This is a genomic window from Bradyrhizobium sp. SZCCHNPS1003 (assembly GCF_032381555.1).
In the GTDB taxonomy this organism is placed as follows: Bacteria; Pseudomonadota; Alphaproteobacteria; order Rhizobiales; family Xanthobacteraceae; genus Bradyrhizobium.
Genome location: NZ_JAUHIU010000002.1, coordinates 345623 through 402346, shown reverse-complemented (window position 1 = coordinate 402346; position 56724 = coordinate 345623). Strand labels below are relative to the sequence as shown.

Annotated in this window: 54 protein-coding genes (1 of these 54 running past the window's edge); 26 read left to right on the top strand and 28 right to left on the bottom strand. The window is 65.4% G+C overall.

Annotation, left to right across the window (positions count from 1 at the left end; genetic code table 11):
- The 6 genes from murI to QX126_RS05500 form a co-directional block, all read left to right on the top strand.
- Positions 1-111, top strand: partial view of a glutamate racemase gene (gene murI / locus QX126_RS05525; RefSeq protein WP_315776535.1) — the 3' portion only. It extends 687 nt beyond the left edge of the window; 111 of the gene's 798 nt are visible here — the last part of the coding sequence; its start codon lies off the left edge, out of view; the stop codon is at positions 109-111.
- 13 nt (positions 112-124) lie between these two features.
- A complete protein-coding gene (locus QX126_RS05520; protein WP_315779759.1) occupies positions 125-898 on the top strand; it encodes an HpcH/HpaI aldolase family protein in 774 nt (257 codons plus the stop codon).
- A gap of 293 nt (positions 899-1191) precedes the next feature.
- Complete coding sequence (locus QX126_RS05515) at positions 1192-2016, top strand: acyltransferase (RefSeq protein WP_315779757.1); 825 nt, start codon at positions 1192-1194, stop codon at positions 2014-2016.
- Between the two features lie 214 nt (positions 2017-2230).
- Positions 2231-2848, top strand: coding sequence for a 30S ribosomal protein S4 (gene rpsD / locus QX126_RS05510; protein WP_011925811.1), 618 nt, complete (start codon positions 2231-2233; stop codon positions 2846-2848).
- 204 nt (positions 2849-3052) lie between these two features.
- Entirely contained in the window at positions 3053-3607 is a 555-nt protein-coding gene (locus tag QX126_RS05505; RefSeq protein ID WP_315779755.1) for a hypothetical protein, read from the top strand.
- Positions 3608-3680: 73 nt separating this feature from the next.
- Complete coding sequence (locus QX126_RS05500; RefSeq protein ID WP_315779752.1) at positions 3681-4748, top strand: threonine aldolase family protein; 1068 nt, start codon at positions 3681-3683, stop codon at positions 4746-4748.
- A 3-nt stretch (positions 4749-4751) separates the two neighbouring features.
- On the opposite strand, the gene QX126_RS05495 is transcribed toward QX126_RS05500, so the two are convergent.
- Both QX126_RS05495 and grxD read right to left on the bottom strand, forming a co-directional pair.
- Positions 4752-5972: a serine hydrolase domain-containing protein gene (locus tag QX126_RS05495; RefSeq protein WP_315779871.1), complete on the bottom strand. Its 1221-nt coding sequence runs from the start codon at positions 5970-5972 to the stop codon at positions 4752-4754.
- A 114-nt stretch (positions 5973-6086) separates the two neighbouring features.
- Entirely contained in the window at positions 6087-6425 is a 339-nt protein-coding gene (gene grxD, locus QX126_RS05490) for a Grx4 family monothiol glutaredoxin (RefSeq protein ID WP_006609190.1), read from the bottom strand.
- Between the two features lie 306 nt (positions 6426-6731).
- Here grxD and egtB point away from each other — a divergent pair, with 306 nt between their 5' ends.
- The gene (egtB, locus tag QX126_RS05485; RefSeq protein WP_315779750.1) at positions 6732-7982 is read left to right on the top strand and encodes an ergothioneine biosynthesis protein EgtB; all 1251 of its coding nucleotides are present in this window, start codon (positions 6732-6734) and stop codon (positions 7980-7982) included.
- Positions 7983-8036: 54 nt separating this feature from the next.
- Positions 8037-9008, top strand: a complete 972-nt coding sequence (gene egtD / locus QX126_RS05480; RefSeq protein WP_315776529.1) for an L-histidine N(alpha)-methyltransferase — start codon at positions 8037-8039, stop codon at positions 9006-9008.
- Here the strand turns inward: egtD and QX126_RS05475 are convergent.
- Positions 8984-10186, bottom strand: coding sequence for a low temperature requirement protein A (locus QX126_RS05475; protein ID WP_315774281.1), 1203 nt, complete (start codon positions 10184-10186; stop codon positions 8984-8986). The genes egtD and QX126_RS05475 overlap by 25 nt on opposite strands.
- A 38-nt stretch (positions 10187-10224) precedes the next feature.
- Positions 10225-10464, bottom strand: a complete 240-nt coding sequence (locus tag QX126_RS05470) for a BolA family transcriptional regulator (protein ID WP_315737357.1) — start codon at positions 10462-10464, stop codon at positions 10225-10227.
- A 251-nt stretch (positions 10465-10715) separates the two neighbouring features.
- On the opposite strand from QX126_RS05470, the gene QX126_RS05465 reads away from it, so the two are divergent.
- The gene (locus tag QX126_RS05465) at positions 10716-11081 is read left to right on the top strand and encodes a DUF427 domain-containing protein (protein WP_315737356.1); all 366 of its coding nucleotides are present in this window, start codon (positions 10716-10718) and stop codon (positions 11079-11081) included.
- 81 nt (positions 11082-11162) lie between these two features.
- Here the strand turns inward: QX126_RS05465 and QX126_RS05460 are convergent, their stop codons facing one another.
- Positions 11163-11336, bottom strand: a complete 174-nt coding sequence (locus QX126_RS05460) for a DUF1328 domain-containing protein (protein WP_009031962.1) — start codon at positions 11334-11336, stop codon at positions 11163-11165.
- 432 nt (positions 11337-11768) lie between these two features.
- Between QX126_RS05460 and QX126_RS05455 the strand changes: the two genes are divergently transcribed.
- Positions 11769-12965, top strand: a complete 1197-nt coding sequence (locus QX126_RS05455; RefSeq protein ID WP_315779748.1) for an acyltransferase — start codon at positions 11769-11771, stop codon at positions 12963-12965.
- A gap of 300 nt (positions 12966-13265) precedes the next feature.
- On the opposite strand, the gene purL is transcribed toward QX126_RS05455, so the two are convergent.
- Positions 13266-15473, bottom strand: a complete 2208-nt coding sequence (gene purL / locus QX126_RS05450) for a phosphoribosylformylglycinamidine synthase subunit PurL (protein ID WP_315779746.1) — start codon at positions 15471-15473, stop codon at positions 13266-13268.
- A 196-nt stretch (positions 15474-15669) separates the two neighbouring features.
- On the opposite strand from purL, the gene QX126_RS05445 reads away from it, so the two are divergent.
- Positions 15670-16152 carry a PaaI family thioesterase gene (locus QX126_RS05445; RefSeq protein ID WP_315737353.1) on the top strand — a complete coding sequence of 161 codons (483 nt, stop codon included), beginning with the start codon at positions 15670-15672 and terminating at the stop codon, positions 16150-16152.
- 99 nt (positions 16153-16251) lie between these two features.
- Here the strand turns inward: QX126_RS05445 and QX126_RS05440 are convergent, their stop codons facing one another.
- The 5 genes from QX126_RS05440 to purC all read right to left on the bottom strand — a co-directional run bounded on the left by QX126_RS05440 (position 16252) and on the right by purC (position 20594).
- Positions 16252-16989, bottom strand: a complete 738-nt coding sequence (locus QX126_RS05440) for a tetratricopeptide repeat protein (protein WP_315776551.1) — start codon at positions 16987-16989, stop codon at positions 16252-16254.
- A 236-nt stretch (positions 16990-17225) separates the two neighbouring features.
- Positions 17226-18482, bottom strand: a complete 1257-nt coding sequence (locus tag QX126_RS05435) for a DUF1236 domain-containing protein (protein ID WP_315779869.1) — start codon at positions 18480-18482, stop codon at positions 17226-17228.
- A 198-nt stretch (positions 18483-18680) separates the two neighbouring features.
- On the bottom strand, positions 18681-19382 hold the full coding sequence (gene purQ / locus QX126_RS05430) for a phosphoribosylformylglycinamidine synthase subunit PurQ (protein ID WP_315779744.1): 702 nt from the start codon (positions 19380-19382) through the stop codon (positions 18681-18683).
- A 188-nt stretch (positions 19383-19570) separates the two neighbouring features.
- On the bottom strand, positions 19571-19813 hold the full coding sequence (gene purS, locus QX126_RS05425; protein ID WP_315737351.1) for a phosphoribosylformylglycinamidine synthase subunit PurS: 243 nt from the start codon (positions 19811-19813) through the stop codon (positions 19571-19573).
- Between the two features lie 13 nt (positions 19814-19826).
- Positions 19827-20594, bottom strand: a complete 768-nt coding sequence (gene purC / locus QX126_RS05420; RefSeq protein ID WP_208866972.1) for a phosphoribosylaminoimidazolesuccinocarboxamide synthase — start codon at positions 20592-20594, stop codon at positions 19827-19829.
- 311 nt (positions 20595-20905) lie between these two features.
- On the opposite strand from purC, the gene QX126_RS05415 reads away from it, so the two are divergent.
- Positions 20906-21229, top strand: a complete 324-nt coding sequence (locus QX126_RS05415) for a DUF1476 domain-containing protein (protein WP_315776525.1) — start codon at positions 20906-20908, stop codon at positions 21227-21229.
- 74 nt (positions 21230-21303) lie between these two features.
- On the opposite strand, the gene cynS is transcribed toward QX126_RS05415, so the two are convergent.
- The 7 genes from cynS to QX126_RS05380 all read right to left on the bottom strand — a co-directional run bounded on the left by cynS (position 21304) and on the right by QX126_RS05380 (position 28071).
- Positions 21304-21792, bottom strand: coding sequence for a cyanase (gene cynS, locus QX126_RS05410; protein WP_315779742.1), 489 nt, complete (start codon positions 21790-21792; stop codon positions 21304-21306).
- 50 nt (positions 21793-21842) lie between these two features.
- Positions 21843-22745, bottom strand: coding sequence for an ABC transporter ATP-binding protein (locus tag QX126_RS05405; protein WP_315737348.1), 903 nt, complete (start codon positions 22743-22745; stop codon positions 21843-21845).
- 158 nt (positions 22746-22903) lie between these two features.
- A complete protein-coding gene (gene ntrB / locus QX126_RS05400) occupies positions 22904-23743 on the bottom strand; it encodes a nitrate ABC transporter permease (RefSeq protein ID WP_315779740.1) in 840 nt (279 codons plus the stop codon).
- A 211-nt stretch (positions 23744-23954) separates the two neighbouring features.
- Positions 23955-25340, bottom strand: a complete 1386-nt coding sequence (locus QX126_RS05395; RefSeq protein WP_315779738.1) for a CmpA/NrtA family ABC transporter substrate-binding protein — start codon at positions 25338-25340, stop codon at positions 23955-23957.
- Between the two features lie 106 nt (positions 25341-25446).
- Complete coding sequence (locus QX126_RS05390; protein ID WP_315779736.1) at positions 25447-26322, bottom strand: sulfurtransferase; 876 nt, start codon at positions 26320-26322, stop codon at positions 25447-25449.
- A 50-nt stretch (positions 26323-26372) separates the two neighbouring features.
- The gene (locus tag QX126_RS05385; protein WP_315737344.1) at positions 26373-27494 is read right to left on the bottom strand and encodes an acyl-CoA dehydrogenase family protein; all 1122 of its coding nucleotides are present in this window, start codon (positions 27492-27494) and stop codon (positions 26373-26375) included.
- A gap of 34 nt (positions 27495-27528) precedes the next feature.
- Positions 27529-28071 carry an OsmC family protein gene (locus tag QX126_RS05380; RefSeq protein ID WP_315737343.1) on the bottom strand — a complete coding sequence of 181 codons (543 nt, stop codon included), beginning with the start codon at positions 28069-28071 and terminating at the stop codon, positions 27529-27531.
- A 257-nt stretch (positions 28072-28328) separates the two neighbouring features.
- Here QX126_RS05380 and QX126_RS05375 point away from each other — a divergent pair, with 257 nt between their 5' ends.
- Complete coding sequence (locus tag QX126_RS05375) at positions 28329-29009, top strand: TetR/AcrR family transcriptional regulator (protein WP_315737342.1); 681 nt, start codon at positions 28329-28331, stop codon at positions 29007-29009.
- Positions 29010-29247: 238 nt separating this feature from the next.
- On the opposite strand, the gene QX126_RS05370 is transcribed toward QX126_RS05375, so the two are convergent.
- The 4 genes from QX126_RS05370 to QX126_RS05355 all read right to left on the bottom strand — a co-directional run bounded on the left by QX126_RS05370 (position 29248) and on the right by QX126_RS05355 (position 33119).
- The gene (locus tag QX126_RS05370) at positions 29248-29463 is read right to left on the bottom strand and encodes a hypothetical protein (RefSeq protein ID WP_315737341.1); all 216 of its coding nucleotides are present in this window, start codon (positions 29461-29463) and stop codon (positions 29248-29250) included.
- 39 nt (positions 29464-29502) lie between these two features.
- Positions 29503-30621 (bottom strand): DUF2336 domain-containing protein, encoded by a 1119-nt coding sequence (locus QX126_RS05365; protein ID WP_315737340.1) that lies wholly within the window; start codon positions 30619-30621, stop codon positions 29503-29505.
- Between the two features lie 207 nt (positions 30622-30828).
- Positions 30829-31674 (bottom strand): hypothetical protein, encoded by an 846-nt coding sequence (locus QX126_RS05360; RefSeq protein ID WP_315779734.1) that lies wholly within the window; start codon positions 31672-31674, stop codon positions 30829-30831.
- Between the two features lie 245 nt (positions 31675-31919).
- Positions 31920-33119 carry a TrmJ/YjtD family RNA methyltransferase gene (locus QX126_RS05355; RefSeq protein ID WP_315779732.1) on the bottom strand — a complete coding sequence of 400 codons (1200 nt, stop codon included), beginning with the start codon at positions 33117-33119 and terminating at the stop codon, positions 31920-31922.
- Between the two features lie 300 nt (positions 33120-33419).
- On the opposite strand from QX126_RS05355, the gene QX126_RS05350 reads away from it, so the two are divergent.
- Positions 33420-34634 (top strand): NADP-dependent isocitrate dehydrogenase, encoded by a 1215-nt coding sequence (locus QX126_RS05350; protein ID WP_315759047.1) that lies wholly within the window; start codon positions 33420-33422, stop codon positions 34632-34634.
- Positions 34635-34733: 99 nt separating this feature from the next.
- Entirely contained in the window at positions 34734-35240 is a 507-nt protein-coding gene (locus QX126_RS05345) for a DUF3455 domain-containing protein (RefSeq protein WP_315779730.1), read from the top strand.
- 6 nt (positions 35241-35246) lie between these two features.
- Here the strand turns inward: QX126_RS05345 and QX126_RS05340 are convergent, their stop codons facing one another.
- Together QX126_RS05340 and QX126_RS05335 are read right to left on the bottom strand one after the other, a co-directional pair.
- Positions 35247-36905: a copper resistance D family protein gene (locus QX126_RS05340; RefSeq protein ID WP_315779729.1), complete on the bottom strand. Its 1659-nt coding sequence runs from the start codon at positions 36903-36905 to the stop codon at positions 35247-35249.
- Positions 36906-36907: 2 nt separating this feature from the next.
- A complete protein-coding gene (locus tag QX126_RS05335; protein WP_315779728.1) occupies positions 36908-37273 on the bottom strand; it encodes a copper resistance protein CopC in 366 nt (121 codons plus the stop codon).
- Between the two features lie 323 nt (positions 37274-37596).
- Between QX126_RS05335 and ilvD the strand changes: the two genes are divergently transcribed.
- The 3 genes from ilvD (at position 37597) to QX126_RS05320 (ending at position 41078) form a co-directional block, all read left to right on the top strand.
- Positions 37597-39438, top strand: coding sequence for a dihydroxy-acid dehydratase (gene ilvD, locus QX126_RS05330; RefSeq protein ID WP_315737333.1), 1842 nt, complete (start codon positions 37597-37599; stop codon positions 39436-39438).
- A 216-nt stretch (positions 39439-39654) separates the two neighbouring features.
- Positions 39655-40620, top strand: coding sequence for an amidohydrolase family protein (locus QX126_RS05325; protein WP_315774258.1), 966 nt, complete (start codon positions 39655-39657; stop codon positions 40618-40620).
- A 161-nt stretch (positions 40621-40781) separates the two neighbouring features.
- Positions 40782-41078 carry a hypothetical protein gene (locus QX126_RS05320; RefSeq protein ID WP_315774273.1) on the top strand — a complete coding sequence of 99 codons (297 nt, stop codon included), beginning with the start codon at positions 40782-40784 and terminating at the stop codon, positions 41076-41078.
- A 192-nt stretch (positions 41079-41270) separates the two neighbouring features.
- Here QX126_RS05320 and QX126_RS05315 read toward each other — a convergent pair whose 3' ends face one another.
- Together QX126_RS05315 and QX126_RS05310 are read right to left on the bottom strand one after the other, a co-directional pair.
- Positions 41271-42395 carry a fatty acid desaturase gene (locus QX126_RS05315; protein WP_315737331.1) on the bottom strand — a complete coding sequence of 375 codons (1125 nt, stop codon included), beginning with the start codon at positions 42393-42395 and terminating at the stop codon, positions 41271-41273.
- 300 nt (positions 42396-42695) lie between these two features.
- On the bottom strand, positions 42696-43775 hold the full coding sequence (locus QX126_RS05310) for an AI-2E family transporter (RefSeq protein WP_315779726.1): 1080 nt from the start codon (positions 43773-43775) through the stop codon (positions 42696-42698).
- A 25-nt stretch (positions 43776-43800) separates the two neighbouring features.
- On the opposite strand from QX126_RS05310, the gene QX126_RS05305 reads away from it, so the two are divergent.
- From QX126_RS05305 to QX126_RS05270, 8 genes are all read left to right on the top strand, one after another.
- A complete protein-coding gene (locus QX126_RS05305; RefSeq protein WP_315779724.1) occupies positions 43801-43986 on the top strand; it encodes a hypothetical protein in 186 nt (61 codons plus the stop codon).
- 569 nt (positions 43987-44555) lie between these two features.
- Positions 44556-45731 (top strand): transporter substrate-binding domain-containing protein, encoded by a 1176-nt coding sequence (locus QX126_RS05300; protein WP_315776512.1) that lies wholly within the window; start codon positions 44556-44558, stop codon positions 45729-45731.
- Between the two features lie 14 nt (positions 45732-45745).
- On the top strand, positions 45746-46369 hold the full coding sequence (locus QX126_RS05295) for an ANTAR domain-containing response regulator (RefSeq protein WP_315779722.1): 624 nt from the start codon (positions 45746-45748) through the stop codon (positions 46367-46369).
- 240 nt (positions 46370-46609) lie between these two features.
- Positions 46610-47485: a nitrilase family protein gene (locus tag QX126_RS05290; protein WP_315757691.1), complete on the top strand. Its 876-nt coding sequence runs from the start codon at positions 46610-46612 to the stop codon at positions 47483-47485.
- Between the two features lie 46 nt (positions 47486-47531).
- Positions 47532-48692 carry a substrate-binding protein gene (locus QX126_RS05285; protein ID WP_315772551.1) on the top strand — a complete coding sequence of 387 codons (1161 nt, stop codon included), beginning with the start codon at positions 47532-47534 and terminating at the stop codon, positions 48690-48692.
- Between the two features lie 62 nt (positions 48693-48754).
- A complete protein-coding gene (locus QX126_RS05280; protein ID WP_315772549.1) occupies positions 48755-49591 on the top strand; it encodes a branched-chain amino acid ABC transporter permease in 837 nt (278 codons plus the stop codon).
- Positions 49592-49637: 46 nt separating this feature from the next.
- Positions 49638-51401: an ABC transporter permease subunit gene (locus QX126_RS05275; protein WP_315779720.1), complete on the top strand. Its 1764-nt coding sequence runs from the start codon at positions 49638-49640 to the stop codon at positions 51399-51401.
- A complete protein-coding gene (locus QX126_RS05270) occupies positions 51398-52099 on the top strand; it encodes an ABC transporter ATP-binding protein (protein WP_315737322.1) in 702 nt (233 codons plus the stop codon). The genes QX126_RS05275 and QX126_RS05270 overlap by 4 nt, the downstream gene beginning before the upstream one ends.
- On the opposite strand, the gene QX126_RS05265 is transcribed toward QX126_RS05270, so the two are convergent.
- Both QX126_RS05265 and QX126_RS05260 read right to left on the bottom strand, forming a co-directional pair.
- Positions 52096-55218, bottom strand: a complete 3123-nt coding sequence (locus QX126_RS05265) for a CusA/CzcA family heavy metal efflux RND transporter (RefSeq protein ID WP_315779718.1) — start codon at positions 55216-55218, stop codon at positions 52096-52098. The genes QX126_RS05270 and QX126_RS05265 overlap by 4 nt on opposite strands.
- Positions 55219-55260: 42 nt before the next feature.
- Positions 55261-56499: an efflux RND transporter periplasmic adaptor subunit gene (locus tag QX126_RS05260; RefSeq protein ID WP_409999073.1), complete on the bottom strand. Its 1239-nt coding sequence runs from the start codon at positions 56497-56499 to the stop codon at positions 55261-55263.
- Between the last annotated feature and the right edge of the window lie 225 nt (positions 56500-56724).

The window sequence follows — 56724 nt, the reverse complement described above, 5'->3', positions numbered from 1 at the left end:
CCGGCCAGCGGCCCCGACGATGGCGGCGCCACCATGATCTTCACCTCGAACAAGCCACATCAGCTCGGCCGCGCGCTCACGCCCTATTTCGGCGGCCGCGTCCCGGCCTGACGGAGACCGTCCGATGTCCACAGCGCCCCAACCGCTCAACCGCCTCAAGCAGGCCTGGCGCGACAAGCGGCCGACGTTCGGCGCCATCGCCACCATCCCGAGCATCCAGACCGTGCGCATCATGGCGCAGTCGCTCGACTGGATCATCGTCGACCTCGAGCATGGGCCGATCGATCTCTCGACGGCGCATGCGATGATCACGGCCACCGCAGGCACGCCCTGCGTGCCGCTGGTGCGCATCGCCGCCAACGAGCCGCATCTCGCCAAGGCGCCGATGGACCTCGGCGCGCTCGGCATCAACTTCCCGATGATCTCGAGCCGCGCGGACGCCGAGAAAGCCGTGCGCAGCGTGCGCTACCCGCCCCACGGCGACCGTCTGTGGGGTCCGTTCCATGCGCCATTCCGCTGGAACGTGTCGATGGCCGACTACATGGCGACCGCCGACGACGACATGGTCTGCATGGTGACGATCGAGCACGTCGAGGCGGTCGAGCGCATCGACGAGATCATGGCCACCCCTGGCATCGACATTGCCGTGATCGGTCCCGGCGACTTGGCGACCTCGATCAACAAGCGCGGCCAGCTCGATGATCCCGAAGTGAAATCCCTGATCGCCCGCGCCGAGGCCGGCATCCTCAGATCGGGCGTGCCGATCGGCGGCGCCGCGCGCTCGGCTGAGCAGGCCAATGCAATGATTGAGCGCGGCTACCTGGCGCTGGCGCTCGGCTTCGACTGGTCCTTGTTCCAGCGCGGCATTGCCGCGAGCTTCGAGGGGATCAAGCGCTAGAGTCGGCGGCCGGCTTGGGCCGGTCCTTCACGTTCCAAACAAAGAACAAGAGTTGGGGGGAACACCATGATGAAGAAGACGATTCTCGGCCTGTCGCCGGCCCTGCCCGGGCTCGGGGTGGTCGACAAGACCAAGCCGCTCGCCTCGCCGGCGCCCTGACGCCCAAACGAGGCGTTTGCTGCACGGCGCCCCGGTGCTAACAGAGGCCCGCCACCGGCCCAGGCCGGGAGCCACCAAGCAACGGCCACGCGAGACGGCCAAGACAGAAACCAGCGGGAGCGATCGATCTCACGATGCGCGGAACAACCAAGCCGATCTCGCTGCACCGCCGTCTGATCATCGATCTGATGCATGCCTCGCGTGACGTGCCGTTCGTGTCGCTGGCGCGTACGATCCATATCGGCCCGCTGCTCGAGGCCCGCGCCGCGGCCGTCCGTCCGCCCGGTTTCGCCGCGATCTTCGTCAAGGCGTTCGCCCTGGTCGCCCGCGACGAGCCGGTGCTGCGCACGCTCTACGTCAAATGGCCCTGGCCCTGCTTCTACGAGCTGCCGCGCAGCGTCGCCACCGTCACCATCGCCCGGGTCGAACATGGTGAGGATTGCGTGCTGCCGCAGCGCATCTCCGGGCCGGAGACCATGACCCTGGCCGAGATCGATGCCGTGATCCGGCAGGGCAAGGAGGCGCCGGTCGAGGACGTCGCCATGTTCCGCAAGATCATGCGGGCGACCCGGCTGCCGTTGCCGCTGCGCCGGTTCGCCTGGTGGGTCGGGCTCGGCTTCGGCCGGCAGCGGGCCAACTGGTTCGGCAATTTCTCCGTGACCAGCGTCGCCGCCTGCGGTGGCGGCCAGCTGCTGGCCCTGAGCCCGGGACCGTTCATCGTCAATTACGACGTCATCCAGCCCGACCATACCCTGGCCATCCTGATCCGCTGGGACCACCGGGTCACCGACGGCGCCATGATGGCCAGGACCGCAATCCGGCTCGAGCAGGTGCTGAACGGGGAGATCGCGGCCGAGCTGAAGGCCGGAACCCCGTGCGGCCGTGGGCCGGCGGAGGCCGTACCCGGATTCCCGGCTGCGCGGCAGAAAATTACCGTTGCGGGAGAGCCGCAGCGGTGATTCGCCGGCAAAAGCGCCGGTTGCGGTTTGACAAGTCGGCAGGTTCTCCCGTAGAACCCGCCTGCTCGCGGGCCGGTTTCGGCCCGCGTTGCGTTTCGCGACCCGTGGCCTTCATCCCTTCATGCTTTGGGGATGGGCCTGTCGGTGGACCGGATTTCCCGGACACACAGGAGGGCGCGTTTCCTCAAACCCTAACTTAATCGAAGAGGACGCGATGACTAAGCGCAGTGAGGCGAAGTACAAGATCGATCGCCGCATGGGCCAGAACATCTGGGGCCGCCCGAAGAGCCCCGTCAACCGCCGCGAATACGGCCCCGGCCAGCACGGCCAGCGCCGCAAGGGCAAGCTTTCCGACTTCGGCGTGCAGCTGCGCGCCAAGCAGAAGCTGAAGGGCTATTACGCCAACATCTCCGAGCGCCAGTTCCACGGCATCTATGTCGAGGCCGGCCGTCTCAAGGGCGACACCGGCGAGAACCTGATCGGCATTCTCGAGCGCCGGCTCGACACCGTCGTTTTCCGCGCCAAGTTCGTCTCGACCATGTTCGCCGCGCGCCAGTTCATCAACCACGGCCACATCAAGGTGAACGGCCGCAAGGTCAACATCGCGAGCTACCAGGTCAAGCCGGGCGACGTGATCGAGGTCAAGGAAGCCTCCAAGCAGCTCGCCGTGGTGCTGGAAGCGACCCAGCTCGCCGAGCGTGACGTGCCCGACTACATCGAGGCCGATCACTCCAAGATGACCGCGAAGTTCATCCGCATCCCCGCGCTGTCGGACGTGCCGTTCGCGGTGCAGATGGAGCCGCATCTGATCGTCGAGTTCTACTCGCGCTGATCTTGACCGGACCGCGGTCCGGTCCCATCTGATAATCCGAAGGCCCTGGCACGCGCCGGGGCCTTTCCTTTTTGGGCTTCTTTTCGGATGGGACGAACCGATTCCCGAATGCCACACCTGCCACGAAATCGCCCCAACCTGGGCTGACAGCGAATCCGTCCCGTGATTCACTGTCTGCAGTTGTAAAGTAGCGGGGCGTTCGCCATGGAGTTCAACAGGCGCAATATCATCTTCGGTGCGTTGCCGACCGATGCGGTCGGTGCTCCGCCTCTGCCGCCGTTGCGGGCGCCGCCCTTCAGCGCTTCACCGTTACGCGCACGGCCCTCGGGGATCCGTTACCGATTCAATGACGGCCTCTACCCTTCGACGGTCTTCGACATTCTCGAACGCTCCTGCTGGCACGTCCAGTCCGATGCGACAGCCCATGTGATCCGCCATCTCGGCACCGGGCTCACCTTTGCCGACGCGCAGCTTCGCTATGATCCGTTCGCGCTCGAGCTTCTCCACTGTTTCGACGATTCCCGCGAGCTCGTCGACGAATGGCACACCATGCTGGTCGGCTGGGCCGCGGTGAACATGGGCTGGAACATCCGGCGGCAGCGGCCGGGCGCCGCGCTGCTGCTTTCACCGTCACGGCAGAGCCCGCTCGACTCCTGGGTGTTCGATTGCACCGAGGCGCCGCCGCTGGTGGCCGAGCCGATCGAGACCCGGCCGTTGCGGCGGCCGGACATCTGGCTCAACCCGCCGCGCGCGGCGTAATCGAGGAGGCGTTTTGCGGGGGCGATGCGAGTTGGGTAAGGTCGGGTCGTGATGAGCCGAACGAGGACTGCCGATGTATTACACCCCGCCCCCGCGCGATCCCAAGGCGCCGCCCGTGCGCGTCAATCTGTTGTCGGACACGCAGACCCGCCCGACAGCCGCGATGCGCGAGGCCATCGCGCGCGCCGAGGTCGGCGACGAGCAGATCGGCGACGATCCGACCGTGCATGAATTGTGCGGCCGCGTCGCCGCGCTGCTCGGCAAGGAGGCCGCGGTGCTGATGCCGTCGGGCACGATGTGCAACGTCGCGGCGACGCTGGTGCATTGCCGGCCGGGCGACGAGATCCTCGCGCATGAGACCGCGCACATCATCTCGCGCGAGGGCGGCGCCCATGCCGCGCTCGGCGGTTTCCAGGTGACACAGTTGAAGGGGCCCGACGGCCAGTTCACGCCGGAGACATTCCGCGCCGCGCTGCATCCGCGCTCGCGCTACCAGCCACCGCAGACCGTCGTCAGCGTCGAGCAGACCGCCAATATCGGCGGCGGCACGATCTGGAAGAAGGCTGATCTCGACGAGATCGTCGAGATCGCCAAGGCGAACGGCATGGCGACGCACATGGACGGCGCGCGGCTGCTCAACGCGACGGTTGCCACCGGCATTCCGGCCGCCGAGATGACCGCGGGCTGGGATTCGGCCTGGATCGATTTCTCCAAGGGGCTGGGCGCGCCGATCGGCGGCGTGCTCGCCGGCAGCGCCGCCTTCATCGACGAGGTGTGGCGCTGGAAGCAGCGGCTCGGCGGGTCGATGCGGCAGGCCGGAATCGTCGCGGCAGCCTGCATCTACGCGCTCGATCACCATGTCGACCGGCTCGCCGAGGACCACGCCAATGCACGGGCGCTGGCGCGCGGGCTGTCGCAGATCCAGGGCGTCGAGGTCCAGGAGCCAGAGACCAATCTCGTGTTCTTCAAGCCCGACGGCTCCGGTGTGCCCGGCGACAAGATGGTGACCGAGCTGCGCAAGCGCGGCGTGCTGCTCGCGATGATGGACGGCCGCATCCGCGCCTGCACCCATCTCGACGTGACCGCAGCCATGATCGAGGAGACCATCGGCCATGTCCGGGAGATCGTGCGCGGAGCATGAGGATCATGGTGCGAGCGCCGCATAGACCAGCCGCCGCACATCGCTCGCGATGCGGCCGCGCTGCGAGGGCGCCTGCATCATGACGATGACGAACAGGTCGTCGGCGGGATCGATGAAGAAGAACGTCCCGCCGACGCCGTCCCAGCCATATTCGCCTGATGGCACCGGAGGCTTCTGCGTGATGCGCATGGAGAAACCCAAGCCGAAGCCGCTGTCGGCGCCGGGAAAATAGAGGTCGTCACGACGAATTCCCGCCCCAACGACATGATCCCGCGTCATGACCGCGACGGTCTCAGGCTTGAGATAATAGCGGCCGTCAAGCTCACCGCCGTTCAGCAGCATCTGAGCGAACCGCGCGTAGTCGGAGATGGTGCTGATCATCCCCGCCCCGCCCGACTCCCAGCGTCTGGGCCGAATGGGATCGTCGATGCCGGCGATCGGACGATCGAACCAGTCGCGCGGCGACGGTTCGGCGACGCGGCTACGCTGGCTCGGGTCGGCGAGGAAGAACGCCGTCTCGCGCATGCCGAGCGGCCCGAGCAGCCGCTCCTGCTCGAACTCATAGAGCGAGCGGCCGGAGACGATTTCGATCACCCGCCCGAGCACGTCGGTCGAGTGGCCGTAGTCCCACACCGTGCCAGGCTGCTCGGCCAGCGGCAGCCTGGCGAGGCGCTCGACGAAGGTGGCGTTGTCGATGTCGCCGTCAAACAGAGGCGCCTTCGCATAGAGCCGGCGCACGGCCGTCTCGCCATAAAAGCCGTAGGTGATGCCGGAGGTATGGCGCAGCAGATCGCGGATGGTGATCGGGCGCGCCACCGGAGCAGCGCCGACCCTCACGTCAGCGAAGGCGGGAATGTAGCTCGCCAGCGCATCATCGAGCTTCAGCCTGCCGTCATCGACCAGCATCATCGCCGCCACCGACGTGACCGGTTTCGACATCGAGTAGATGCGGAAGATCGCATCCTCCGTCATCGGCGCGCGCGTCGCGGGATCGCGAACACCGAAACACTGCAGCAGGACAGGGCTGTCGTGCTGCTGAATCAGCACGACCGCGCCCGGAATGTTGCCGGCGGAGACTTCGTCGCGGAAATAGGTCGGGACCGCCTCGAGGCGCCGCCGGTCGAGATCGCGCGGCGACTGTGCGCCTGCGCGGGCCAGGCACGGCAGCATGGGCGCCGCGAAGAGTGCGCCGAGCAACGCGCGTCGCGAGACGAGGCCGTCCATGACGCCAGCCCCGCCCGTCAGTCTTGCTCTCGACATCGCACGCTGCCGCGCCGTGCCATCAACGCGGCGCCGACAATCCCGTCAGCGCTGCGTTGGGGGATGTCCGCGGATAGCTCAGGCCGAGGCCGCCGTGCCGACCGGGATGCCCTTGTCGGTGAACAGCTGCTGCAGCTCGCCGCTCTGGAACATCTCGCGGACGATATCGCAGCCACCGACGAACTCGCCCTTCACATAGAGCTGCGGAATCGTCGGCCAGTTCGAGAACGTCTTGATGCCGTTGCGCAGCTCGGCAGATTCGAGAACGTTGAGGCCCTTATAGCCGACGCCGACGTGGTCCAGGATCTGCACGACCTGGCCGGAAAATCCGCACTGCGGAAACTGCGGTGTCCCCTTCATGAACAGGACGACGTCGTTCGACTTCACTTCGTTGTCAATGAATTGCTCAATGCTCATCTTCGCTTCCTCTAGGGCGCCTCAAGGAACGCCTGGGGCTCGGTGCCGCGCGGGTCGCCGCCGGACAGATTTCGTCCAGAGCCGACCGTCACTGTCTTATATGTAGCGCAAACCGTTGTTCAGCCAAAGTAAAATGCCGAGGATCAGTCCGCAACACAGTCACCCGGCCGGACCATAGGCTGATGGCAGCAATATTATAGCCGCCACGAGGGTTTCATCCCGTAACCAAGCCCCTATCTAGGACGAACCGCCCAAAAGGAACTTGTTCCGTCGAACATCGTTTTCTCCCGGCAAACGGAGACCCTCGTGACCAGTTCAGCGTCCGCCACGGCCCCGCATCAGATCACCGCTGCGCAAACCCCTGGGCCGGGTCGCCTGGCCGGCAGTCTGATCGAGGCGTATCTCGCGGTCCGGAACGAGACCGAAGCCCGGGCGGCCCCGCTGACCCCGGAAGACCAGGTCATCCAATCGATGCCGGACGCCAGTCCGGCCAAATGGCATCGCGCCCATACCACTTGGTTCTTCGAGCAATTTGTGCTCGGCGCGCACTGCCGAGGATATGCCCCTTTTCACCCCGATTATGCCTTCCTGTTCAACTCCTATTACGTCAGTGCGGGCCCGCGCCACACGCGGGGCGAGCGGGGCCTGATCACCCGCCCGGGGGTGGCCGAGATCACGGCGTACCGCCGGCATGTCGACGCGGCCATGGTCGACTTCCTGGACCAAGCCGATGCCGCGACCTTGGCAGCCGTGGCGCCGCTCGTGGAGGTCGGCCTCAATCACGAGCAGCAGCACCAGGAGCTGATGCTGACCGACATCCTGCATGCGTTCGCGCAGAATCCGACGGCGCCGGCCTACGATCCATCGTGGACATTTCCGTCCCCAACGGACCGGGGCAAGGATTGGGTCCACCTCCCCGAAGGCATCCACACCGTCGGGCACGCCGGCGATGGTTACCATTTCGACAATGAGGGGCCGGCGCATCGGGCGCTCGTCGGGCCGGTCGGGATCGCGCGCAATCTCGTCACCAATGCCGAGTGGCTCGCCTTCATGGATGACGGCGGCTACCGGACCGCCACGCTCTGGCTCATGGACGGCTTCGCTGCCGCCAGCCGCGAGGGCTGGCAGGCTCCCGGTCATTGGTACAAGGTCGAGGGCGAGTGGCGCATCATGACGCTGGGCGGATTGACGACCGTCGATCCCGACGCAGCCGTCTGCCACGTCAGCTACTACGAGGCTGATGCGTTCGCGCGCTGGCGCGGCAAGCACCTACCGACCGAGATGGAATGGGAGGTCGCCGCGCGTGGCAACCAGCTCAACGATGCCTTCGGCACCGTGTGGCAATGGACCCGCAGCGCCTACAGCCCCTATCCCGGCTATCGTGCCATCGAAGGCGCGCTCGGCGAGTACAACGGCAAATTCATGGTCAATCAGCTGGTGCTGCGCGGCTCATCGCTCGCGACGCCGGCAGGCCACAGCCGCGTCACCTATCGCAACTTCTTCTATCCGCATCATCGCTGGCAATTCACCGGGCTCCGGCTCGCCGACTACGCCTGATCAACCCACATTCGCTTCCCGACAGTCGCGCCCGTGCGCGTCCAGGAGAGTATCATGAACGTGCACGTCAACACGTTGTCCAACGCTCACCTTCCCGACGCCGAGACGTCGGCATTCGCGCGCGATGCGGTCGCAGGCCTCGCGCAGCAGCCCAAGCAGCTGTCGCCGAAGTATTTCTATGACGCGGCGGGATCGGATCTGTTCGAGCAGATCACGCGGCTGCCGGAGTACTATCCGACCCGCACCGAGCTCGGCATTCTCAGGGATCGCGGCGCCGAGATCGCTGCGATCATTCCCGATGAGGCGGCCTTGGTCGAGTTCGGCGCCGGCGCCACCACCAAGGTGCGGCTGCTGCTGGAAAGCTGCCGCTTTGCGGCCTATGTGCCGGTCGACATCTCCGGCGAATTCCTGACCGCACAGGCCGACAGCCTGCGCCGCGACTTCCCGCAGCTCGCCGTGCACCCGGTCGTCGCCGACTTCACGACGGCGTTCAAACTACCCGAGGCCATCGAAGGCAAGCCGAAGGTCGGCTTCTTTCCGGGATCGACGATCGGCAATTTCGAGCCGCACGAGGCCTGCCGCTTCCTGCGCTCAGCGCGCGAGATCCTAGGGACCGGCGCGCTGATGATCGTCGGTGTCGACCTGGAGAAGGACGAGCGCGTCCTGCATGCCGCCTACAACGACGCGGCCGGCGTGACCGCGCGCTTCAATCTCAATCTGCTGTTGCGGATGAACCGGGAGCTCGGCGGCAATTTCGACCTGTCCGCCTTCGTCCACCGGGCGATCTACAATCGCGAGCAGCACCGCATCGAGATGCATCTGGTGGCGCGGAAGCCGCAGACTGTACGGCTGCTCGGCACCACCCTCTCGTTCCGCGCCGGTGAGAGCATCCACACCGAGAACAGCTACAAATACAGCATCGAGCGCTTCGGCGCGCTGGCCCGTGGTTCTGGCTGGAAAGTCCGGACCGTGTGGACGGATGCCGAGAAGATGTTCTCGGTTCAGGCGCTCGTCGCCGAGGCGTGAGGCTCTGGCTTCGATCGCAGCGACAGCGTCTCCCACAAGGCGACGATCGCCAGCAACGCGCTCGTCAGGGCCGAGAGCACGAGAGGCGACAGTTCGGTCGCGAACCAGCCGAGCCCGATCAGCGCCAGCAGTCCAGCGCCGTGCGACAATTGCAGGAAACCGCGGATGTTGAACTTGAAGAGGATGGTCCCGAGCAGAAACACGAACGGACCGCCGATCGTTGTCGCCGCCGTATTCAAGTCGGCATGCCCGAGCGGGTGCTTCAGGACGATCTCGTCCGACACGGCCGACACGATGATGCCGGCGACGATCGGCATGTGCAAGTAGGTGTAAGCCGAGCGCGCCATCAGCCCGGATTGCGCCGACTGCGAAATCACCTCCGATCCCGCCTCGGCACCGCGGTTGAAATACACCGCCCACATCGCCACCGTGCCGATGAAGGCGCTGGCGAAGGCGGCAATGTTGGCTCCGGTCCAGTCGAGCTCGGCAAAGGTCGCGCCGGTGACGACGATGGATTCGCCGAGCGCGATGATGATGAACAGCGCACAGCGCTCCGCCATGTGGCCGCCTTCGACCATCCAGTCCTCCACGGTGGATGCACCCAGCCCGGGGACCCAGAAGCGGACGGCCGGCGACACATATTCCAGGGTGAGCGCCGCCCCCCACAGCCCCATCCGCGCCGGGCCCTCGGCAAGGCCGCCGAGCAGCCAGAGCACGGCGGAGGCACTGAGCCAGGAGAGGATGCGGGCGGCGTTGCGGCGGACGGCAGATCGCTGCGGCGGCGTCGCGGTCAACCAGAACGCGGTCCGGCCGACCTGCATGGCGGCGTAGGCCATGGCGAACCACAGGCCGCGGTCGTCGAACGCCCGCGGGATCGACATCGACAGCACGAGGCCCGCCAGCATCAGCGCGAACAAGAGACCTCGGACCAGCGCCTTCTCGGGATCGAGCCAGTTGGTGACCCAGGCGGTGTAGACCCACACCCACCAGACCGCGAGAAACAGGACGGCTGTCTGAGCGGCGCCGAGCGGCGAGAAATGGCCGATCAGATAGTGCGAGATCTGCGTCACCGCGTAGACGAAGACGAGATCGAAGAACAGCTCGACGAACGTGACCCGGCTGTGCCGGTTCGGCTCAATGACGCGAAACAGCGCACCACGCGGATCGTCCACCGCCATCTCCCCCGGATGCGTGCTGCGCGATCTGCAATGAACGGTCAGCGCTGCTCAGGCACGCCGGTCTGCAGCGCCAGAGCGTGCAGCACGTCACCCATCTGGCCGCGCAGCGATTGATAGACGAGCTGATGCTGCTGCACGCGGGATTTGCCGCGGAACGATTCCGAGATCACCGTCGCGGCGTAATGGTCGCCGTCGCCGGCGAGATCGCGAATCGTCACCTGGGCGTCAGGGATGGCAGACTTGATCATCTGCTCGATATCGTGGGCATCCATGGGCATCCCGGTGCATCTCCTTATGTCAGGCAGGCGCCGCATCCCGTGGACGATGTAGCCCGCAGGGCCCGCGGCTTGGCTGCACTCCCATCAGTGGCCCGCCGAGCACGGCGAATCAAGGCGTTCTCGCGGGACCGTGATGGTGAAATCTAGCGCGAACCGCTTTCGAGGTCACGCGCGGAACCACTATATACCGGGATCAAACGAGATACGTCGGACCGGGTGACGCACCCAAAAGGCTGAATCGTGAGGGCGACATGAAGCTTCCAGGACCGGATCACCCGATCACCATCACCCCCAATCCGAAACGTGTGCGGGTGATCGCCGACGGCGCCGTGATTGCCGACACCACCCGCGCGTTGACGCTGAAGGAAGCGAGCTACCCCGCGGTTCAATACGTGCCGCGGGCCGACGTCGACATGGCGGCCCTGCAGAAGACCGATCGTGTCACCCATTGTCCGTACAAGGGGGATGCGAGCTATTTCAGCGTCGTCGCCAACGGCAAGACATTGGACAATGCGATCTGGAGCTACGAGGCGCCCTTCCCGGCGATGACCGAGATCTCGGGCCACCTGGCGTTCTATCCGGACAAGGTGCGGATCGAGGAGATCGCAGTTGATTGAACTGCGGTGACAGCCCGCCGCGCGGCCGGCGCGAGGCCATACCGGCGCGGCGGTCGTTTCGGTCACTGACCTGATGGCGTGCTACACTCTGAAAATCGTAAGCCCCAGAATCAGGAGCACGAGGAAGATCACCAGGAAGATGTAGAACAGGATCCGCGCAATGTCGGCGGAAGCTGCCGAAATGCCGGTGAAGCCGAGAATACCGGCCACCACCGAGATCACGAAGAACAGCAACGCCCATTTGAGAAGTGTCACGGTATGGTCCTCCGGTTCTGCGCCGTGCCGGCGCGGCGCCTCACTAACGATGCCGCGGGGAACCGGTTCCTTCGGCCATCGATCCCGTCGCCGAGAAGTGCGCAACCCACGGCAGTCCCGCCCGTAACTTCGTAGGTCGTCGGTTCGTAAGGATATCGGGAGCGGAAATCGGCAGAGGGTGTGAGAAACCGGCTTGCGGACCGCGGCACTTGCTGATTTGCAGCACCAACGACAACATCTGGTGGTCCGGCGCCGTCATTCGCTCGCTTGCGGGCGTCTCCAGCGAATGACGGTGCCAGACAGTCACACGATCTCATTGAATCATTCCGGCTCGCGCAGCCTTGGACGGCGTTTGCGTGACGCCCCGCGGCGAAGGGGATGCGAACGTCACATCCGCTGCACGGGCCGGGCAGCAGCGACGCTGGGGGGCATATGGTCATATCGGTTACACAATCGGCGGCGGCCGCAAAGGTCGAGCTTCAGGCCCGTCCGCGCGCCCGGGCGCGCAACGCCGCGCTCGATCACGCCCGGACATTCCTGACGCTGGTGGTGCTGCTCCACCACGCCGTGATTCCCTATACCTATTTCGGGCACACCGATCCGACGTCCTTCCTCGGCTTCGATGCCATCGTGCTGGCCACCGACAGCTTCTTCATGGCCATGTTCTTCTTCCTGTCGGGCCTGTTCGTGTGGTCGGGCCTTGCTCACAAGTCGACGCTGCAATTCCTGCGCGACCGGCTGTTGCGTCTTGGCCTGCCCTTCGCCATCGCGGCCCTGACCGTCATTCCGTTTGCCTATTACGCGATCGAGCTGCGCGCCAATCCCGAAGCCAGCTTCGCTGCCTTCTGGTGGAAGACGGTCACGGTCGGTCCATGGCCGAGCGGGCCGATCTGGTTCATCTGGGTGCTGCTGGCGTTCGACACCTCGGCGGCCCTGCTGTACCGCGTCTCGCCGCGCCTGCTGGATCCGATCAACCGGCTGTCGCAGCGCGCCTTCGAGAATCCGGGCGACTTCTTCTTCGTCTTCCTGCTGATCACTGGCGTGCTCTACATCCCGTCCCGACTCTATTTCGGCCCGACCTTCTGGTTCGAGGCCGGACCGCTCTCGGTGCAGGCCAGCCGCGTCTTGCTCTACGCCGCCTATTTCTACGTCGGGGCTGGCATCGGCTCGGCCAATTTCGAACGCGGCCTGCTGGCCGCAGACGGGCAGATGTCGCAGCGCGGACTCGGGGCCTGGATCGTGGTCACGCTCGTGCCCTATGCGCTGCTCTGGGTGCTGATCACGATCAAGCGCCAGGTGCTGGGCAATCCGCCCGTGTTGCCGCAGTGGTACGAGGCGGCCTACGGCTTCTTGTTCGTCATCTTCAGCGCCGCGATCCTGTTCGCGATCCTGTCCTACTTCCTCAACAACCGCCGCTCGGAATTCTCCGTGCTCGATCGCATGCAGGCCGATGCCTATGGCATGTTCCTGGTGCACTATCCGATCGTGCTGTGGATCCAGTACTGGCTGTTCGACCTCAATCTGCCGGCCATTGCCAAGGCGGCGATCGCCTTCGTCGCCACCGTGCTCCTGAGCTGGGGTGCGACGTGGGTGCTGCGGCAGATTCCGGGCGCGAAGAACGTGTTGTAAGGACGATCCTGTCTCCTCCGTCATTGCGAGCAGCGAAGCGACGAAGCAATCCAGACTGCATCCGCCGATGGAATCCTGGATTGCTTCGCTTCGCTCGCAATGACGCCGGGCAAGGCTGCGGCGCTCACGGCAAACTCCCCTGTCGTCCCTGCGAAAGCAGGGACCCATAACCACAGGGCGTCGTTGTTGAAAGAGCTCAACGACCAGCGTGCGTGACCGCGGCCGCGGAGTCTGGGTCCCGGATCGGCGCCGCGACGGCGCCTTGCGCCGTCGTGGCTTGTCCGGGACGACAGGGGTGAGTTAGGCGGCCCCGCCCATGTAGCCGGGCAGCCAGCTCTCGAAGCGGGTCTTGAGCGCAGTGACCTCGACCGACGCCTCGCCAGCGATGGCAAGCGCTGTGCCGCCTGTCGTGCCGATGCGCGTGCACGACACGCCGGCGCCGCGCATCTTGGCAAGCACGCGGCCAGCCTCGGTCTCCGGCACCGTCACGAGATAGCGCGCCTGGTCCTCGCCGAACCAATACGCATGCGGCACGATCGACGCAGGCGCGGCCAGCAGCCGCGCGCCGATCCCGGAGGCCATCGCCATCTCGGCGAGCGCCACCAGCAGGCCGCCGTCGGAGAGATCGTGTGCGGCCGTCGCCGTGCCCGCATGGATCATGCCGCGGACGACATCGCCGATGCGCTTCTCGGCGGCGAGATCGACCGGCGGCGGGGCGCCCTCCTCGCGGCCGCAGATGTCGCGCAGGTAGACCGACTGGCCGAGCCAGCCATGGGTCTCGCCGATCAACAGGATCGCCTCGCCCTCGGCCTTGAACGCGATGCTCGCCGATTTGGTGAAATCATCGAGCAGGCCGACGCCTCCGATCGACGGCGTGGGCAGGATCGCGCGGCCATTGGTCTCGTTGTAGAGCGAGACGTTTCCGGAGACGACGGGGAAGTCGAGCGCGCGGCAGGCTTCCGAAATGCCTTTCAGGCAGCCGACGAACTGCCCCATGATCTCGGGCCGCTCCGGGTTGCCGAAATTGAGATTGTCGGTGATGGCGAGCGGCCGGCCGCCGACCGCGGTGATGTTGCGCCAGGCCTCCGCGACGGCCTGCTTGCCACCCTCGAACGGGTCGGCCTCGCAATAGCGCGGCGTGACGTCGACGGTGAGCGCAAGCCCCTTCGGACCATCCTGCACGCGCACCACTGCGGCATCGCCGCCGGGGCGCTGCACGGTGTTGCCGAGGATCACATGGTCGTACTGCTCCCATATCCAGCGCTTGGAGCACAAATCGGGCGTGGCGATCAGCTTCTCCAACGCCGGGATGATGTCCAGGGGCGACTTGACCTCGCGGGCGTGGATCACCGGCAGCGCCGATGAGGCCACATGCGGACGGTCGTACAGCGGCGCCTCGTCACCGAGCTCCTTGATCGGCAGGTCGGCCATGACGTCGCCGCCATGCTTCACCACGAACCGCTTGCTCGGCGTGGTGTAGCCGACCACCGCGAAATCGAGCCCCCATTTGCGGAAGATCGCCTCGGCTTCCTTCTCCTTCTCCGGCTTCAGCACCATGAGCATGCGCTCCTGGCTTTCGGAGAGCATCATCTCGTAGGCGCTCATGCCGATCTCACGGGTCGGCACGGCATCGAGATCGAGATCGACGCCGAGGTCGCCCTTGGCGCCCATCTCGACCGCCGAGCAGGTCAGGCCGGCCGCACCCATGTCCTGGATCGCGATCACGCAGTCCGCGGCCATGATCTCCAGGCACGCCTCCAGCAGCAGCTTCTCGGCAAAGGGATCGCCGACCTGCACCGTCGGGCGCTTCTCCTCCGAGGAATCGTCGAACTCGGCCGAGGCCATCGAGGCGCCATGAATGCCGTCGCGGCCGGTCTTGGAGCCGAGATAGACGATCGGCATGTTCACGCCGGAGGCCGCCGCATAGAAGATCTTGTCGGCGTCGGCGAGGCCGACCGCCATGGCGTTCACCAGGATGTTGCCGTCATAGCGGGTGTGGAAGCGGGTCTGGCCGCCGACCGTCGGAACGCCGAACGAGTTGCCATAGCCGCCGATACCGGCCACCACCCCGGACACCAGATGCCGGGTCTTGGGATGCTCCGGCGCGCCGAACGACAGCGCGTTCAGGCAGGCGATCGGACGTGCGCCCATGGTGAACACGTCGCGCAGGATGCCGCCGACGCCGGTGGTCGCACCCTGGTACGGCTCGATGTAACTCGGGTGGTTGTGGCTCTCCATCTTGAATACGACGGCCTGGCCGTCGCCGATGTCGATCACGCCGGCATTCTCGCCGGGGCCCTGGATCACCCAGGGCGCCTTGGTCGGCAGTCCCCGCAGATGGATGCGGGACGACTTGTACGAGCAGTGCTCGTTCCACATCGCCGAGAAGATGCCGAGCTCGGTAAAGGTCGGCACCCGCCCGATCAGCTTCAGGATGCGCTCATATTCATCGGGCTTCAGCCCGTGGGCGGCGACGAGCTCGGGGGTGATCTGCGGTTCATTGCGCATGGAGAAATGCCTTTGCCCGTGGGCCGCTGGTCCCTTGAAGCCTGCTTCATAGAAAGATCGCCAGGGCGGGAAAAGGCCTTTTACGGCCCTATTCCGCCCTGTCCAGAGCTTTGGCCCGGACCGCCAGAAGGGATATTTGCAGATTGGCGACCAATCGGATTTAAGACGGTAAATCAACAGTTAAAGGCCCTGACACGTGCACGACCTGTCCCGTTCCGCCTTCGAGAACCGTCCTGGCATCCACATCGCGACCGAAGGCGAGTTCGCCGGCTGGCGGACCTGGATGCGCGACAGCTACGAATCCCACACCGGGCCGTTCTGGCACCGGATGGAGGACGATGGCTCGATCCGCTGCGCCTTCCGGGTCGAGAAGAAGCACCTCAACGGCGGCGGCAACGTCCATGGCGGCTGCCTGATGACCTTCGCCGACTACTGCCTGTTCGCCTTCGCCGCACCGATCATGCAGGGCCCGGGTGTCACGGTCTCGTTCTCGAGCGAATTCCTCGACGCGGCGCGCGAGGGTGAGTTGATCGAGGCCACCGGCGAGGTCACCCGCGCCGGCGCCTCGCTGATCTTCCTGCGCGGCATGCTGCATTCCGGCCCGAGGCCGCTGTTCTCGTTCTCTGGGACCATCAAGCGGGTCAAGCGGCGGACGCCGGAGGCGGCGAACTCGCCGTAGCGGATGATGTCGTAGCCCGGATGAGCGCAACGATATCCGGGGTCTCACGCGCGCTGTCCGTGAACCCGGATTTCGCTTCGCTCACCCGGGCTTCCGGCGTCACCCCGCGAGCTGCTTCTCGGCGAGGGCGATCCACTCGGCCTGCGCCTTGCGCACATGTCGTGGCGCGCGCTTCATCTGGATCAGCAGCTCGGTGAACACGACCTTGGCCTCATCGATCCGGCCGACCAGCTTGAGCAGCGTGCCGTAGCGGACCTTCGCCTCGCTGCCCGGCGCATAGTCCAGCAGCGCCTGGTACTCCTCGATTGCCTCGTCGGTGCGGCCGGCTTCCTGCAAAGCCCGCGCATAGAGCAGATGCGCCTCAGCCGAATTGTAGTCCGGCCAGGCCTTCTGCAGCTCGTCGAGCGTCGCCAGCGCATCCGTGGGGCGGCGGCGCGCGAACTGCGCCTTGGCCTTGCCGAGCGCGAACAGCGGCTCGTGGCCCATCGGCAGGCTCAGGATGTGATCGTAGTGCTGCTCGGCCTCGTCATAGCGTCCGACGGCGACGCATTCCTCGGCCAGCGCCGCGCGGTTGGCGATCGTGTCCGTGATCGCGACACGATCGGACAACTCGCGGTAGTACTTCTCCGGGTCGAGCTTGTTGGCGACGCGCTTGCGCGCCTTCTGGACGTCGTGGCTGCCCAGCCATTCCGGCACCAGCTCGACCACGATGTAGGCGAGCGCGCCGATCAAGGGGACCAGCAAAATGATGAACGCCCAGGGCTGCATCCGCCCGGTACGCGAGGCGTGGTAGATCAGCGAGATCTGAAGAAGTATAATGACGAGTGCAACCGGCACGACGGTCCCCACGGCCAATCCCTACACGCCGACGTTGATAGCGTGGCCGAGCGCGGCCGACAATCCCGCATCCGCCGGCTCAATTGACGATGCCGGTTGGACGCATCGGGACAACGGCCGGTTCAAACAACAGAGCAAGGCTTGTTCAATGGCCGTACGGAAGGCGGTCCTGTCGCGAAAAAGGGCGGAAGCGCGTCGCGCTCCCGCCCTCGAGCCGCCGTCGTATCGCCGCGCTGTTATTGCTGCTGGTCGATGACCTGCACCACCTTCTGATCCCGCGGGTCGACCAGCACGACCTGCTCGCCGATCGCCAGATACTGGTAGTTGGCGAGCTCCGGATTGCTGCGCGCGAGCTCATCGGGCACGCGGCGCAGGCTCAGGCAGCTCGGTCCGGACGAGGTCGATGACGATGTCGTCGAGCCCACAGTGCCTGTCTCGGTGGCGGCGCGGCGCAGGATCTGGCGCTGATCGTCCGACAGCACGATGCGGGTCGAGCTTACGCCGTAGCCACCGCGGTCATAGCCGCGATCGGCGCGCATGCCGTTTTGCGGGATCACGTCGACGATCTCGCGGCTGCGCGGATCGATGATGGCGATCTCGTCATGCACAACCGTATACTCGTAGCCGCGATATTGCGGAACGATGGTGACAATCTCCGACGGCAGCGGACGCGGCCGCACGCGCTCCGGCAGGCGCTCGCCGACATTGATGCGGATGTCGATATCGGTGCGGGCACGGTCGAAGTCGTGATCACGCTTGAGCTGGTCGACCACGCGGGTCTTCTGCTGCTCGTTGACCGAAACCTGCGTGCTCGAGCGGGTGCTGTTGGTCTGGGTCTGGTTGCTGGCCTGCCCGGTCGCATCCGGCTTGCCCGCGGTGGCGCCGGCCGGACCGGTCTGCTGGTTCTGCTGCGCGGTCGTGCTCTTGCTGTCCGTTGCGCCCGGCTGATTGGGCTGCCTGCTGCGGTCGGTCTGCTTGTCGGCCGCCTGGTCCGACGTGCCGGCCTTGCGCTCGTCCTGGCTCTGCCGGCTCTTGTCGATGCCGCTGCGATCGGCCTCGCGGTCGGACTTGCGGTCGGTTGCACCCGACTTGCTCTCGGCCGCGCGATCCTCGCCCTTGCGCGGTTCGTCGGCGCGTCCCTGCTGTTGCTTCGACTCGGCCTTGCCCTTGCTGTCAGACTGCTTGCTGTCAGCCTGGGACCTGGTCTCGGCGCTGTCCTTGGCATCGTGGTCGCGCTGCGCCGAGGCCGGCCCGCGCTCAGCCTTGCTGTCAGCGCCCTGCTTGGTCTCATGCGCCGAGCGCTCCGAGGCTCGCTCCTGCGCCTGCTCGCGCCCGGTCGAGGACGAAGGTTCGCTGCGGCGCAGATCCTGCGCGCTCTGCTTCGCATCGGACCCGGCGCGTTCCGCCGCGGCAGCGCCGCCGCCCTTGGACTCCGCGCCCGGACGGGCCGCCTCGCGCGGCGAGGCCGCGGCCGGGCCACCCTCGTGCTTCATTTCCGATTGCGCTGACGCGGCATTCGCACCCGCGCCGATCGCGAGAATGATGGCGGCAGTTCCCAGCCAATGTTTCGTCGTCATATAAGAACCTCCTTGGTTCATGCCCCATGGAATCGGGCGGACAACGCAAACAGCCGCCCGGTGTTGCCGGGCGGCGCGAGAAAAAAGCTACGGAACGATTTCGATGAACGGCCTTCAGGCCGCGCGATCGAGATGGGCGACGAGACCGGCAAACAGGCCGCGACCGTCGGTGCAGCCCATGATGTCCTCGACGTGATTCTCGGGATGCGGCATCATGCCAAGCACATTCCCGTTCTCGTTGACGATGCCGGCGATGGAATGCGCAGCACCGTTGATGTTGCTGATGTCGCCGACCTCGCCATCGGCCGAGCAGTAGCGATAGAGCACGCGGCCATCGCCATTGAGGCGCTTCAGGGTCTCCTCGTCGGCTGCATAGTTGCCCTCGCCATGGGCGACCGGCACGCGGATCACCTGGCCGGCATTGTAGCCGCGCGTGAACGGCGAGTCGGAGCGCTCGACCCGCAGATGCACGTCCTTGCAGATGAACTTGAGCTTGTCGTTGCGCATCAGCACGCCCGGCAGCAGGCCGGATTCGCACAGGATCTGGAAGCCGTTGCAGACGCCGAGCACAAGACCGCCTTTGGCGGCGTGGTCGCGCACCGCATCCATGACAGGTGCCCTGGCCGCGATCGCGCCACAGCGCAGATAGTCGCCATAGGAGAAGCCGCCGGGGACGACGACGAGATCGGTGCCCTTCGGCAGCGACGTCTCGGCGTGCCACACCATCGCCGGCTCATGGCCGGAGATCATGCGCAGCGCGCGCGCCATGTCGCGCTCGCGGTTGATGCCGGGGAAGACGAGAACGGCGGATTTCATGATCTTACGTGCTTGCTCGAGGATCGCTCCCTCGCGGCCACGCGAGAGTGTTTGAGTCTGACGAGAGCTCCAAATTCAACGCTCGCACACCGGCAAGGAGCTCATCGACCGAATGTTCGACAAGGACCAGATCACGCGAGATCTCCAGCAGTCGCTCGTAGATCTCGCGCTCGGTCACGGCCATTGCCCTATCCCAGCAGCTCCACCCGGTAATTCTCGATCACCGTGTTGGCGAGCAGCTTGTCGGCGGCCGCCCTCAGGGCGGCCTCCGCCTTGGCCTTGTCGGCGCCTTCGAGCTCGATGTCGAACACCTTGCCCTGGCGCACGCTCGCGACGCCGTCGACGCCGAGCGATTTGAGGGCGCCCTCGATCGCCTTGCCCTGCGGATCGAGGATGCCGGATTTCAGCGTCACCGTGACACGCGCTTTCACGTCTTGTTCCCTTTTAGCTCTTGACGAGAACCGGACCGGAGCCCACCGGACGCTCGTTCTCCATCAGGATGCCGAGCCGCTTGGCGACCTCGGTATAGGCCTCCAGAAGGCCGCCAAGATCGCGGCGGAAGCGGTCCTTGTCGAGCTTCTCGTTCGACTTGATGTCCCACAGCCGGCAGGAATCGGGGGAAATCTCGTCGGCGACGATGATCCGCATCATCTCGTTCTCGAACAGCCGGCCGCACTCCATCTTGAAGTCGACGAGGCGGATGCCGATGCCGAGGAAGAGCCCGGTCAGGAAGTCGTTGACGCGGATGGCGAGCGCCATGATGTCGTCGATCTCCTGGGGGGTCGCCCAGCCGAACGCGGTGATGTGCTCCTCCGACACCATGGGGTCGTTGAGCTGGTCGTTCTTGTAATAGAATTCGATGATCGAACGCGGCAGCTGGGTGCCTTCCTCGATGCCGAGGCGCTGCGACAGCGAGCCCGCCGCCACATTTCGAACGACGACCTCGAGCGGCACGATCTCGACCTCGCGAATCAACTGCTCGCGCATGTTGAGCCGGCGGATGAAGTGAGTCGGTACCCCGATGTCGTTGAGGTGCTGAAACAGGTACTCCGAGATGCGGTTGTTGAGGACGCCCTTGCCTTCGATCACCTGGTGCTTCTTGGCATTGAAGGCGGTGGCGTCGTCCTTGAAGTGCTGGATCAGGGTGCCCGGCTCGGGGCCTTCGTACAGGACCTTGGCCTTGCCTTCATAAATGCGACGCCGACGGCTCATTGGGATGTACCGTGTTTTGTTGAAATCCATGAAATGGTGGGCTCCGGATGACTTTGGACAGGACCACGACGGAGCTGCCGCGAGGGCCCGGATGTTAAGGAAACAGAACGAGAACCGGGCCTGTGGGAAACCTATCTCATTGGTGTCCCGAGCACAATCGATCCGGGCCTCGGGAGCGGAGTTTTACCGCCCTTCCCTGCGGCCTCGTACCCGTTGTATTGGCAAGATGTTCCAATTATTTAGGCGTGCGGCCACCGCCCCGCAACCGCCTGCGCGGTTAACCCTCTTCGGCAACACTGGAAGTTCCGACCATGACCACGTTCGACAAGCGCGAGGACGCCTTCGAGAAGCAATTCGCCCATGACGAGGAATTGAAGTTCAAGGCAGAAGCCCGCCGCAACAAGCTGCTCGGCCTGTGGGCAGCCGAAAAGCTCGGCAAGTCCGGCGCTGACGCCGACGCCTACGCAAAGGAGGTCGTCGCGGCCGATTTCGAGGAAGCGGGCGATGCCGACGTGCTGCGCAAGGTGCTGGGCGACCTCACCGCCAAGGGCGCGGCCGTCACCGAGGCGGACGTGCGCGCGAAGATGAGCGAGCTGCTGTCGACCGCCGTCGCCCAGGTCAAGGCGGGACAGTAAGAGGCGAATAGCGAATAGGGAGTGGCGAATAGGGATCTCCTGCCCCTATTCGCTACTCGCAATTCGCTACTCGCTTACTCCTCTTTGAATCCATATTCCGGCACGTTGCCGCTGGCGCCGTAATATTTGTACGGCAGGAACTTGCCCGACATCGTGATCTTGACGCGGTCGCCCTTGGCATTGGGCAGGCGCTCCATCACCATGTCGAAATCGATCGCCGACATGATGCCGTCGCCGAATTCCTCCTGGATCAGCTCCTTCCAGGCCGGGCCGTTGATCATCACGAGCTCGTAGAAGCGATAGATGAGCGGATCGGTCGGCGGCATCTGCACGCCCTCGCCGCGCATCGGCGTCTCGTTCAGCATCGCGATCTCGGACTTCGACAGGCCGAACAGCTCGCCCGCATTGGCGGCCTGCGGCTTGGTCAGCTTCATCTGGCCGAGGATGGCGCCGACGATCAGCACCTCCGAATAGCCGCCGATTGTCTCGCAGATGTACTTCCAGCTCCAGCCCTTCTCGCGCTTGATATCGAGCAGCTTCTCGGTGAGGTCGGATCGCTTCATGCTTGGTCTCCCTTGAGAGTCTTCGTTGATGGGTTTCTTCCGGCGGGGCGTCAGCGGGCGATCGCCTGCGGCGCGTCGTTCTCGACCGGGTTGGACGCGACGATCGTCGGCTCGCTGCGCCCGATCTTCACCACCGGCACCTTGCGCGGGTCGTAATCGGGCGTCTCGGCGGTGAAGGTCTTGCTGCGGCTGACCAGGAAGTCGATGATGTGGTTGCGCAGCGCGTAGTACAGCGGATGGCGGTGCAGGTCGCCGCGCAGCCGGTCCTTCGGCAGCGGGTTCTCGACGATCTCCGCCAGCACCGCGCCCGGCCCGTTGGTCATCAGCACGATCTTGTCGGCGAGATAGATCGCCTCATCGACATCGTGGGTGATCATGAACACGGTCTGGCCGGTCTCGACGCAGATGCGCCGGACCTCGTCCTGCAGCGTGCCGCGCGTCAGCGCATCGAGCGCTGAGAACGGCTCGTCCATCAGCATGATCTTCGGCGTGATCGACAGCGCGCGGGCAATGCCGACGCGCTGCTTCATGCCGCCGGACAGCTCCGACGGCCGCTTGTGCTCCGAGCCGGCGAGGCCGACGAGCTCGATATATTTCAGCGCATGCGCCTTGACCTTGGCACGGTCCCATTTGCGCCACTTCGACGAGACCGCATAGGCGACGTTGCCGAGCACCGTCCGCCATGGCAGCAGCGCGTGGCTCTGGAAGATGACGGCGCGGTCGAGGCTCGGCCCCTCGATCGCCTGGCCGTCGACGATGACGGCGCCCTCGCTCGGCACGTCGAGGCCGGCAAGAACATTCAGCACCGTGGTCTTGCCGCAGCCGGAATGGCCGATCACGCAAACGAACTCGCCGCGCGCCATCGCGAGCCACAGATTCTCGAAGATCGTCGTGCTCCGCGCCCCGTCGTAGCGCTTGGCGATCCCTTCGATGGAGATGAATTTGTCGGTCATAGGAAGGTCTTTCCGTTCCCTCCCCCCTTGTGGGGGAGGGTCAGGGAGGGGGGGCCCCCATGAAGACTCGCGCGTGGGGCACCCCCACCCCTAACCCCTCCCCGCAAGGGGGAGGGGAACGGAGTTGCGCACCTTGCAGCAGTTCGCCTGATCATGCCCTACTCCGGAAACGTCACGAGCCGCGACACGCGGGCCAGGATCTGATCCAGCACCATGCCGACGAGACCGATCAGCAGGATCGCGATGATCACGTTGGTGATCGACAGGTTGTTCCACTCGTTCCAGACGAAGTAGCCGATGCCGGTGCCGCCGACGAGCATCTCGGCGGCGACGATCACGAGCCAGGCGATGCCGATCGAGATCCGCATGCCCGTCAGGATCGTCGGCGCCGCCGCCGGCAGGATGACGGTGAAGGCGCGGCGGAAATTCCCGACCTCGAGGGTGCGGGCGACGTTGATCCACTCCTTGCGCACGCTCGCGACGCCGAAGGCGGTGTTGATCAGCATCGGCCAAACCGAGCAGATGAAGATCACGAAGATCGCCGACAGGCTGGAATCCTTGATGGTGTAGAGCGCCAGCGGCATCCAGGCGAGCGGCGAGATCGGCTTGAGAATCTGGATGAACGGATCGAGCGCCTTGCTCATCAAGGGCGACATGCCGATCAGGAATCCGAGCGGGATCGCGACCGCGACCGCGATCAGGTAGCCGAGCATGACCCGCCCGAGCGAGAAGGCGAGCTGGATGCCGAGCCCCTTGTCGTTCGGACCGTTGTCGTAGAACGGACGCAGCAGATGCTCCCACAGCTTGGCGCCGACATCGAGCGGCCCGGGCATCGCCGACTTGCCTTGCGTCGCTGTCATGCCCATCAGCTTGGCGTATTCGGGGCTCATGTTGGCAGCCGTGCCCGTGCTGCGGGTGGCGATATGCCAGGCGCCGAGGAAGACGGCCAACAAGACGATCGAGACGACGGCGGCGCGCAGGCGGAGTGAGGCGGTCATGACGTCGCTCCACCCACGCTGTCGTCCCTGCGAACGCAGGGACCCATAACCACCGTCGGCAGTTGGTGGAAACGATTGTCGCTACCGCCCCTGCCCCAAGACAGGTCACGGCGTATGGGTCCCCGCGTTCGCGGGGACGACACCGGTAGTGTGGTTGGCGGCGTGTTCATCACCATGGGTGGGGTCGGCAGCGTCGCCCTCGTCGCCCCCATCACGACGCCTTCTTGATCTTGAAGCTGGCGACGTAGTCGTCCGGCTTGGTCGGGTCGAACGGCTTGCCCATCACCGAGAACGATTTGTAGGAGTCCTTTGGCGGCGTCAGGCCCATGTCGGTCATGACCTTGCGGGTGTCGGTGGCAAGATAGATCTGCTCGGCGACCGCCTTGTAGTCGACGTCGCCCTTGATCTGGCCCCAGCGCTTCATCTGGGTCAGCATCCACACCGCAAAGGACTGCCACGGGAACGGATCGAAATCGACGCGCTTCGGATCGGTCTTCACCCCGCCGAGGCCGTCGGCATAGGTGCCGGTCAGCACCTGCTCCAGCACCGTCACCGGCGCATTGATGTAGTTGGCCGGCGCGATCGCCTCGGCGATCTGCTTGCGGTTCTCGGCCTTCGACGCATAGGCGGTGGCATCGACGATGGCGCGGGTCAGCGCGGCGAAGCTGTTCGGCGCGGCCGTGATGAACTCGCGGCTCGCCGCGAAGCTGCAGCAGGGGTGACCGTCCCAGATCTCCTTCGAGAGAATATGCAGGAAGCCGACGCCGTCAAAGATCGCACGCTGGCAGATGTTGTCCGGCGCGAGGAAGCCGTCGATGTTGTCGGCGCGCAGGTTCGCGACCATCTCCGGCGGCGGCACCGAGCGCAGTTGCACGTCGGTGTCGGGATCGAGGCCGTGCTCGGCGAGATAATAGCGCAAGAGATAATTGTGCATCGAATAGTCGAACGGAATGGCGAACTTCATGCCCTTCCAGTCCTTCGGGTCGCGCTTGTCCTTGTGCTTCATCGCAAGCACGATGCCCTGCCCGTTGATGTTCTCGATCGCGGGCACGGTAAACGGGATCGGCTGCGCGCCGAGTCCGAGCGAGATCGCGATCGGCATCGGTGCCAGCATGTGCGAGGCGTCGTATTCCTTGTTGATGGTCTTGTCACGGATGACGGCCCAGCCGGCGGTCTTCACGACCTCGACGTTCAGGCCGGCCTTGGCATAAAAGCCGAGCGGCGCGGCCATGATGATCGGCGTCGCGCAGGTGATCGGGATGAAGCCGACCTTGAGATCCTTCTTCTCGGGCGCGCCCGCTTCGGCAAAGGCTTCGGTCGCCGTCTTCAGCGGAAAGAATTGTGAGACCGCGGCGAGCGCGGTGGCGGCGCCCACCGACTTCAGGAACGCGCGACGGGTGGCTGCTTCCGGAAACACCGCGCGCAGCACGGCTGACGCGACCACGTTCTCGTAACGCTTCTCGGTGGAGTCCGCCACGGGCTCACAGCGCAGCGTCCGCACGGCGTGCTCGTGCTCGGCCGGACTGCGATGCTGGCCGCAGATACAACCGGCATTCACGCTGGCCTCGGCATCGAACGGATCATCGAAAATCGACATGTGCTGCGCCCCTTTGTCACACCTGCGCGAACTGCGCCTTCGAACTGCTCATCCGGCCGCATTTTTCAGCGGCCGGACGTGCCCTTGCGAATTTTCTATGCAGCTTTTATGCCGCCTTGCTGGTCATCGCCGGCATCGGCAGACCTTCCTCGATCGGCAGCGACGGGTCGCGCGACCACTCGTTCCACGAGCCGAAATACATCCGCACATCCTTCACGCCGGCGTTCTTCAGAGCCAGGAAGGTGTTCGACGCACGCGCGCCCTTGAAGCAGTAGAGATAGACCGGCGTGTCCTGGGTGATGCCGACAGTGGCGCATTCGGCGAGGATCTCGTCCTTCGACTTGAAGCGCGGACCTTCGGCGGTCGGCTTCATCATGCGGTACCATTCGAGCCAGACGGCGCCGGGGATGCGGCCCTTGCGCGGGCAGAAATCCTTGCCATAGGGCGAGGAGGAATCGCCGATCCACTCGTCGACATCGCGGACATCGAGAATGGCGATGGCGGGATTGCCGACCGCCGCCAGCATGGCCTTGGCGTCGATCAGGATGCTGCCCGCCTCCGGCACGATGCTGAACGAGGCCTTGGTCGGCGACGGCGCATCGGTGGTCACGGCCATGCCTGCGGCAACCCAGGCATCGTAGCCGCCATGCAGCACCTTGATCTTGGGATAGCCCAGCATCGTCAGCAGGAAGTAGCCGCGGCAGGACTGGCCGAAGCCGGAGTTCATCGACTGCTCGTAGACGACCGCGGTCTCGGCACCCGACAGGCCGGCGGCGCCGAACGCGTCGGCGAACTTCGTCTTCAGCTCCTCGATGCCTTCCGGCGTCGACGTCGCGAGATAGGTGAAGATCTCATGCACGTTGACCGCGCCGGGAAGATGTCCCGCGCCATAGGCATCCGGATTGCGGGTGTCGATGACGACACACGGTTCTTTCTTGATGAAATCAGCGAGTTCGCCGGCAGTAATCAGAACGTCCGTCATGGCAGGCCTCTCCTGGTCTAAACTTTGTTGGTTTGCCGTTCTCGCCGGCGTCAGCCGTCGGCGAGCATCTTGCGGAGCTGCTTGGTCGCGGGGGTGACGATCGCGACGAAATAGGCCTCGCGCAGGCGACGTTCGGCGCGATTGCCCTTGATGTAGCCGCGCGCTCCGCAATGGAGCATCGCGGCGTGAGCCGCAGCCACGCTGGCCTCCCCGGCCCGGAGGCGCAGCGCGACGACCTTGCGCCAGGTGGTCTCGTCCGTGTTGAACGGATCGCTGGCGAGGATCATGGTCTCCCGTGCGAGCTCATCGGCGAGCGCGCTGAAGTCGACCGGCTGCTGCGGCAGATAGCGGTTGACGTGGCCGAGCGGCGCCTCGACCTCCTGCATGATCTTGATGCAGTCCCTGATCAGGCCGAGCGCCATGCCGGCCTGCAGAAGAATGAAGCCGGCGCGGATCTTCTTCACGAAGGGGCCAGCGGGGTCGGCCAGAATCAGCTCGTCCGGCACGAACAGGTCGCGGAGCTGGATGCCGTAGGTGCCGGTGCCGTCCATTGCGAGAAACTGCTGGCACGGCTGCAGCGTCACCGCCGGGTCCGAACAGTCGACGATGAACATCACGATCTCGCCGGGCGCATCCTCGCGCTCGAAGATCGTGCCGAACATGTGGTCCGGCCCGAGGTTCGAGACCCAGGGCAGCACGCCGCGCACGACGTAGCCGCCCTCCACCTTCCGGCCCTTGAGCTTGAGCTTCTCGATGCCGAAGAAGCTCTTCATCGGGTTGGAAAGGCCGGTGCCCCCGAGCAGCCTGCCGCTCGCGGCATCGTCGAGCAGACGCTTCTTGAGCGCCTTGTTGTCCGAATTGGCGATGTACCAGACCAGTGTGTTCTGGCACCACGCCATGAAGGCGGAAGCGCCGCAGACCTCGCCGATCGCCGAGATCGAATCGATGGCGCAGTTGAGATCGGCCTTGCCGCTCTCAGGCACGTGGCTGCTCCACGCACCGACCTCGCCGAAGCGGCGGAGAACGTCAGCCGGATACACCGTTCCGGCGTCGATTCCGCTGGCCAGCGGCGCAAGCTCGTTGCGCGCGATCGCCGCGACCTGCTCCACGGTCGACGGCACGGGCATCACGCCCGCACTGTCGATCGCCAGATGCTGTCCGAGTGAACCCATGACATCCTCCGCTCCGCGTGGTCTCGAGCCAGGCTCAGACGCCGACCTCGAGATTGACAGGACGCGTGAAGGTGTTGGCGACGGGCGACCACTTCTTCACATGGTCGACCAGGGCCTGGACCTCCTCCTTGGAAATGCCTTCGCACTCCATGTCGACCTTGACGCGCACGTCGGTGAAGCCGACCGGCTTCTCGCTGACGTCGCCGGTGCCCCAGACAGCGGTGATGTTGAGGTCGCCCTCGAGCTCCAGCTCGAGCTTGTTGACGGTCCAGCCGCGATGCACGGCATTGGCGTGCAAACCCACCGCAAGGCAGGAGCCGAGCGCGGCCAGCGAGGCCTCCGACGGATTGGGCGCGGTGTCGTCACCGAGCAGGCCCGGCGGCTCGTCGACGATGTAGGGGGCGAGGTTGCGGATGTAGTTGGCGTGGCGGAACTTGCCTTCCGCCACGGTCTTGCACTTCAGGGTCTTGATGACCTTGGGGTTGGCCTTGCCGTTGACGATGAGCTGTTCGAGCCCGTTCTTGTCGATGGGTGCGAGGCAGCCCGTCAGCGCCGTCTTCTGAACCACAGCGGTCATCTCATTTCTCTCCCTGGGATGAGGATACCGAACGGTCTGTATCCTGCACGAAGCGTGCCAGAGAGGCCGAAAATCAAAAGCCGGAATGATCCTCGCGGCTTACGCGATCAGGGCGGCGAGCAGCGCCCCGCCACGACCCAGCCGCTGCCCAAGTGCGATGCAGAATGCCGCCTTCAGCGATCAAATTGAGCGCAACGCTGCCTCGACCGCATCAGCAGCCTTGCTGACTCACGCGCACAGCGATTAAGCTCGTACACATGGGCAAGTCAGCTGCGGGCAAACAAACCGGCAAGAAGCAGGCGATCGCAAGGACGATCGCGGCCAGCGATGACGAATCCGCGCGCGGCCGTCTGCTCGGCGCCGCCACGCGGCTGTTCTGCAAGAACGGCATCAATGCCACCGGCATCGATGCGATCATCAGCGAGGCGGGCACCGCGAAGACCACGCTCTACAAGCTGTTCGGATCGAAGACCGCGCTCGTCACCGCCGTGCTCGAAAGCGAAGGCAAGCAGTGGCGTGAATGGTTCATCGCGGAAATGGAGAGCGGCGGCGGTGACGCCGAGACCAAGCTGGCACGCATCTTTCCGGCGCTGAAGAGCTGGTTCGGCGAGGAGCGCTTCTACGGCTGTCCCTTCATCAATGCAGTCGGCGAGCACGACAAGGACCAGAAGCAGTTTCGCACCATTGCAATGCGCCACAAGAAAGTGGTGCTGGCGCATATCGAGAAGCTCGCCCGTGAGATGGGCGCTGCCGAGCCGGAGAGCTTCTCGCATCAGCTCGCACTGCTGATCGACGGCGCGATCGTGGCGGCGATGGTGTCACGCAATCCCGAGGTCGCGGACACGGCCGGGCTGGCCGCGAAGGCGCTGATCGAGCCGGCGAAGCACAAGACGGGAAAGCGCCTCGGCAAGCCGGACACGCAGCTCGCCGCTGTGTGAAGCGGCCTGCTCGCCCTGAGTCCCACCCACCGTCATTCTGGGGCAAGGCCGCAGGCCTTGAACCCGGAATCTCTATCTTGTCTTGCGTCCATTCCTCACAATCTCGAGATTCCGGATTCAATCGCCAACGCGCAAGCGCGTTGGCGATTGAATCCGGAATGACGGCGGAATGGACGGGGAGGACGGAGCTGTCAACTCGTGACGCCGCGGAGCGCCCCGTGCAAAGCCATCAATCGAACTAGCGGAAGTAGTCTGTCACAAGCTTCACGTCGGCCTGATCCGCGACTGCGCCGTTCAGGCTCGAATCGATCACGCGGCGGCAGGCGGCGACCGCAGCCTCGTCGCCGAGCTCGTTGGCCGCTTCGAGCACATGCCAGGCCGCATCGACTGCCGCGCCGTCCGCAGGCGCCTCGCGATGGCCGAGCCGTTGCTCTCCGCGAAGAGGAAATCCCATGCCGCTCATCCGCGATCACCTCCGTCCGTCGCTGCAGGTTCAATACGCCGCGGCGCGCGGCGCGGACGCCTTGCCGCCTTTGCCTGGATTCTTGCGGGACTGATAGAATTCGAGCACGCTGCGCGACGTCTGCGACTGGAGCTTGGCATAGTCGCGCTCCAGCTCCTGCAGCTCGCCGGCCGTGATGCGATGTTCGCGGGCGCCGAGAAAGGCGAGCGCCATCATCGTATCCCAGGTAAAGCCAAGCGCCTTGGCGAGCATCAGCAGCATCTCACGGTTACGGTCGAACAAGGCGCGCTCGACGACGTCGACCGGCAGTCCCGACAGCAGCGCGAGGCCGATCGTCACCTCCTCGACCTTGTGTGCCGTCGCATAGCTGGCAATGGTGCTCTCGTGCAGATTGCCGAGGCGGTGCTGGATCGTCACGGTGCGCTTGGCGACGAAGTAGTTGCGCGAGCCGGGGCCGAACTTCGACTGCAGGTCGCCGGCGATGTTGGCGACCGAGCTACTGATCTCGCCAAGCAGCTCCGGCCGCTCCCCGGCCAGCCGCTTGCCGACATCGTCCGAAGCTTTGGCGATGAGCTGCTGGAACAGATGGCGGGGAATGTCGAGCCGGCGGCCGAGATGCTCGGCGAGGATCGAGTCGTTCTCTGCTCGCTGGACCATGTGCAGGAAACCGGCACCGGAGAACTGGGCGCCCTGATTGCGCGCCACCGCCGTGGCGACGTCACGGTTGCCGCGCGTGGCCAGCACGTCGGTCACCGCCGGGCTCAGCGTTCGGCGTTCGGCGATCGCGAGCAGATGGTCCTGGCTCTTGGTGCTGGCGTTCTCGACCAGCGTGGCGTCATCGAGCCGCTCGGACTCGCGCAGCACTGGACCGGCGACCCAGATCTCGTCGTCGAAGGCCAGCTTGCGGATGACGCTGGCCGGCGAATATTCGATCCTGGCGAGGCGATCCGCAAGCTTGGCGCGCGCTTCGATCTCGATCTCGTCGGCGAGCCGGCCGATCACCTCGCCGAAGGTGGCGATCTCCTCCTCGCAGTAGCGCCCCGCGATCAGCAGGTCGGTCGCATGCCACAGCGCGCGCTCGCGGCTGTCCGCGGTCCCCCGCGCAATCGCATCCTCGAGGTCCCGCAACACCGATCTGGTTTCGTTCATGATGAAAGGCCGCACAGTTGCAACGATGAAAGGGCAATGCGCAGATCATAGCGTTCGAACCCGAGCGTTCCGTAACCCGCGCCGTGCGGATTTGACCGGGCATTTTCACTCAAATGCGCACGCGCGCGTTAAGCATGCGGCCGGGGATCCGGTCGCGGCGCGATCGCCGCGCCGATCCGTTCTTCCCGCGCGAGCGACGCAGGAGGCCTACGGCATGACGCGGAGCGCGCGCGCCTCGGACTCCGCGACCGAGCGTTCGCGCGATGTCCACGGGCACTCGGCGAGAGCGCGGTCGATCAATTGCATGGCATCACGCTCACGACTCTGGTCGAGCATCAGCTCGCCGGCGAAGAAGCTCGCCTCGCAACGCCGTGCCCTGCGCGTGGCGGGAGCACCACGGTCGGCCGCCGCAAGCACAGCCTCTGTCGTCTCCTGCCCGAGGAAGAGACGGACGATCGGGGCCGGCCATTTGCCCATGTCGAGCCGCTTCGCGTGGTCGGCGAGCTCGCTCGGCAGGCCGGCGCGGCGGCGGGCCAGATCCAGCCACAGGGCCGCATCGGCATCGTGGGGATCGATCTCGCTGAGCCATCTGAAATCGTCGTGCGACTGCTCCAGGAGACCCGCCTGGAAGCTTGCGATCCCCAGCGCGCGATAGGCTTGCGCCCGGTAGCCGTTGCGCCCGAACGCCCGCCCGAAACCCGACCCCGGCTGCGGCTCGCTCTCGCGCAGATCAGGAGCGGCGCGATCGAATGCGGCAAGAAGACCGGCCGAGGACTGCTCGATGACGATCTTGTAGTCGTCGATCGCATGCTCGACATCTCCCTTGCGGAAATAGGCTCCGGCGCGCGCGAAACGGGCCTCGATCACCTGCGGCGTCGCCGGCTTGCCGTGCTCGATCACGACAGTGCAGCCGGCGATGCGCTCGTCGGCGCCGAGATCGGCCGCGGTCGTGCACCGCTTCGCGCCGGCTGCGTGGGCGCTTGCCGACAAGCCGAAGATCGAACCGATGATCAACGCACAACACAGAAACGAGCGCCATCGTCGCGTAGTCATGAATGCCCCCTTGGTCTTGCTCTTTGTGCTGCGATCTAACCAAAACCGATCGGGCAAACCACAATCTGGAATTGCGATCGCAAATCATCCTTCAGCCGGTGTAAACGGGATCGCAGACTCGGCCTGCCCTGGCTGTTTGGAATCAACTGCTACGGCGGTGTGAGCCACGCGACGGCTCAATCGGCGATTGCGCTCACGCGGGGAGCTGGCAGTCGGCGCCATGCAGCCGGCAATGCGACCGTCAGCTACTTCGCTTCGGCGATGAGCGCCTGAAGCCGCACCAGCTCGGCCTCGAGATTCCCTTCGACATCCGCCGCCTTCACTTCGGTGACGCGGTAGTCGCGGCTTTCCAGCCACGCCCGCCGTGCGCTGCGGTCGGCGACGACGCTCTCGCTCTCGTCGGGGCCCACCAGCTCAATGGCGAGGCGGTGGATGAAAGAGACGAAGTCCGGGATGTGGCGGCCGACCGGGGTCTGGCGCTTGAACTGGCCGGCGAAGCGGCGGTCGCGCGACAGCGCGTGCCACAGCGCGCGCTCGGCGTCGGTCGGATTGCGGCGGAGCAGCCGCGCCAGCCCGCGCAGCGAGCCGCGCGAATCCGGCAGGTTCGCCACCGTGCCCTGCTCGGCGATCAGGGCGCGCAGACGCGTCGCCTGCGCGCTGTCGAGCACGCCGCCCTTGGCCGGCCCCTTGCGCCCCTCGGCGATCGCCATGACCACGCCGTGCAGGGTGTGGATGTCCTGCCGCGACGGCTCCATGCGGAAGAAGATGTTGCGCAGGTTGACCAGCATGGTCTCGCGCTTCTCGGCCGGCCGCAGGAATTCGACCCGGTCGAGCTCGCGCACCAGATTCTCGAAGAACGCCTCCATCTGCTCCTGGGAAGCGCGCTCGGAGCGCTCCGGCATCGCGAAGGGCAGCGCGCCAGATGTCACCAGCTTGAACCATTCATAGCCCATCAGCAGCACCGCCTGGGCGAGGTTCAGCGAGGCAAAGCCTGGATTGACCGGATAGGTGACGATGCGGTTGGCGCGGGCGACCTCCTCGTTGGTCAGGCCCGCGCGCTCGCGGCCGAACAGGATGCCAGCCCGGCCGCCAGCGGCGATCTGGCTCTGCATCTCGCGGGCGGCCGCTTCCGGCCCCATCACCGGCTTGGCCTGGTCGTGGGCGCGGGCGGTGGTCGCGAAGACGAGGTCGAGGTCGGCGATCGCCTCCGGCAGGGTGTCGAACAGCCGGACATGATCGATGATGTGGTCGGCCCCGGCGGCCGCCCGCTGGGCGGCGATGTTCGGCCAGCCGTCGCGCGGATTGACCAGGCGCAGCTCGGACAGCGCGAAATTGCCCATGGCGCGCGCCGCCATGCCGATGTTCTCACCGAGCTGCGGCTCGACCAGGATCACCACCGGGCCTGCGATCTCCAATCCCACCTTCGTCTTGTCGGTGCCCGACACGCTCAATCCTCGCCTTCTGAATCCGGTTGAAGCGCCCGCGGCGCGCCCTGCCCGCTCCGTTGACCTGACCGGGGAGAATTCTCAAGCAAAATAATCGGCTTAGCCAAGAATTTTAGGGTTTGCTCGAACCTGCAGGCCGGCCGGTAGCCGCCGTTGCCCACCGCATGAGCGGGCTGCGAAAATCAGCACCGGGCGCATACCGGCTGCGCTTCCGCCCGCGGTGCAGCAGTGCTATGACGCGCTTGATTTCACAAGCGCTTTCCACTCCTGGCGCGCTGTTCCCAAGAGGCCCCATCGATCATGGCAAAAATCAAGGTGACCAACCCGGTCGTCGAGCTCGACGGCGACGAGATGACCCGGATCATCTGGCAGTACATCAAGGACAAGCTGATCAACCCCTTCCTTGATATCGACCTGATGTATTTCGACCTGGGGATGGAGAGCCGCGACAAGACCAACGACCAGATCACGATCGATGCCGCCAACGCGATCAAGAAGGTCGGCGTCGGCGTCAAGTGCGCCACCATCACCCCGGACGAGGCGCGCGTGAAGGAGTTCGGCCTCAAGGAGATGTGGAAGTCGCCGAACGGCACCATCCGCAACATCCTGGGCGGCGTCGTGTTCCGCGAGCCGATCATCTGCAAGAACGTGCCGCGCCTGGTCCCCGGCTGGACCAAGCCGATCATCATCGGCCGCCACGCCTATGGCGACCAGTACCGCGCCACCGACTTCAAGTTCCCCGGCAAGGGCGTGCTGACGATGAAGTTCGTCGGCGACGACGGCACCGTGATCGAGAAGGAGGTCTTCAGGGCGCCCGGCGCCGGCGTCGCGATGGAGATGTACAACCTCGACGAGTCGATCTACGATTTCGCTCGCGCCTCGCTCAACATGGGCCTCGCCAAGAACTATTCGGTCTACCTGTCGACCAAGAACACCATCCTGAAGGTCTATGACGGCCGCTTCAAGGACATCTTCCAGGAGGTGTACGACAAGGAGTTCAAGGACAAGTTCGAGGCCAAGAAGATCACCTATGAGCACCGCCTGATCGACGACATGGTCGCCGCGGCGCTGAAGTGGTCGGGCGGCTATGTCTGGGCCTGCAAGAACTATGACGGCGACGTGCAGTCCGACACCGTGGCCCAGGGTTACGGCTCGCTCGGCCTGATGACCTCGGTGCTGATGACCCCGGATGGCCAGACCGTCGAGGCCGAGGCCGCCCACGGCACGGTGACCCGCCATTTCCGCGAGCACCAGAAGGGCAAGGAGACCTCGACCAACTCGATCGCCTCGATCTTCGCCTGGACCCGCGGCCTGTCGCACCGCGCCAAGCTCGACAACAATGCCGAACTGGCGAAGTTCGCCGCCACCCTGGAGAAGGTCTGCGTCGACACCGTCGAGTCCGGCTACATGACCAAGGACCTCGCACTCCTGGTCGGCGCCGACCAGCGCTGGCTGTCGACCACCGGCTTCCTCGACAAGATCGCGGAAAACCTCACCAAGGCGATGGCGGCGTAAGTTTCCCCACTTTCGCCTTCTGGTTTCGTCACCTATCAACGGGCCGCGCCACCAAGCGTGGCCCGTTTCCGTTTTCCCCTGCCGTCGAGGAACCTGATCATGCGCTTGACCTCATCGCTCGCCCTGCTGTTGCTCGGGGCCCAGATCGGCTCCTCCCACGCCGCAGAGACCACGATTCCCGATGCGCTGGTCGCCGCCGGCGAAAAGGCCGTGCTGACGCTGCATGCCGAGGGCGCGCAGGTCTACGACTGCAAGACCGACAAGGACGGCAAGCTCGCCTGGACCTTCCGTGAGCCGATTGCCACCCTGTTCGCGGACGGCAAGACCGTCGGCCGGCACTATGCCGGGCCGAGCTGGGAGCACCAGGACGGCTCGATCGTCGGCGGCCGGGTGCAAGGCACCGCGATCGGCTCCACCGACAACGACATTCCCTGGCTGAAGCTCGCCGTCATTTCTCACCGCGGCGCTCAGGGCGTGCTCTCCGACGTCACCACGGTGCAGCGGATCAACACCGCCGGCGGCAAGCTGGAAGGCACCTGCGACACCGCCGGGCAATTCCGCAGCGTCGCCTATTCCGCGGATTACGTGTTCCTGCGGAAGGAGTGAGGCTCGTTACGCCTCGCGATAATCCAGCAGGATCAGCCCGACCAGCACGAAGGCCACCGGCCAGACCCAGGCGGCGGCGCGGCTGATGCGGCCGTCCAGGCGCAGCTCGAGCCAGCGCGCCCAGCCGGCGGTGATGCCGCACAGCGCCAGCGGCGTGTGGCTCATCTCGATCAGCAGCTGGTCCTTGATGTTGGCGATGGCGTGCGAATGCGTCAGCAGCAGCGCGCCGCCGGCGGCGACCGTCAGCGGAAACACCAGCGCCGCCCGGCCCGCCGCCTGCCCGCGCAGCCGCACCCGCCATTCGAACAGGCCGAACAGAATGATCAGCACCACGAACAGCCGGTGCTGCGCCACTTCGGGATCGCGCAACGAGGCGAAGAAGCCGATCGGGCCGAGCGGCCAGGCCATCTCGTCGGCGCGCAGGAACAGGAACGCCGCCATCCCCAGGAACAACAGCGGCCAGTGCCGGGCCCAGCGGCCCCAGGCGAAGCGCTCGATCAGCGCGAGCACGCCGATCAGCACGACGAAGATGCCCGCCCAATGGTGGTTGTATTCCGACCAGGCGATGTCGGCGGCGCTGCGCGGCAGGATCACGCCCTCGCCGGGGACATAGGCCTGCGGTGCGGTCACGCGCTGCGCGTCGGCGGCATCGATCCTGGCCTGCAGCTGCGAGATCGTGAGCTGGTCGACCGAGGGGCTCGTCAGCCGCGGCCATTGCGGCGCGGCGCGCGCGACGATCTCCTGCCAGCTCAGCCGGTCCTGGCTGAGATCGATGCCCGGCGGCAGCGAGGTCAGCGAGCCCGCGGTGAGCAGCACCGTCAGCCCGATGCCGAGCTCGACCTCGACGAAGCGCCTCATGCGCGAGAGCGGCGCGATGGGATCGCGACGGCGCAGCCGCTCCACGGCGAAGAAGTTGGCCGCCCCGAGCGCGAGCAGCATCAGCAGCATCGCGACCTTGGCCGAGGTCATGACGCCGTAAGCGGTGCCGTAGATCGCCGCGAACGCGCCGAGATAGGCGATCGCCATCACGATGCCGCCGAGCACGATCGCCGCCACCGAGACCATCGACATCAGCGAGTAGCGCCGGCCGATCAGGCGCTGATCGTCATCCGCCTTGCAGCCGTTCAGCGCCATCAGGAAATACGGCAGGCCGCCGATCCAGACGCCGGCGCCGAGCATGTGCAGGAAGTCGGCGGCAAGCAGCGGCCAGCGCACCTCAAGCCGGCTCGCCGCGTGCGTCAGGTTGAGCTGCAGCAGCAGCGCTGAGATGGTCAGCACAATCAGCGCCAGGACGCGCCAGGCGGCCCAACTGCCGGTCCGGGCGAGCACGGCGATGCCGAGCGCGCAGGCGGCAACGGCCATTCCGGAGCGGGCGAAATCCGCGCTCGCCGCCGCGCCGAGCGACAGGTCGAGCGTCCCGATCAGCGCCGCCATGTTGACCGCGAGCGAGGCCAGCACCACCGCGAACCAGCCGAATGCGCTTCGGCGCAGGAAGCGCTGGCCGCGCTTGCCGACCACGATCGCGTCAGCGGACAGCCTGTCCTGCAGCGGGCGCAGCAGCAACAGCAGAAATGCCAAGCCGCCGATCGTGAAGGACTGTGCCAGCAGGGTCAGGCCGCGCAGCACCACCGAGAGATAGCCGAAGATGTCGAGCAACAGCGACACGGCTAGCGCACGTTGAAAGGAATGTCGCCACGGGTGATGTGGCCATCGACGCTGAGCACCTGCCATTGCAGATGCCAGGCGCCGGGGCTGAGCGCCTTGGCCTCGGCGTCGATCTCGTCGGCCGGCGCGTCGGCTGCCGGAGTAAGCGCCTGCTCGGCTCCGTCGGGCGCGCGCAGCTTCAGCCGCGAGCGGGCGTGATCGATGCGGCTGTTGAAGCGCAGCCGGATCATTGTCGGCTGCGTCTCGATGGTCCCGCCCGCCGCGGGCTGCGACGAGACGATGATGGCATGGGCCGAGGCGGCGCCGGGAACGCCCAGAAGCAGCGCGGCAAGGGTCGGCAGGTGGCGGAAGCGGATGACGGACGGCATGGGACGCGCGGGCGGCGGAAGCTGCGGCAGGGACGTTCGGGGACAAGACCGGGACGAACAAAACTCGACCGTTCTAATCTAAGCGACCTTCCTGTTCCCGACGTAGCCACAAACGCGTGACCGGGGCCGGCCGGAACCTGCGGGAGCGGCACGAGGCCCCGGCCCTGCCCGGAGGGCATCCCGGAACAGCGAAATTTAGGGTCGAATCATCAAGCACTTCGCTGTATGCCTCGCCGCATCATTGCCGTCCGTCGGTTGTCGGGACCCTTTCCGCCCCACGGACCAACATTGCCTGATCCCGAGGAACGCCTGAGGAAACCGCCATGCCCGCCTATCGCTCCCGCACCTCCACCCATGGCCGCAACATGGCCGGCGCCCGCGGCCTGTGGCGTGCCACCGGCATGACCAACGAGGATTTCGGCAAGCCGATCATCGCCGTCGTCAACTCCTTCACCCAGTTCGTGCCCGGCCATGTGCATCTGAAGGATCTCGGCCAGCTGGTGGCGCGGGAGATCGAGAAGGCCGGCGGCGTCGCCAAGGAGTTCGACACCATCGCGGTCGACGACGGCATCGCGATGGGCCATGACGGCATGCTCTACAGCCTGCCCTCGCGCGAGCTGATCGCCGACAGCGTCGAGTACATGGTCAACGCGCATTGCGCCGACGCCATGGTGTGCATCTCCAACTGCGACAAGATCACCCCTGGCATGCTGATGGCCGCGATGCGGCTCAACATCCCGGCCGTGTTCGTCTCGGGCGGCCCGATGGAGGCCGGCAAGGTCAACATCGCGGGCAAGCTGCGCAAGGTCGATCTGATCGACGCCATGGTGACCGCCGCCGACGACAAGGTGTCGGACGCGGATGTCGAGGTGATGGAGCGCTCGGCCTGCCCGACCTGCGGCTCCTGCTCCGGCATGTTCACGGCGAACTCGATGAACTGCCTGACCGAGGCGCTCGGCCTGTCCCTGCCCGGCAACGGCTCGGTGCTGGCGACCCATGCCGACCGCAAGGGCCTGTTCGTCGAGGCCGGCCATCTCGTCGTCGACCTCGCCCGCCGCTATTACGAGCAGGACGACGCATCCGTGCTCCCGCGCAACATCGCCAACTTCAAGGCGTTCGAGAACGCGATGAGCCTGGACATCGCGATGGGCGGCTCGACCAACACCGTGCTGCATCTGCTCGCGGCCGCGCATGAGGGGGAAATCCCCTTCACCATGACGGATATCGATCGCCTCTCGCGCAAGGTCCCTTGCCTGTGCAAGGTCGCGCCCGCTGTGGCCGACGTGCACATGGAGGACGTGCATCGCGCCGGCGGCGTGATGGGCATCCTCGGCGAGCTCGCCCGCGCCGGCCTGCTGCACACGGAATTGCCGAGCGTGCATTCGACTTCGCTGGCGGCTGCGCTGGAGCGTTGGGACATCCGCCGGACCGCGAGCGAGAGCGTGAAGAACTTCTATCAAGCCGCGCCCGGCGGCGTGCCGACGCAGGTCGCCTTCAGCCAGGACCGCCGCTACGAGGAGCTCGATCTCGACCGCGAGAAAGGCTGCATCCGCGACATCGAGCACGCCTATTCCAAGGACGGCGGCTTGGCCGTGCTGACCGGCAACATCGCGCGCGACGGCTGCATCGTGAAGACCGCGGGCGTCGATGCCTCGATCCTGAAGTTCTCCGGCCCTGCGCGCGTCATGGAGAGCCAGGACGCCGCGGTCGAAGCCATCCTGACCAACAAGATCAAGGCAGGCGACGTCGTCGTCATCATCTATGAGGGCCCGCGCGGCGGCCCTGGCATGCAGGAGATGCTGTATCCGACCAGCTATCTGAAGTCGAAGGGCCTCGGCAAAGCTTGTGCGCTGATCACCGACGGCCGCTTCTCCGGCGGCACCTCGGGGCTCTCGATCGGCCACGTCTCGCCGGAAGCTGCCGAGGGCGGCCTGATCGGCCTCGTCCAGGACGGCGACCGCATCGAGATCGACATCCCCAACCGCACCATCCATCTCGCAGTGTCGGATGAGGAGCTCGCCAACCGGCGCGCAGCGATGGCGGCGAAGGGCGATCAAGCCTGGAAGCCGAAGACGCGCGCCCGCAAGGTCTCGACCGCGCTGAAAGCCTATGCGGCGTTCGCGTCGAGCGCCGCCAAGGGCGCGGTGCGCATCGTCAAGGAGTAAGACCGATCTGTTCGGTCGGCAGCACCGGTCCTTTCCGACCGGTTGCTGCGGCCGGCGGCCGCGGCCTCACCATAGACTTCCTCGTCTCGCTCTCGTCCTGCGAACAGCCATGCCGCACTTCGTTCTTGCCCACTGACGACAGCGGGTTCAGGCTCCCTTCATCGACAATGAGCGCGTCAGCCACAATGCACGCGCCAAGCCCTGGGAAGGATCGCCATGCTGAACCGCCGCAGCCTGCTGCTCGCCTCGCTTGCCGCCGGAGTGACGATGACCACGACAGCCGCGCGCGCCAAGCCGGCGCAACCTTCGACCCCGGTCGATTTCGACGTGCCGCCACAGGCCTGCGACTGCCACACCCACATCCACGGCGACCCCGAAAAATTTCCGTTTGCGGCGAGCCGGGTCTACACGCCGGAGCCGGCCCTGCCCGACGAGATGGCGGCGCTGCACAAGGCTCTACATATCCAGCGCGTGGTGATCGTGACGCCGAGCGTCTACGGCACCGACAACTCTGCGACGCTGTACGGCATGAAGGCGCGCGGCAATGACGCGCGCGGCGTCGCGGTCATCGACGACAAGACCACCGAGGCGCAATTGGATGCCATGCATGCCGAGGGCTTCCGCGGCATCCGCCTCAATCTCGCGACCGGTGGCATCAACGACCCCAATGTCGGCCGCGCCCGCTTCCATGTCGCGGTCGAGCGGATGAAGGCGCGCGGCTGGCATGTCCAGCTCTACACCAACACGGCGATGATCGCGGCCATCAAGGACCTCGTGATGCAATCGCCCGTGACGGCCGTGTTCGATCATTTCGGCGGCGCGCAGGCTGATCTCGGCCTCGGGCAGCCGGGCTTTGCCGATCTGGTCGAGCTCGTCCGCAGCGGCAAGGCCTATGTAAAGATCTCCGGCGCCTATCGCGCCTCGACCCGCGGCCCCGACTACGCGGACGTGATCCCGTTCGCGAAGGCCCTGATCGAAGCCAACCCCGATCGCATCGTCTGGGGCACCGACTGGCCCCACCCGGATTCGTCGCCGCATCCCGAATTGAAGGTCACGGATATCAGGCCGTTCTATCCGATCGACGACGGCCGCCTGATGAACCAGCTGCCGGTCTGGGCCCCCGATGCCGCGATCCGCAAGAAGATCCTGGTCGACAATCCGGCGCGGCTGTATGGGTTCTGAAAATCCGTAGGGCGGGTTAGCGCAGCGTAACCCGCCGCACGATGCTACGCCGCCCATTGGCGGATTACGCTCCGCTAATCCGCCCTACATACTTTGATTGCGAGCGCAGCGGCGCAGCGAAGCAATTCAGAGCTACACCACACCGAGAACCATAGGTGCTCATGATTTGGAATGTGATTGATCGGCGCAGTCGTCCCTACCGTTGGAAATTCGTGACAGCCATCGTCGAGGCCGTCGAGCACGACAACAGCTGCGCCGACGCCGACCAAGCCGACGAGGCTCCGGTGTCCCTGGTCGTAGATTACGACAAGAGAGAAGGCCTATCTGTTTGCGAGGCCATTCAATGGGCCAACGCACAGCGATGTCCCGTCACGCTCTACATCTATGATGCTGATGGAGAGACGACGGACAACCATTTTCATGCCTGCGGCGCACGCTTCGACGTCAACGACAAGTAAATCAGTCCGCAGGGCGGGCGAGCGCAGCGGCGCAGCGAAGCAATCGTAGGGTGGGCAAAGGCGCGCTCCACCGCGATCTCGGCTTGCACCGCAGTATCGCGCGCCGTGCCCACCGCCGTCACGCACCGGCGCCGTTGGTGGGCACGCGCCGCCTGACGGCGTCGCTTTGCCCACCCTACGATTCCCGGGGCTCTAGCGCCTCGCCATCCTGGCTTCGCGGAACGACACCAGCCGGCGCTGCGACTCGTCCCACAGCACCAGCCGGACGCAGCGCAGGCTCTCCGGCAGCGTGATGCGGCCGATCTCGCGCAGCTCGGGATGATCGCGCAGCACGACCGGCAGCCGGTAATAGGGAATCCGGCTCGAGAGATGGTGGACGTGGTGGATGCCGATATTGGCGGTCAGCCAGTGCAGCCATCCCGGCAGGTCGTAGTGTGAGCTGCCGTAGAGCGCGGCCTGCTGCATCGTCCAGCGCTCGTCCCGCTCCCAGACGGTGTGCTCGAACTGATGCTGGACATAGAACAGCCACACGCCGGCCATGGCGGCGAGCAGCATGATCGGGAGATGCACGACCAGGAACGCCTGGATGCCGATGAGCCACATCAGCCCGGCAACCACCAGGGCAATGCCGAAATTGGTGGCCATCGTGCTGATCCAGGGCGACCAGCCGGCCCGCATGAGACCGAACGGCAGACGGTGCTGCAGGAAGAACAAATACGCAGGCCCTGCCACGAACATGACCAGCGGGTGGCGGTACAGCCGGTAGCGCAGCCGCGCCCAGGCCGACCGCGCCTGATATTCCCGCACGGTCAACGTATCGATGTCGCCGATTCCGCGCCGATCGAGGTTGCCGCTGGTGGCGTGGTGGATCGCATGGGTGCGCCGCCACCAGTCGTAGGGCGTCAGGGTCAGCACACCGAGGACACGGCCGACCCAGTCGTTCGCCTGACGCCCGGCGAAGAAGGTGCCATGGCCGCAATCGTGCTGGATCATGAACAGACGCACCAGGAAACCGCCGGCGGGGATCGCGATGAGCAACGAAGCCCAGGCATGGCCGAGCGAGAACGCGAACCAGGCGGCCGTCCACAGGGCCACCAGCGGCACGGCGGTGATCACCAGCTCGGTCACGCTGCGCAGGCGGTTTGGCGTGCGGTAGCTGCTGAGAATCTGCATCCAGTAGCGGGCATCGGCCGCGGCGCGGCCCTCGTTATCGCCGGCGCGCAGCGTGGCGCGGTCCTTGGGCGGCACAATCGCCATCGCGACTGGCTGATCGAACTGCAATGTCGTCTCCACCTTGTGTTCTTGGCGATCGCGCATGGCGAGACCGCGGCCAAATGGACCCCTGCGGACCGCCGAACAGGCTGCAGGAGTTCGAAATCACGAGCTATCGTCGGTTTAACCGCCGTCGAAGCCAAATGGTTCATCGTGCGCCTGACAACGAACCGCTCTGGAAGAGAAAGTCTGGGACGTGGACGCCCGTCAGGAGACGGGTAAAGAGCGCATGCGGCGGATCAATGAACTTAACCCGTCGAACGCCTCATGGCTAGGAGAGGACGGGTTACGATCCGTTAATCCGCCCGATGAAATGCGCGCTCCACATTGTGCACCGCGTTCCCCTCATCCCGTCCCGCGCGTGGCATCCGGCGCCAAGGCCCTCTCACAGCGCGAGGTCGAGAAGATGTCCCAGATCGCGATGAACATTGCCGCGATCACCGGCCCGATGACGAACCCGTTGAGGCCGAATGCCTCGATCCCGCCCAATGTCGAAATCAGCACCACATAGTCGGGCATCTTGGTGTCCTGTCCGACCAGGATCGGACGCAGGACATTGTCGACGAGACCGATGACGAGGGCGCCATAGGCGATCAGGACCACACCCTGCCAGATCGATCCGATGGCAAGGAGATAGAGCGCGACCGGAAACCAGACGAGGCCCGCTCCCACTGCCGGAAGCAAGGACAGGAAGGCCATCACGACTGCCCACAGCAGGGGCGCGTTGATGCCGAGGAACCAGAACATCAGGCCGCCCAGCGCGCCTTGCGCCAGAGCGACGAGCAGACTGCCCTTCACCGTCGCGCGGATGACCACGATGAACTTCCGCAGCAGCGCATCGCGTTGCTCCGGGCGCAGCGGAATGGCGCTCTTGATGCGCTCCGATAGCGTCTCTTCGTCACGCAGCAGGAAGAACAGCAGATAGACCATGATGAACAGATTGACGAAGACTTCGAACGTACCCTGTCCGATCACGAGCGCCTGGCTCGCAATGACCTCGCTGCCCTTCAGCAGGACGGCCGACAGCTTGCCCTTCATTCCGGCGAGGCTGCCGAGTCCGAAGCGATTGAGCAGATCGACCACCCATGTCGGAAGCGCGGCCAGCATCTTCTGGAAGTACTGTCCAATGTCGAGCTGACCGGACTGCATCTGTTTGTAGACTCCGGAGGCCTCCTGCGCCAGCGACGCCCCGATCAGCGACAGCGGAAGGATGACGATCACGACGAACATCAACACCACGACGGCCGCCGCCAGGCCGTGTCGGCCGTGCATCGACCGCGCCAACCAGCGGTGCAGCGGAACGAAGACGATGACGCCGATGACGCCCCACAGAACCGCGCCGTAGAACGGCAGCAGGATCCACCCGAACATCAGCGATATCGCGACGAGCAAGAGAAGCAGGGCTCGGTCTTCGAGGCTACGCATCTGGCTTTCCTAGCGGACCGGGACCATGAGTTGGACCGTTCCTTCCTCCACGGCGGACGGTTTGCCGCTTGGTCGCGAAATGGTCAACGTTCGAATTCGACTTTGGCCCCTGCCACGACGCGACGTTGCCGGCGAAAACATGCTCCAGAACGCCGAATTTGTCTGCCGTTCCAGCAACAACGCCGATTTCAAGAGCCTGCTCGAAAAATAAAGTTCTTCTGAAAATCCGCAAATCAGGCGTATAAGGTCCGCGTTCCGGTCCGGATGAGGGGCGTACGCGTCGTCACGAAACGTGGGCCGGCAATGCGGTGGACGCGAGGGCATCGGCGCGCATCTGTGCGGACGAGCGATGCGCTTCGCGGACGTGAAATCGCGTGGTCCTGGCCTCCCGGTGCTGAGGCTGGAGGTTGCGGAGTCCTGATGAGCTCCGCGATCGACGGGGTCAATCAAGCCGGTCCCCGGGGAGATCGCGTATAAGCGTTAAAACCTCCGCGCAGGGAATGCCGGGATGTCTCGGCTGACCTGTGGTGACTGCCGCCTGCTTTTTTTCTGCAGGCGGGCCATGGGTGCGGCCAGCGCCCGGCATTCCCTGCGCCCTCATCATTGTCGAGGGCCCGCCTGATGCATGATCCGGACGCCCTGGCGTCGCGGCGATGCTGCGGCTTGCCTGATCGGGATCCCCGCCTGCGGCCCCACCCCCGGTTGCCAAGCGCACGGCGAGCCGCAATAGTCCGCGCTTCCGAGCCGGCCCGACCGGCCCGTTGACCTGGAGGCATGATGATGACGACGAGACCGGCCGCAAAATCATCCGACAAGGATGTCTGGCGCGTCGGCGTGCTGTTCTCGCGCAGCGGCCTGATGGAGGTCACGGAGTCCGAGCACTTCTTCGGCACCGCGCTGGCGATCCAGGAGATCAACCGGGACGGCGGCGTGCTCGGCCGCGAGATCGAGGTCATCGCCTATGATCCAGGCTCGCAGCCGGAAACGTTCCGCAAGCTCGCCGACCGCCTGCTCACCGAGGACGGCGCCTCCGTGATCTTCGGCTGCTCGACCTCGGCCGAGCGCAAGGCGGTGCTGCCGGCGATCGAGCGTCGCAACGGCCTGCTCTGGTACCCGTCGCTCTACGAGGGTTTTGAATATTCGCCGAACGTGATCTACACCGGGCCGGCGCCGAACCAGAACGCGTTCCAGCTCGCCGAATACATCGTGCGCAAGCACGGCCCGCGCGTCTATATGATCGGCTCGGACTACATCTACCCGCGCGAATCCAACCGCATCATGCGCGACCTCGTCGAGTCCTATGCCGGCCGCGTCGTCGGCGAGCAATATGTGACGATGGAGGCGACCGACGCCGAACTCGCACGCGGGCTCGACTCCATCAGGAACGCCGCGCCCGACGTGGTGTTCTCGACCATCGTCGGCCGTACCGCGCAGCGCTTCTACCGGATGTATGCACAGGCGGGCTTCGATCCGAAGCGGCTGCCCATCGCCAGTCTCACAATGGCTGAAGGCGAGGTCCGCGCCATCGGCGCCGAATACTGCGCGGGTCACCTCACCGCGGCGAGCTATTTCGGTACGCTCGCGCGCGACAGCAACGACCGCTTCAAGGCGGCGTTCGCCGCCGCCTTCGGCCCCGACAAGCCGGTCAGCATGTGGAGCGCCTCGGCCTATGCGCAGATCAAGCTGTTCGCGCTGGCGCTGGCGCAGGCGGGCAGCCTCGACACCCAGAAGCTGGTGGAAGCTGCGCTCGGCCTCAGCCTCGATGCGCCGGAGGGACCGATCCGGATCGATCCCGACAACAACCATGTCTGGGTGACGCCGCGGATCGGGCGCGTGCGCGCCGACGGCCAGTTCGACATCGTCTGGGAGAGCAAGAGCCCGATCAAGCCCGATCCCTATCTTTCGGTGTCGCCGATTGGCGGCCGCTGGCTGAGCGAAGAGGCGCTGTCGGCATGAGGCCGGATGACCGCATGAAGCCCGGCGTGCGCCGCCTCATCGAGGAGCTGCGCGGCGCCCGCGTGCTGGTGATCCATCCACGCGACGCCGAGGGGGACGCGCTGATCGACCAGCTCAAGCGCATCGGCTGCAACGTGCGCGGCGTATGGCCGCCGCCGGCCACGATCCCGCACGACATCGACACGGTGTTCCAGCTGATCGAGACCTCGGAGGAGATGATCTTTCCGGAAGGCACCAGCGATCATCCCCTCACCTTCATCGCCATCGTCGACTACGAGAACCCGACCATCCTGAAGCGACTGCTCGACAGCAATGCACATGGCGTCGTCAACAAGCCGATCCGCTCGTTCGGCATTTTGTCGTCGCTGGTGCTGGCGCGCTCGCTGCGCGGCTACACGCGCCGCCTCGAAGGCAAGGTACAGAAGCTCGAGGAGACCTTGAAGGCGCGGCGCGACGTCGACAAGGCGGTCAAGATCCTGATGGGGCTGAAGCAGGTCGGCGAGGTCGAGGCTTACGAGCTGATCCGCGCGCAGGCGACGCAGAAGCGCGTCGCGATGGCCGACATCGCAATCTCCATCATCAATGCACAGGAGACGCTCGGAGGACTGGGGGTGCTGGATGCGCCGGCCTCGCGCTGAGCGGGTGTTTCCGCGCTCATGCGTTGGGCAGCCGCGGCCCGAAATTTTTGCAGCCGATGGCGTTGACTTCGTATCAAGCATGGGAATTACTTGAGGCCATCGCGGACATCGGATGTCCGCCAATGGCCGGTCGGCCATTTCACATCAGGCTATGCAGCCCTCGCATTGCGCCGCAAGGCGCAGTCGGGGGCTTTTTGTTTGGCGCGCGCGGACCTCGCGAACGCAACGGAGACTCGTGCCTTGACGACGGATGACGACAGCAAAGTGCGGATCGCCTGCATCCAGATGCAGCCGATGGTCGGCGAGTTGGCAACCAACCTCGCCCACAGCCTCGATCTGATCCAACAGGCGGTGGCGCAAGGCGCCAAGCTCGTGGTGCTCCCCGAGCTTGCCTCCTCCGGCTACGTGTTCAAGTCGCGCGAAGAGGCCTTCGCCGCCTCCGAGACTATCCCTGGCGGTCCCGCCGTGACGGCCTGGAGCGAGATCGCGGCCGAGCACGGCCTGCATCTCGTGGCCGGGATCTGCGAGCGCGACGGCGCAAAGCTCTACAACAGCGCGGTGCTGATCGGGCCGAAGGGCTACATCGGCACGTTCCGCAAGGTGCATCTGTGGAACGAGGAGAACCTGTATTTCGAGCCCGGCAATCTCGGCTTTCCGGTCTACCACACCGAGATCGGCCGCATCGGCATGGCGATCTGCTACGATGGCTGGTTCCCGGAGAGCTATCGCCTCAACGCGCTGCAGGGCGCCGATATCGTCTGCGTGCCGACCAACTGGGTTCCGATCCCCGGCCAGGCGCCGGGCCGCGAGGCCATGGCCAACATTCTGGCGATGGCGGCGGCGCATTCCAACTCGATCTTCATCGCCTGCGCTGACCGCGTCGGTGTCGAGCGCGGCCAGCCGTTCGAGGGCCAGAGCCTGATCGTCAGCTACACCGGCTGGCCCGTCGCCGGCCCCGCGAGCCGCGATAAGGAGGAGATCGTGATTGCCGACGTCGCGCTCGGCGAGGCCCGCCGCGCCCGCAACTGGAACGCCTTCAACCAGGTCCTGCGCGACCGCCGCTCCGACGTCTATGACGAGATGCTCGGCAGCGAGGTCAAACGGGGTTGGTACTGACTGCTTCACGACAATTTTCATTTCGACCATTCACGGAGGACCATCGATGACGTCGCGTTTGATCACCACCTCGCTGGCGCTCGCCCTTGCGGCAACAGCCCTCTCGCCTGCTCTGGCTGCCGATCCGATCAAGATCGGCGTCCCCGTCGGCCTGTCCGGCGCCAACTCCGTCGTCGCTCCCTCGGTCGTGCAGTCGGCCGAGCTCGCAGTTGAGGAGATCAACGCCAAGGGCGGCGTGCTCGGCCGCAAGCTCGCGCTCGAGGTCGCCGATGACGCCTCGGGCGCCGCCGGCGCGCAGAAGGCATTCGACGCCCTGATCTTCCAGAAGAAGGTCAACGTGCTGATCTCGATGGAGACCAGCGCGGCCCGCAATGCCGGCCTGCCGATCGTCGCCCGCGGCAAGACGCCCTACATCTACACCTCGTTCTACGAGGGCAAGTCCTGCAGCCCCTATCTGTATGTCAACGCCTGGGTGCCGGACCAGCAGGTGCCGCCGATCGTCGACTACTTCAACAAGGAGAAGAAGGCGAAGAACTATTTCCTGATCGGCTCCGACTACGCCTTCGGCCGCGGCATGCTCGGCTTCACCAAGAGCTACATCGAGAAGACCGGCGGCAAGGTGGTCGGCGAGGAATATCTGCCGATGGATGGCTCCGACTGGACGTCGATCATCTCCAAGCTCAAGGCATCGGGTGCGGACGCGCTGATCACCTCGACCGCGGGCGGCGCACCGAACGTGACCCTGACGAAGCAGTTGCGCGCCGCCGGCGTGAACCTGCCTTACGGCAACCTCGCCGTCGACGAGGGCACCGCCAAGGGCATGGGCGCTGATGCCGCCGGCATCTTCCTCTCCGCCTCCTACGTGACCGGCATCGACACGCCCGCCAACAAGACGTTCCTGGCGGCGATGGCCAAGAAGTTCGGCGCCGAGCTCAAGACGCCGAACGATCTCTCGGTCCCGGAATATGAGGCGGTCTACGCCTACAAGGCGGCGGTCGAGAAGGCCGGCAGCACCGACCAGGACAAGGTCCTGAAGGCGTTGGCCGAGGTCTCGGTCGACGGCCCGCGCGGCACGATCAAGATGGACAAGCAGCGTCATGCGCCGCTGACCATGTATCTCGGCCAGGTCCAGGCCGACGGCAGCGTGAAGGTGATCCAGAGCTTCCAGAACGTCGATCCCGGCGCGCAGTGCCCGGGCAAGTCCTGATCGCGTATGATGACGGCGAGGCGGACCGTAGTCCGCCTCGCACCTCTCGACTGGAAATGACTATGCTGACCGTCGCCCTCGATGCCGTCACGACGGCCGCCATGCTCTTCATCATCGCCGCCGGTCTCCTGATCGTGTTCGGCGTCATGAAGATCATCAATTTCGCCCATGCCGCCTTTCTCACCGTCGGCGCCTATGCCGCGCTGGTCGGCACGCAGTTGAACCTGCCCTGGTTCCTGATCCTGCCGCTTGCCTTTGCTGCCGGCGCCGTCTGCGGCGGGGTCACCGAGGTCGTGATCGTGCGGCGTCTCTACAAGCGCCCGCTCGATGCGATCCTCGCCACCTGGGGACTCGGAATCGTTCTCGGACAGCTCATTACGTTGATGTTCGGCCGCGAGGTCCAGTTCGTGCAGGCGCCAATCTCAGGCACGATCCATCTGTTCGGGGCGGACTATTCGGCCTACCGGCTGGTGATGATCGTCGCGGCCATCATTGTCGGCCTGCTGTTCACCGCCCTGCTCAACGGGACGCGGCTCGGCCTGTCGACCAAGGCCGTGATCATGAACGAAATGCTGGCGCAGGGCCTCGGCGTCGATTCCTCGCGCGTCAGGCTCATCACCTTCGCGCTCGGCAGCGGGCTCGCTGCGCTTTCGGGCGCGCTGATCACGCCGCTGTCGAGCGTCGATCCGAACATGGGCGTGCCCTGGCTGATCGGCGCGTTCATGCTGGTCATGGTGTCCGGCGGCTCGCTGCTGGCACTGGCCGGCTCCTGTGCCGTGCTCGGCACGCTGCAGGTGCTGGTCTCGACCTTTGTCAATCCGATCCTCGGCGGCCTTACCATTGCGATCTGCGCCGCCATCGTGCTGCGGATCCGGCCGGAGGGTTTTGCCCGTGCCTGATGCGCGTCCCCTCGCCTCGCCCGAGACGCCCGCAATGAGCCGTGCGATGCCGCGCATGATCGTCCCGGTGGTGCTCGTGGCCATCGCGGCCGGCGTGATCGTCATCGCGCCGCTGCTGCTCGATACCTACCTCGTGAACATCCTGGTGCGTGCCTGCTTCGTCGCCATCGCCGCCATTACCGTCGACATTATGTGGGGCTATTGCGGCACGCTGACCTTCGGCCAGTCCGCGTTCTTCGGCATCGGCGCCTATGCGCTCGCCATCATGTTCACCGAATATGGCTTCGGCACCTGGCAGGTCTGTGCCGCGATCGCCGCCGCGGTGACGATCGCTGCAGCTGTCGCAGCTTTCACTGGCTGGCTGTCGTTCTATCCCGGCTCGACACCGCTCTACGCCTCGGTGATCTCTCTGGTGGTGCCGATCGTGCTGGTGCAGATCCTCTATTCCGGCGGCACCTTCACCGGCTCGTCCAGCGGCCTCGTCGGCTTCGAGAGCTTCGATCTGGAGATCGAGACCTGGCTGCGCCTCGCCGGTCTCGGGCTGCTTGCCACGGCCGTGCTGGCGCTCATCCTGATGCGCAGCGACACCGGGCGCCTGCTTGCAGCGCTGCGCGACAACGACGCGCGCTGCACCTATCTCGGCATCGACACCTCGCGGCTGCGCATCATCGTGCTCGTGCTGTCCGCGATCGTGTCTGCGCTCGCCGGCTTCTTCTACGCGGGCTTCGGCGCCGTCGCCGCGCCCGAGAACGCCAGCTTCACTTTCGGCACTAACCTCGTGATCATGGTCGCGCTCGGCGGCCGCGGCACCGTGATCGGTCCGGTGATCGGCGCGCTTTGCATCGAGGTGGCGAGCGCCTACCTTGCCAATAGCCTCCCCTATGTGTGGGAGCTGATCGTCGGGCTTGCGCTGATCATCGTGATCCTTGTCTTCCCGGACGGCCTGCTTGGCGCTGTGATGCGCCTGTTCAAGCGCGGTGGTTCGGGACGGAGCACTGCGACGACGCTGCGCCCGGCCGCCGCCGCCACGGCGGTCAGCAATCCGGACGCCGTTGCAATCGAAGTTCGCGCGCTCGGCAAGCATTATGGCAGTCTCGCAGTGCTGGACGGCGTGCAGTTCACGGCATATCGCGGCGAATTGCTGAGCCTCGTCGGTCCTAACGGGGCCGGCAAGACCACCTTGATCCGTTGCCTCTCCGACGGCCGCGAGCGCTCGACCGGCGACGTCGCGATCGCCGGCCATGACATCGTACGGCTGCCGCCGGATAGCGTCGTCCGTTTTGGTCTCGGGCGCAAGTTCCAGACGGCTTCGGTGTTCGAGACGCTGACCGTCGCCGAGTGCCTGCGCGTCGCGCGGACACATGCTGATCCTCCTGCGCTGACGTCGCGCGCGGTGACGCTGGTGCTGCCGCCTGCCGCCATGTCGGTCGTCGAACGCTCCGGGCTCAGCGAGCGCCTCGACGAGGAGGCCCGCAATCTCAGCCATGGCCTGAAGCAGGCGCTCGAGCTCGCGATGGTGCTGTCGCTCGAGCCCGACGTGCTGCTGCTGGATGAGCCAACCGCCGGACTGACGCGCGCCGAGCGCCAGAGCTTCGCCGATATCCTCACCGCCCTCGCCCGTCGCGACCGGCTCTGCATACTCCTGGTCGAGCACGATCTCGATTTCGTCCGCGAGATCTCCTCGCGCATCATCGTACTGCACCAGGGCCGGCTCGCGCTCGACGGCTCGGTCGACGAGGTCGTGAACAGCGATCTGGTACGCGAGATATATACCGGCCAGCACGCGCCGCATGCGGAGGCCACGGCATGAGCGCGACGCTGGAAGTCACCGAGCTGGCGAGCGGCTATGGCTCGTCGGAGGTCATCAGCAATGTCGGCTTTGCACTGGCAAAGGCCGAGACGCTTGCCATCGTCGGCAAGAACGGCATGGGCAAGACCTCGCTGCTCAAGGCCATCGTCGGCTTCCTGCCGGCCTGGCGCGGCCGAGTGAAACTTGCAGGCAAGGACGTGACGCGGGTGGCGCCGCATCTGAAGCGGAAGATGGGGCTGGTCTATGTTCCCCAGGAACATGCGCTGTTCCAGGACCTGTCGGTGCGCGACAATCTCAGACTTGGGGTGCTCACGGACGATGACATGACCGCGCGTTTCGAGCAGGTCGGCGGCTGGTTTCCGGTGCTGACCAAGCGGCTGAGCCAGCGGGCCGGCACGCTGTCCGGCGGCGAGCAGAAGATGCTGATCGTTGCGCGCGCGCTGATGGCGAAGCCCGACGTGCTGCTGCTCGACGAGGTCACGGAAGGTCTGCAGCCGTCCGTCGTCGATCGGCTGTCCGAGGTGCTGGTGCGGGTCCGGCGCGAGATCGGCACCTCCATGATCGTGGTCGAGCAGCATCTGCCGTTCGCGCTTTCGATCAGCGACAGATACCTCGTGTTCAAGCGCGGCGAGATCGTCGATGCCGCCGCGGTCGATCGTGACTCCGCCGCGCGCATCGACGAGCACATGCGCATCTAGCGGACCCGTCGCCGCGAGAACAGCGAGATCAGGACCGGCAGCGTGATGAGGATGACCACCGGCGCCAGCATCATGCCGGTGACCACGACGATCGCAAGCGGCTTCTGCACCTGCGAGCCGATACCGGTCGACACCGCGGCCGGCATCAGGCCGATGCCGGCGACGACGCAGGTCATCAGCACCGGCCGAAGCTGCAATTCGCCGGTGCGGATGACCGCCTCGATGCGGTCGACGCCCTCGTCGATCAGCTGGTTGAACTGCGACAGGATGATGATGCCGTCCATCACGGCGATGCCGAACAGCGCGATGAAGCCGATCGCGGCCGACACGCTGAACGGAATGCCCGACAACACGAGGCCGACGACGCCGCCGAAGATCGCCATCGGGATCACGCTCATCGCCAGCAGCGTGTCGACCATCGAGCCGAAATTGAACCACAAGAGCACGCCGATCAGAGCGAGGCTGATCGGCACCACGATCGACAACCGTTTGATTGCGTCCTGCAGATTGCCGAACTCGCCGACCCACTCGACGCGTGAGCCCGGCGGCAACTGCACTTGCTCGGCGACCTTCTGCTGCGCCTCCTGGATCGCACTGCCGAGATCGCGCTCGCGGACCGAGAACTTGATCGGCAGATAGCGCTCCTGCTGCTCGCGATAGATATAGGCCGCGCCCGAGACCAGCTTGATGGTCGCGACCTCGCTCAGCGGAATCTGGGTGATGCCGTTCGGCCCCTGCGCGCCGATGCGCAAATTCTCGATCGCCTCCGCACTCTTGCGATATTCCGGCGCCAGACGGACGATGATCGGGAAATGCCGGTCGCTGCCCGGCTCGTAGAGATCGCCCGCAGTGTCGCCGCCGATCGCCACCTTGATGGTGGCGTTGATGTCGCCGGGCGCCAGCCCATAGCGTGCAGCCTTGGCGCGGTCGATGTCGATCTGGACCGTCGGCTGTCCGAGCGAGGTGAACACCGCAAGGTCGGTGACGCCCTGCACGGTGGACAGGACCTGCTTGATCTTGTTGGCGGTGTCCGTCAGCGCCTGCAGATCGTTGCCATACAGCTTGATCGAATTCTCGCCCTTCACGCCGGAGACCGCCTCAGAGACGTTGTCCTGCAGATATTGCGAGAAGTTGAACTCGACACCGGGAAAGCGGTCGTCGAGCTGCTTCAGCAGCTCCGCAGTGAGCTGGTCCTTGTCCTTGGTGCCGGGCCAGTCCTTGACCGGCTTCAGCGGCGCGAAGAACTCGGCATTGAAGAAGCCCGCGGCATCGGTGCCGTCGTCGGGACGGCCGTGCTGCGAGACCACCGCATCGACCTCGGGCCGCGCGCGGATGATCTTGCGCATCTCGTTGACGTAGGCGTTGCCTTCCTGCAGCGAGATCGTCGGCGGCAGGGTCGCACGGATCCAGAGATTGCCCTCCTCCAGCTTGGGCAGGAATTCCAGGCCCAGCAGTCGGCCAACCACCACCGTCAGCAATACGAGGCCGATCGCGCCGGTCATCACCAGGTTGCGATTGCCGACAGCCCAGCGCAGCACCGGCGAATAGATCGCGTGCAGCAGCCGCATCAGGCGCGTCTCGGTCTCCTCGACATGCGCCGGAAGGATGATCGCACTGAGCGCGGGCGTGACCGTGAAGGTCGCGAGCAGACCGCCGGCGAGCGCATAGGCGTAGGTGCGCGCCATCGGCCCGAAGATGTTGCCCTCGACGCCGCTGAGCGTGAACAGCGGCAGAAACGCGGCGATGATGATGGCTGCGGCAAAGAAGATCGAGCGCGACACGTCCGCCGCGGCCGACAGGATCGCGTGGCCCTTCATGCCCATCATCGTTTCCGGTGAGATGTGGCTCTCCTCGGCTGCCGATAGCGGCGTGGTCTGCGTCAGCCGGCGGAAGATCGCCTCGACCATGATCACCGTGGCATCGACGATCAGGCCGAAATCGATTGCACCGACCGACAGCAGGTTGGCGGACTCGCCGCGCAGCACCAGGATGATGACGGCAAAGAACAGCGCGAACGGAATGGTGGCGCCGACGATCAGCGCGCTGCGCAGATTGCCCAGGAAAATCCACTGCAGCAGCACGATCAGGCCGATGCCGACCACCATGTTGTGCAGCACGGTGTGGGTCGTGGTGTCGATCAGGTCCTTGCGGTCATAGATGCGCTCGATACGCACGCCCGGCGGCAGGATCGTCGAATTGTTGATCTGATCGACCAGTTGCTCGACGCGGGCGATCGTCGGCGAGCTCTGCTCGCCGCGCCGCATCAGCACGATGCCCTGGACGATGTCGTCATTGTTGTTCAGGCCGGCGATGCCGAGCCGCGGCTTCTCCGCCACCGTGACATTGGCGACGTCCTTCACCAGCACCGGGTTGCCGCCGCTCTGCGACACCATGGTGTTGGCGAGGTCGTCCATCGAGCGGATCAGGCCGACACCGCGCACGACCGCCGACTGCGTGCCGATCTCGACCGTGTTGCCGCCGACGTTGATGTTGGAGTTGCCGACCGCCTGCAAGAGCTGCGGCAGGGTCAGGCCGTTCGCGACGAGCTTGTTGAAGTCGACCTGGATCTCATAGGTCTTGGTCTTGCCGCCCCAGCCGGTGACGTCGATGACGCCAGGCACCGCGCGGAAGCGGCGCTGTAGCACCCAGTCCTGCAAGGTCTTGAGGTCGAGCACGCTGTAGCCCGGCGGACCGCGCAAACGATAGCGATAGATTTCGCCGACCGCGCTGAGCGGTGAGATCTGCGGCGTGACGTTGCCCGGCAGCGGCGACAGTTGCGACAGGCGATTCAGCACCTGCTGCAAGGCTTCATCGTAGGTGTAGTCGAACGAGAACTGCAGCTTGACGTCGGACAGGCCGTACAGCGAGATCGTGCGGATGGTGCGCAGGTTCTTGATGCCCGCGACCTGGGTCTCGATCGGGATCGTAATGTAGCGCTCGATCTCCTCGGCCGAGAGGCCGGGGCTCTGCGTCACGATGTCGACCATCGGCGGGGTCGGATCTGGATAGGCCTCGATGTTGAGCTGGCGGAATGCGATCAGACCTCCGATCAGGACGGCGACGAACATTCCGACCATCAGGAAGCGCCGCTGAACGGCGATGGCGACGAGACGGTCCATTCAGATCGGCACTTTCAGGAAGACAGGCAGGAGAAGCGCATGTCAGCTGCCCGAGGCTGCGCGATCGATGAACAGGCTGCCCTTGGTGACGATCTGCTCGCCGGCGCTCAGATTGCTTTCGACCGCGACCTGATCGCCATTGATCAAGCCGGTCTTGATCTTGCGCAACTCGATCGACTTGTCGGGGCGGGCGACCCAGACGCGGACCTGATTGCCTTCGTAGATCAGCGCCTGCCGCGGCACCGCGACCGCGGGCTGTTCGCCTGGCGAATAGATCGTCACGTTGGCGAACATCTCCGGCTTCAGCTGGCCATCCTTGTTGTCGATGGTGGCGCGGACCAGGAGCCGCCGGGTCGCCGGGTCGATCGATGCGGCGACGTAGTTGATGCTGGCCTTGAGCGGCCGGCCGGGCAGCGCCAGCACGTTGACGAGAATCTCCTCGCCGACGTTCACCAGCGCCGCATCGCTCTCGCGGACGAAGGCCGTCAGCCAGACGGTGGAGAGATCACCGATCACGAATACCGGGTCGCTCGCACCGGAATTGACATATTGTCCAGGGCCGACCTTGCGCTGCACGACCGTGCCGGCGATCGGCGAGTAGATGGTGATCTCGCGATCGATCACGCCCTTGCTCTGGAAATCGGTGATCGCGGCCTCGGTGAAGCCGAGGATGCGCAGCTTGTTGCGCGCGGCCTCCAGCGCCGTTTGTGACGACCGCATGTCATTCTGAGCCTGAACGGAGGTCGCCTCCGCCTGCTGGAAATCCTTCAGCGGGATCGCCCGGCCTTCGAACAGGTCCTTGGCGCGCTTGTACTGGATGTCGGCGAGGTCGAGGGCAGACTTCGCCTTGTTCATCGCGGTGATGGCGGCGATGAAATCGTTCTGCGCCTGCACGGTGTCGGCGGCCTCGATCACGAACAGCGGCTGGCCCTGGCGCACGGTTTCGCCGGGACGGGCGAGCAGCTTGGTGACACGGCCGGCATAGGGCGAGAAAACCGGTGTCGAACGATCCTCGTCGACGGCAACCTTGCCCTCGGTAATATGCTCGGCACGAAATATCTTCTCGCACACCGGCTCGATCGTCAGCGTCGACCATTCCGCCGCCGATGGCGTGAAGCTGGTGCCGTTGCGTTTGGACTGGCTGGAGAGCTCGATATTGTCCTTCGCAGCCGTTCCCGACCGGACCTGCATGTAGCCATAGCCGCCCGCGCCGGCCATCGCCAGGGCAGCAAGGCCGATCAGCAGCCGCTTGGTGCTGAGCATCTGCGGAGATGGGTTCATGTCAGACGCCATGGCTGGTCAGATCGGCTCGCTTTATCGGTCGACGATTCCGGCTCTGGCGGTCTCATCGTTGCGCTAATAGTGCGGAACTGGAGCTTTAAACAACCTAAAAATCGCCCAACCCGCCTCTGTTTTGCTTTAAAAATTTGAAAGTTGAACGACAGCCGTTCAGCCTGCATTCAGCTGGTTCCGGGCAATCGCGGTTTCACCGCGACGCACCATGGA

Excerpts from the sequence above, each read along its gene's own strand:
- QX126_RS05465 (WP_315737356.1), top strand. The coding sequence starts at position 10,716 with ATGAAGCTTCCAGGACCGGATCACCCGATCACCATCACCCCCAATCCG.
- purC (WP_208866972.1), bottom strand. The coding sequence starts at position 20,594 with ATGAGCCGTCGGCGTCGCATTTATGAAGGCAAGGCCAAGGTCCTGTAC.
- QX126_RS05345 (WP_315779730.1), top strand. The coding sequence starts at position 34,734 with ATGCGCTTGACCTCATCGCTCGCCCTGCTGTTGCTCGGGGCCCAGATC.
- QX126_RS05415 (WP_315776525.1), top strand. The coding sequence starts at position 20,906 with ATGACCACGTTCGACAAGCGCGAGGACGCCTTCGAGAAGCAATTCGCC.
- grxD (WP_006609190.1), bottom strand. The coding sequence starts at position 6,425 with ATGAGCATTGAGCAATTCATTGACAACGAAGTGAAGTCGAACGACGTC.
- QX126_RS05515 (WP_315779757.1), top strand. The coding sequence starts at position 1,192 with ATGCGCGGAACAACCAAGCCGATCTCGCTGCACCGCCGTCTGATCATC.
- QX126_RS05295 (WP_315779722.1), top strand. The coding sequence starts at position 45,746 with ATGAAGCCCGGCGTGCGCCGCCTCATCGAGGAGCTGCGCGGCGCCCGC.
- ntrB (WP_315779740.1), bottom strand. The coding sequence starts at position 23,743 with ATGACCGCCTCACTCCGCCTGCGCGCCGCCGTCGTCTCGATCGTCTTG.
- QX126_RS05395 (WP_315779738.1), bottom strand. The coding sequence starts at position 25,340 with ATGTCGATTTTCGATGATCCGTTCGATGCCGAGGCCAGCGTGAATGCC.
- QX126_RS05275 (WP_315779720.1), top strand. The coding sequence starts at position 49,638 with ATGCCGCGCATGATCGTCCCGGTGGTGCTCGTGGCCATCGCGGCCGGC.
- rpsD (WP_011925811.1), top strand. The coding sequence starts at position 2,231 with ATGACTAAGCGCAGTGAGGCGAAGTACAAGATCGATCGCCGCATGGGC.
- QX126_RS05495 (WP_315779871.1), bottom strand. The coding sequence starts at position 5,972 with ATGGACGGCCTCGTCTCGCGACGCGCGTTGCTCGGCGCACTCTTCGCG.
- QX126_RS05380 (WP_315737343.1), bottom strand. The coding sequence starts at position 28,071 with ATGACCGCTGTGGTTCAGAAGACGGCGCTGACGGGCTGCCTCGCACCC.
- QX126_RS05310 (WP_315779726.1), bottom strand. The coding sequence starts at position 43,775 with ATGCGTAGCCTCGAAGACCGAGCCCTGCTTCTCTTGCTCGTCGCGATA.
- ilvD (WP_315737333.1), top strand. The coding sequence starts at position 37,597 with ATGCCCGCCTATCGCTCCCGCACCTCCACCCATGGCCGCAACATGGCC.
- QX126_RS05385 (WP_315737344.1), bottom strand. The coding sequence starts at position 27,494 with ATGGGTTCACTCGGACAGCATCTGGCGATCGACAGTGCGGGCGTGATG.
- purL (WP_315779746.1), bottom strand. The coding sequence starts at position 15,473 with ATGCGCAATGAACCGCAGATCACCCCCGAGCTCGTCGCCGCCCACGGG.
- QX126_RS05390 (WP_315779736.1), bottom strand. The coding sequence starts at position 26,322 with ATGACGGACGTTCTGATTACTGCCGGCGAACTCGCTGATTTCATCAAG.
- QX126_RS05335 (WP_315779728.1), bottom strand. The coding sequence starts at position 37,273 with ATGCCGTCCGTCATCCGCTTCCGCCACCTGCCGACCCTTGCCGCGCTG.
- QX126_RS05320 (WP_315774273.1), top strand. The coding sequence starts at position 40,782 with ATGATTTGGAATGTGATTGATCGGCGCAGTCGTCCCTACCGTTGGAAA.
- QX126_RS05370 (WP_315737341.1), bottom strand. The coding sequence starts at position 29,463 with ATGGGATTTCCTCTTCGCGGAGAGCAACGGCTCGGCCATCGCGAGGCG.
- QX126_RS05505 (WP_315779755.1), top strand. The coding sequence starts at position 3,053 with ATGGAGTTCAACAGGCGCAATATCATCTTCGGTGCGTTGCCGACCGAT.
- QX126_RS05435 (WP_315779869.1), bottom strand. The coding sequence starts at position 18,482 with ATGAAGCACGAGGGTGGCCCGGCCGCGGCCTCGCCGCGCGAGGCGGCC.
- cynS (WP_315779742.1), bottom strand. The coding sequence starts at position 21,792 with ATGAAGCGATCCGACCTCACCGAGAAGCTGCTCGATATCAAGCGCGAG.
- QX126_RS05315 (WP_315737331.1), bottom strand. The coding sequence starts at position 42,395 with ATGCGCGATCGCCAAGAACACAAGGTGGAGACGACATTGCAGTTCGAT.
- QX126_RS05365 (WP_315737340.1), bottom strand. The coding sequence starts at position 30,621 with ATGAACGAAACCAGATCGGTGTTGCGGGACCTCGAGGATGCGATTGCG.
- QX126_RS05285 (WP_315772551.1), top strand. The coding sequence starts at position 47,532 with ATGACGTCGCGTTTGATCACCACCTCGCTGGCGCTCGCCCTTGCGGCA.
- QX126_RS05405 (WP_315737348.1), bottom strand. The coding sequence starts at position 22,745 with ATGACCGACAAATTCATCTCCATCGAAGGGATCGCCAAGCGCTACGAC.
- QX126_RS05270 (WP_315737322.1), top strand. The coding sequence starts at position 51,398 with ATGAGCGCGACGCTGGAAGTCACCGAGCTGGCGAGCGGCTATGGCTCG.
- QX126_RS05500 (WP_315779752.1), top strand. The coding sequence starts at position 3,681 with ATGTATTACACCCCGCCCCCGCGCGATCCCAAGGCGCCGCCCGTGCGC.
- QX126_RS05360 (WP_315779734.1), bottom strand. The coding sequence starts at position 31,674 with ATGACTACGCGACGATGGCGCTCGTTTCTGTGTTGTGCGTTGATCATC.
- QX126_RS05520 (WP_315779759.1), top strand. The coding sequence starts at position 125 with ATGTCCACAGCGCCCCAACCGCTCAACCGCCTCAAGCAGGCCTGGCGC.
- QX126_RS05475 (WP_315774281.1), bottom strand. The coding sequence starts at position 10,186 with ATGGCGGTGGACGATCCGCGTGGTGCGCTGTTTCGCGTCATTGAGCCG.
- QX126_RS05265 (WP_315779718.1), bottom strand. The coding sequence starts at position 55,218 with ATGGACCGTCTCGTCGCCATCGCCGTTCAGCGGCGCTTCCTGATGGTC.
- egtD (WP_315776529.1), top strand. The coding sequence starts at position 8,037 with ATGAACGTGCACGTCAACACGTTGTCCAACGCTCACCTTCCCGACGCC.
- QX126_RS05375 (WP_315737342.1), top strand. The coding sequence starts at position 28,329 with ATGGGCAAGTCAGCTGCGGGCAAACAAACCGGCAAGAAGCAGGCGATC.
- QX126_RS05300 (WP_315776512.1), top strand. The coding sequence starts at position 44,556 with ATGACGACGAGACCGGCCGCAAAATCATCCGACAAGGATGTCTGGCGC.
- purQ (WP_315779744.1), bottom strand. The coding sequence starts at position 19,382 with ATGAAATCCGCCGTTCTCGTCTTCCCCGGCATCAACCGCGAGCGCGAC.
- QX126_RS05280 (WP_315772549.1), top strand. The coding sequence starts at position 48,755 with ATGCTGACCGTCGCCCTCGATGCCGTCACGACGGCCGCCATGCTCTTC.
- QX126_RS05455 (WP_315779748.1), top strand. The coding sequence starts at position 11,769 with ATGGTCATATCGGTTACACAATCGGCGGCGGCCGCAAAGGTCGAGCTT.
- QX126_RS05260 (WP_409999073.1), bottom strand. The coding sequence starts at position 56,499 with ATGAACCCATCTCCGCAGATGCTCAGCACCAAGCGGCTGCTGATCGGC.
- QX126_RS05305 (WP_315779724.1), top strand. The coding sequence starts at position 43,801 with ATGAGTTGGACCGTTCCTTCCTCCACGGCGGACGGTTTGCCGCTTGGT.
- QX126_RS05470 (WP_315737357.1), bottom strand. The coding sequence starts at position 10,464 with ATGCCCATGGATGCCCACGATATCGAGCAGATGATCAAGTCTGCCATC.
- QX126_RS05325 (WP_315774258.1), top strand. The coding sequence starts at position 39,655 with ATGCTGAACCGCCGCAGCCTGCTGCTCGCCTCGCTTGCCGCCGGAGTG.
- QX126_RS05350 (WP_315759047.1), top strand. The coding sequence starts at position 33,420 with ATGGCAAAAATCAAGGTGACCAACCCGGTCGTCGAGCTCGACGGCGAC.